Below are 50,477 nucleotides of genomic sequence, written 5' to 3' on the forward strand. Positions count from 1 at the left end.
GGTAACTGACGGCTACTCTAAGTTTAGACCCAAAGCAAATCAAGGTCGTATGCGATCTTTTGCAAAATCCTGTGATAGCAAGCGAGCAAAACTTAACCAGCAGACAGATTATTTACAGATATATATTCTAATAAAAAACAAATTATTGTATTTTAATAAAGAAATTAACGAATTTTTAGGAATTAAACAATGCAAAATATCGGGATGTCGTCAAAACTCGACAATGTCTGCTACGACATTAGGGGTCCTGTACTCAAACATGCTAAGCGCATGGAGGAAGAAGGGCATAAAATCCTAAAGCTAAACATTGGTAACCCTGCCCCATTTGGTTTTGACGCCCCTGATGAGATTTTAGTCGACGTGATTCGTAATCTGCCGACTTCTCAAGGCTATTGTGATTCCAAAGGCATTTACTCTGCTCGTAAAGCTGTGGTCCAACACTATCAGCGTAAAGGTATACGCTCGCTAGATGTCGAAGATGTGTATGTAGGTAACGGCGTGTCTGAGTTGATCGTAATGGCCATGCAAGCGCTATTAAACAATGGCGACGAAATGCTGATCCCAGCACCAGACTATCCGTTATGGACAGCTTCAGTTGCACTATCTGGTGGTAAGCCGGTTCATTATCTATGTGATGAAGAGGCTGACTGGTACCCAGACCTTGAAGACATCAAAAAGAAAATCACACCAAAGACACGTGGCATTGTTCTGATCAACCCGAACAACCCGACAGGTGCGGTATACAGCCGTGACTTCCTACTTGAAGTGATTGAGATAGCACGCCAGCACAAACTGATCATTTTCGCAGATGAGATCTACGACAAAGTGTTGTACGACGGTGCAACACATACCTCAGTCGCCACACTCACTGAAGACGTGCTAGTCATGACATTCAATGGCCTTTCAAAAGCCTACCGTGTTTGTGGTTTCCGTGGTGGCTGGATGTTCCTAACGGGGCCTAAACATCTGGCTCAAGGGTACGTGAATGGCTTGGAGCTGCTTTCATCGATGCGTTTATGTGCAAACGTACCAATGCAACATGCCATTCAAACCGCGTTAGGTGGATACCAGAGTATCAATGAACTGATTTTACCTGGCGGACGCTTATTAGAGCAGCGCAACCGAGCGTATGAATTGATCAATCAGATTCCTGGTGTTTCTTGTGTCAAACCTAAGGGTGCGATGTACCTCTTCCCGAAAATCGACACTAAAATGTACAACATCAAGAACGATCAGCAGATGGTTTTAGATTTCTTAAAACAAGAGAAGGTCTTACTGGTGCAAGGTTCTGGTTTTAACTGGCCAAAACCAGACCACTTCCGCATCGTGACACTACCGCACGTTGAAGATCTAGAAATCGCCATTGGACGTTTTGAAAGATTCCTATCAACCTACAGCCAGTAATGAATCACTGGTAGTAATTAGTGCTGATCTCTCATATGCTTAGAGGAACTCCTAGTGAGTTCCTTTTTTACACCAGAAACGGAGAAAGCCATGAAAGAAAGCCATTTTTTCGCCCACCTGGCTCGAATGAAGCTGATCCAACGCTGGCCTTTAATGCGGTCCGTCTCACCAGAAAACGTTTCAGAGCATAGCTTACAAGTTGCTTTTGTCGCTCATGCCCTTGCCCTAATTAAAAACAAAAAGTTCGGCGGCAACCTTAATCCAGAACGCATCGCTATTCTTGCCATGTACCATGACTCCAGTGAAGTATTAACGGGTGATCTTCCAACTCCAGTGAAGTATTACAACCCTGAAATTGCCAAAGAATATAAGAAGATAGAATCGGCAGCGGAACAAAAATTACTCTCAATGTTACCGGAAGAGTTCCACGATGATTTTGCCCCCTATCTTCTTTCTCACTCTGCACACGAAGAGGACGCAAAAATCGTTAAGCAAGCCGATTCCATCTGTGCCTATTTAAAATGTCTTGAAGAACTGAGCGCCGGCAACCATGAGTTCGCTCTGGCAAAAAAACGCTTAGACGTCACTTTGCAAGAACGCAGAACGCCTGAAATGGATTACTTTCTCAATACCTTTGCCCCAAGTTTCGAATTATCGTTAGATGAAATCAGTTAGCTTACGGAGATAATCGTGTCGTTTGAATTACACCCGCAATGGCAAGAGCGCCATGATGATGAGCATAAAATCCGTCGAGACGACCATCGGAGCCCGTACCAACGAGACCGAGCGCGTATTCTTCACTCGGCTGCATTTCGACGCCTACAAGCAAAAACCCAAGTACACGGCAATAGCTTGGAAGACTTTCACCGCAGTCGGTTAACACACTCCTTAGAAGCGTCGCAACTAGGGACCGGTATCGTCGCCCAGTTAAAGAAAAAACAGCCAGAGTTCCGCGATCTATTACCATCAGACAGCTTAATTGATTCATTATGTTTGGCTCACGACATCGGGCATCCTCCATACGGTCATGGGGGAGAAGTCGCTCTAAACTACGTAATGCGCGAACATGGCGGCTTCGAGGGGAACGCCCAAACCTTTCGTATCGTCACTAAGTTAGAGCCTTATACTGAGCATTTCGGAATGAATTTATCACGCCGCACACTGCTTGGTTTGATTAAGTACCCTGCCCTCATTAGTCAAACACGCTCCGTCAAGTTGCCTCAACCAGCCGAGCATCAACGTAAACTAAAAGCAAAAGATTGGAGCCCAGCTAAAGGCATTTATGATTGTGATAAAGACTTATTTGATTGGGTAATTGCACCGCTTTCTGACAACGACAAGGCATTGCTTAGTCTGATGCGTTCAACGCCAGAATCGGAGTTTGAGCACAGTAAAACGCGTTTTAAATCACTCGATTGCTCAATCATGGAGCTAGCAGATGATATCGCCTACGGTGTTCATGATTTAGAAGATGCAATCGTACTTGGTATGGTGACACGTCAGCAATGGCAAGAAGGCGCAGCAAGTCAATTAGCGGACTGTGGCGACCCGTGGTTTGAAGCTCATATCGATTCCATCGGACAGATGCTATTTAGCGGTAAGCACCATGAGCGGAAAGATGCTATCGGTGGTATGGTTAACGCGCTACTGACCAGCATTTCAATCAAAACGGTGGATGAGCCGTTTAATAACCCGTTACTGTCTTGGAATGCGTGTTTAGAACCACAGATGGCACGTGCACTTGACGTACTCAAGCACTTTGTCAGCACCTTCGTTATCCAAGTCCCGCAGGTCCAGATCGTTGAGTATAAGGGTCAGCAAATTATTATGGATATTTTTGAAGCGTTAACAGCAGACCCAGAGCGATTACTACCCGTTCATACAAGAGATCTGTGGTGTCAGGCGAAGAGCGAGAGCAATAAAATGAGGGTCATCGCCGATTATATTTCTGCAATGACCGATGGTCACGCGCAAAAGCTACACCGCCAACTTTTCTCTTCCATCGTTCTTTAGTAACACTCAACCTTTCAAGTAATTCTTTTCAAAAACGCCCGGAGGCATCTGGGCGATTTGGAATTCGATCATCTTTTCAAACGCACGCATCAGCGGTGTAAAGTCTCGCTCGGGTTCAAGCAAGCGAAGCGAATGATAACCAGCCTCGACTGTCGATAAGCTATTCTCAGAGGGCGCCTTACGAATGGTGTAGTGCCCTTGTAGTTGCTTAGGCAACTGCACGGTTGGGAGTGGATGTAAGTTGCTTGAGAGTTGCCACATTTTGTACGCTTTTTTCCACGTACCATCGAGCAAAATCAAACGTATTTTCTTAGATACACTATGACTCGCTTGAGTGATTTCAGAAATGCATCGTGACTCTTCTGATGGGTAAAGAACAAAATGTTGATATGACTCATCCGCTAATAAGTGATTTAAGGCATCATCACAAGAAAAGTCCTCTCCTATCAAACAAATACAGTTATCTAAACTCAAATTGAGAATCCGTGCCGTACCAAGCGGACGATGTTCTTCACTCGTGTGCTGAAGAATGATAAGTTCTACCTCGCTTGCCAGCGGTACAATCCATTGGCAAATACACGCTTTTTGCGATTTTCCACAACGAGAACAATAACGAGACATAGAGTGAACCTTTATACCTTGCTGAGTATTATCAGCGTGATCTGTTTGATACTTCAATTTGAACCAATGGCAAGCCTAACCGAGTGGCACAGCTACAATATACGCCATGGTGAATGGTGGCGAATCGTAACAGGAAATCTCACACATACCAACTTTGCGCACTTAGGAATGAACCTCGCCGGATTGTGGATCATTACTTTTATTTTTCGCCCAAGCACTCGTAACTTCCTTATCGTTTTTTCAATCTTATGTGCATGTGTTGGTGCGCTGAATTTGTTTACCAACATGTCGGTATACGTGGGTTTATCCGGCGTATTACACGGATTGTTTGGATTTTGGGCGCTCAGAGAAGTCTTTGAAAGCAGAAGAAGCAGTGTGTTGTTAGTTGGAGGACTAATCGCCAAAGTAGCATGGGAGCAGGTCTATGGCCCATCCAGCAGTACTGCTGAGCTTATCGGTGCAAACGTTGCTATTGATGCTCATATGTTTGGCGCACTCGGTGGGTTAGTAATGGCTTTACTGGAAAAAGGCCTTCGCCGTCGTTTATTCGGATAAAAAATCCCGAACCACGAAAGAGGGGCTGGTTCGGGAAAGCAGTAATAGGGAAACAGATATTGTTCTGAATTCAGACTCAATATCTGCAATACATCAAGCTACAGTAAAATGCGGTCTTCGTTTTTCTTAACTGTCGCTTCACCTATGCCTTTTACGCTCTTCAAATCTGCTGCCGTTTTAAAAGGGCCATGTTCCTCGCGGTAGTCCACTATACTCTGCGCTTTCTTCTCACCTATACCTTTCAACATGGTCGCTATTTCTTCAGCAGTGGCCGTGTTGATATTTACAGTAATTTCAATTCCTTCATATTTGTCAGTGGCTGAATCCGCAGCCATGCTAAAAGGTGCAAAAACAAATAAGCACAATGTCAAAATCCATTTCATATTGAACATACAATCTCCAAAATAGTAGGCTAAAAACAGTCGTCGAGAGCGAGTCACTATCAAGTTTGCAATGGAAAGCAATATGGTTATGCATTTAACAAACTGAGATGACCCGGAATTCACAACGGCCGCTATCACTTAAACGCGCACTAATTTAAGTAATGCCTATTGATGATTGAAGTTCATAAAGACAAAAATAAAACGGACCGCTTATGCGGTCCGTTTTATTCAACATACAAATTACACTAATTGTGCTTAGTTGCTCACAACAAAGTACTCAATGTCAGTATTTGCACGCAGTACGGCTAGTACAGATGATAAATCTTGCTGAGAAGATGCACGCTGCATTTGCATCGCAACTTGATCTTCTAACTCACTATCTAGCTCTGCGTTTACAGCATCAAGCTCGATGATAATGATGTTACCTTCAAGATCTTTAGACTGACCGTATACTGGTTTACCATCGACTGGTTTTGCCATCGCGAATACCGTTGTTGCCAACGGAGAACGACGATCTACTGTCTCTTGTTCACCAAAGGCAAGATTGTTTTCAGCAAGCTCGTTCGTCTTACCTTCTTTCAATGCCGCAACGACTTGTGTTCCAAGTTCCATCGCTTCTTGCTCACCTTTAACACGAGATAGCTCTGCAACAACCTGATCTTTCACTTCTTCTAGTGGAAGAACTGTCTCGTCACGCGCATCTTCAACACGAACAACGATAATATGCTCAGGCGCAACTTCGATAGCTTCAGAGTTTAGGCCATCTTCTTTAACTTCAGGGCTTAGGATAGCTTGCATTACCGCAGGACTACGAAGCACTTCAGGTGCATCAACCTGAGAAATAAAGTCCGTTGTCTTCACTTCTTGGTTAACCGCTTGAGAAGCATCATACAATGAGTCTGGGTATTCAAACGCTACGCGCTCAAGCTCATTTTGCAACTCGTAGAATTGATCGATCGCTTGTTGGTCGACCATCTCTTGTTTGATTTCAGCAGCGACTTCTTCAAATGGCTTCGCCACAGAATCTTTTAGCTCTTCAAGCTTGATAATGTGATAGCCAAAGTCCGACTTTACTAGACCCGACGTATCGCCAGGATTCTTCAGTGCGAATGCCGCTTCTTCAAAAGCAGGGTCCATCACATCACGCTCAATCCAACCTAGGTCACCACCGTTTTCAGCGCTGCCAAAATCGTCAGATTTCTCTTGAGCAAGCGTCGCAAAATCTGCACCCGCGTTTAGCTCATCTAGGATAGCTTGCGCTTTTGCTTCATCGTCCCCTTCTACAAGAATGTGAGCGACACGTCGTTGCTCTTCTGAAGAGTATTTGTTTAAGTGCTCGTCGTAGTACTTTTTCACCTCAGCATCAGAAACATTAACTTGTTCCTTTAGCGCTTCAGCTGACAGTTCGATGTAAGAGACTTTAACCTGCTCTGGGCGTGTAAAGTTGTCTGGGTTTGCTTTGTAGTACTCTTGAATTTCTTCGTCGGTCAATTCAATATTTTTCGCAAACTCCGCTAAGTCGATCTGAATCGTGCGAATATCACGAGTTTGAGTGAACAGCTTGCCTTCTGCTTGTACTTCACCCGGCAGAATAAATTCACTGTTTTGTAGCGCATTCAGCAGTTGCTCACGAACCAATTCACGACGCATGTACTCAGCAAAAGAGTCTGGCGAAAAGCCTGCACGACGCAAAGAAGCTTGATAGATCTCTTGATCAAACTGACCATTAGATTGGAACTGAGGCATGTCTAGAATCATGCTACGCACTTGAGTGTCGCTGATTCGCAGACCCAAAGCTTCAGCTTGTTGGTCAAGCAACACGTCATTGATCATTCGATCTAAAACGGATTTGCGGAAAGATTCAACATATGCAGGGTCAGCCAGCATTTGAGAGAAGTAGTCACCCAACTGAGCTTGCATACGGTTACGCTCATTTTGGTATGCCATCTCGAACTCACCACGAGGAATCTCAGTGTTACCGACTTTCGCTGCAGAGTTGTTGCTACCACCAACGATGTAGCTACCTACACCTGCAAATACGAAAGACAGGATGATAAGTCCAAGGATAATTTTGACCGCGATGCTATTCACGCCTTCGCGTAGTCGATCCATCATAATTTAACTGCTCTCCACAATTGAAGCCTACTGCTTCTATCTAATAGAAATAATGGCGCAATAATATCAGAAAAAGAAATGCGCATCAGTATGATGCGCATAATTTAAGAAAGTTCGGCTCGAAGTTTGTAAATTTTTGTTCGAAACTTATTGTTTGAGCAAAAGTTAAGCAAATGGCCGGTTACAGAAATAACGCCGTGATTAGTTACAAGCGTCTTTCAGTGCTTTACCAGCTTTGAAAGCTGGTACTTTTGCTTCTGCGATTTGGATTTCTTCACCAGTTTTTGGGTTACGACCAGTACGTGCAGCACGAGTACGAACGCTGAATGTACCAAAGCCAACTAGAGCGACTTGATCACCAGATTGAAGAGTTCCGCTTACTGCTTCGATGAATGCATCTAGAGCACGACCCGCTGACGCTTTAGAAATATCTGCATTTTCTGCGATTTGTTCTACTAACTGAGTTTTATTCACTGTAATTTCCCCTTTGTGTCATCTGTGATTATTTTTGTGATGACTTTCGTTCCATTGTTAAGAAAATATGCTCCACCCCTTATTCATCAAGGGCTGGAAGCTATCGAAACTAACTTAGCGCCCAAAAAAAACGCTGACAAGCCTTTTTGGGCTTATCAGCGTAAACTTTTACTTATTTTTGCTACACATCACTATTTTTGAGACTCAAACTCAACGCCCGTCGGGTCTCGCTCTAGTGCGACTTTCAGTACTTCATCAATCCACTGTACAGGGATAACTTCCAGATCCGCGATAACATTATCAGGAATCTCTTCCAAATCACGCTCGTTATCTTTTGGAATTAGCACTGTCTTAATGCCACCACGGTGTGCCGCAAGTAACTTCTCTTTTAGGCCGCCGATAGGTAGAACCTCACCACGCAGTGTGATTTCACCCGTCATCGCTACTTCTGCTTTCACAGGGTTGCCTGTTAGAGAAGAAACCAATGCTGTACACATTGCTGTACCCGCACTTGGGCCATCTTTTGGTGTCGCGCCTTCCGGGACGTGTACGTGAATATCTTTCTTCTCGTAGAAGTCAGTATTAATACCTAGCTTTTCTGCACGAGAGCGAACCACTGTCATTGCTGCTTGGATAGACTCTTGCATCACGTCACCAAGAGAACCCGTTTGTGTCAGCTTACCTTTACCTGGCATTGATTGAGTTTCAATCGTTAATAGATCGCCACCCACTTCGGTCCAAGCTAGGCCAGTTACTTGACCAATTCGGTTACTTTCATCCGCTTTACCGTAATCGAAACGTTGAACACCTAAGTACTCTTTTAGGTTGTCCATCGTTACCGTTACTGACTTGATGTCCTTATCCAGCAAGATGTTCTTCACCGCTTTACGGCAGATCTTAGAAATCTCACGCTCTAAGTTACGGACACCCGCTTCACGCGTGTAGTAACGAATGATGCCAATAATCGCAGAATCTTCAATGACGATCTCATCCGCTTTCAAGCCATTACGCTTCACTTGTTTATCAACAAGGTGACGTTTTGCAATGTTCAGCTTCTCGTCTTCGGTGTAACCAGATAAACGAATAACTTCCATACGGTCTAACAATGGACCCGGGATGTTCATCGAGTTCGATGTCGCAACAAACATAACGTCAGAGAGATCGTAATCCACTTCTAGGTAGTGATCGTTGAACGAGTTATTCTGTTCAGGGTCCAGTACTTCTAGTAGAGCCGATGCCGGATCACCACGCATATCTGAAGACATTTTGTCGATTTCGTCCAATAAGAACAGCGGGTTCTTCACACCAACCTTCGACATCTTCTGGATCAATTTGCCTGGTAATGAGCCGATATAAGTACGACGATGACCACGAATTTCCGCTTCATCACGCACACCACCCAACGCCATACGAACATACTTACGGCCTGTAGCTGAAGCAATTGAACGACCAAGAGACGTTTTACCTACACCAGGAGGACCAACAAGACAAAGGATAGGACCTTTTAGCTTGTTGATACGGTTTTGAACCGCCAGGTATTCAAGGATACGTTCTTTGACGCGTTCTAGACCGTAGTGATCTTCATTAAGAACCTCTTCTGCTTTCGCTAAGTTTTTCTTAACTTTTGAGCGCTTAGCCCAAGGAACGCTGACCATCCAATCGATGTAGCTACGAACCACTGTTGCTTCAGCAGACATTGGAGACATCATCTTAAGCTTTTGCAGCTCTTGCTCTGTCTTTTCACGTGCCTCTTGAGGCATTTTTGATTCGTCAATCTTCTTCTGTAGCGTTTCGAACTCGTCTGGTGCGTCTTCCATCTCACCAAGTTCTTTCTGAATCGCTTTCATTTGCTCATTCAGATAGTACTCACGCTGAGATTTTTCCATTTGCTTTTTAACGCGACCACGAATTCGTTTTTCAACTTGCAGCAAGTCGATCTCTGATTCCATCTGGCCCATCAGGAATTCCAGACGCTCAGTGACGTCAACAATTTCAAGCACTTGCTGCTTATCCACCAACTTTAACGGCATATGAGCCGCAATGGTATCCGCTAAGCGTGCGGCTTCGTCGATACCATTAAGTGACGTTAGCACTTCTGGTGGAATCTTCTTGTTTAGCTTAATGAACCCTTCAAACTGATTAATCGCGCTGCGAACAATCACTTCTTGCTCACGCTCATCCAATTCTGGCGTAACAACAAATTCAGCTTCTGCTAGGAAGAAGTCACTCTCTTTAAAGTGATTGATTTTTGCTCGCTGCTGCCCTTCGACCAATACTTTTACTGTGCCATCCGGAAGCTTCAAGAGCTGGAGAATGGTGGCTACCGTACCTACGTCAAATAGGTCGTCAACCGTAGGCTCGTCAGTATCCGCTTGCTTTTGTGCCACAAGAAGAACTTGTTTGTTGGTTTCCATCGCCGTTTCTAGACAGCTAATCGATTTCTCACGACCAACAAACAATGGAATAACCATGTGTGGGTAGACCACTACGTCACGTAGAGGTAGTACCGGGATCTCGATACGCTCGGAACGTTCCAAGTTCATATAATTCTCTCTTCCGCTTTCACGTTTAACGTATTACTTAAGGCAGTATATGGGGGCTAATTGTTTGGATTCAATAAGAGAAATAAAAAAAGGAGGTAATTACTTACCTCCTTTTTCATTATGGCTGAATTTACTCTGCTCCAGCTGCCTGATTGTCTGCGTTACTGTAAATAAGCAGTGGCTCTGACTCGCCATTAATGACGGACTCATCAATCACGACTTTACTAACGTCTGTTGCAGATGGTAATTCGTACATGGTTTCAAGTAGCACGCCTTCAAGAATCGAGCGTAAGCCACGAGCACCTGTTTTACGCTCCATTGCTTTTTTCGCGATAGCGCGCAGCGCATCTTCACGGAATTCAAGTTCGGCGTTTTCTAGCTCAAACAATGCTGCATATTGCTTGGTCAGTGCGTTCTTCGGTTCACATAGGATCTGAATCAACGCTTCTTCATCAAGCTCAGTCAGTGTTGTTGTTACAGGCAGACGACCAATGAATTCTGGAATGAGGCCGTACTTCACTAAGTCTTCAGGTTCAACTTGAGTAAATAGCTCACCTACTGTCTTCGATTCATTCTTCGAACGAACTTCAGCACCAAAGCCAATACCTGTACCTGTTGCAACACGCTGCTCAATCACTTTGTCTAAGCCAGCAAAAGCACCACCACAGATGAACAGGATCTTAGATGTGTCCACTTGTAGGAATTCTTGCTGAGGATGCTTACGACCACCTTGAGGTGGAACCGATGCAACCGTACCTTCGATAAGTTTTAGTAGCGCCTGCTGAACACCTTCACCAGATACGTCACGCGTAATAGATGGGTTTTCAGCTTTGCGTGAAATCTTATCAATTTCATCAATGTAAACGATGCCGCGTTCCGCTTTAGCTACATCGTAATCACATTTTTGCAGAAGCTTTTGGATGATGTTTTCAACGTCTTCACCTACGTAACCGGCTTCGGTTAGTGTCGTCGCGTCTGCCATTGTAAATGGCACATCCAAGAATCGAGCTAATGTCTCCGCAAGTAGTGTTTTACCGCTACCTGTAGGACCAATTAGAAGGATGTTACTCTTACCAAGCTCCACACCTTCGCTCGTTGTATCACCATTGCGTAAACGCTTGTAGTGGTTATATACCGCAACTGCGAGCACTTTTTTCGCGTAATCTTGCCCGATCACATAGTCATCAAGGTGTTCACGGATCTGTTTTGGCGTTGGTAACGCTTCAGATTCTTTCTTAGGGAGAACATCCTTGATTTCTTCGCGAATAATATCGTTACATAAGTCGACACACTCGTCGCAAATGTACACTGACGGACCTGCGATTAGCTTGCGAACTTCGTGCTGACTTTTGCCGCAGAAAGAACAGTACAGCAATTTACCGCTGCCACTTTCTTTGCTTTTATCTGTCATTCGCTAACCTCTTAGCCTTTACTCTTCATGAATGAGTGTATATCAATTTTTGCCAAAATGCGCTGGCTAATTACTCGCCACGGTGGCTTAACACTGCATCCACGATACCGTATTCCACAGCCTGCTCTGATGACATGAAGTTATCACGATCAGTATCGCGCTCAATGACTTCAAGAGGTTGGCCTGTATGTTCTGCTAACAACTTGTTTAGCTTCTGTTTAATCGTCAGGATTTCCTGAGCATGGATTTGGATATCAGAAGCTTGACCCTGGAAACCACCCAATGGTTGGTGGATCATTACACGAGAGTTAGGCAGTACGTAACGCTTACCTGGCGCACCACCTGCAAGCAGGAAGGCACCCATTGAACATGCTTGACCCATACACACAGTGCTGACATTTGGCTTAATGAACTGCATGGTATCGTAAATAGACATACCAGCTGTTACGCTGCCGCCTGGCGAGTTGATGTATAGGAAAATATCTTTATCTGGATTTTCAGATTCTAGGAAAAGTAGCTGAGCCACGACAAGGTTTGCCATGTGGTCTTCCACTTGACCCGTTAAAAAAATCACGCGCTCTTTCAGCAGACGTGAGTAGATGTCGTAAGAGCGTTCGCCTCGGGAAGTTTGTTCAACCACCATTGGTACTAGCGCGTCCATAATTGGCGACATTGCATTTTTTTCTTGGTAGCTCATATTCTTATGTCCCTAAAATAAATGGCCCGGATGATGACTATCATACGGACCATTGTTAGCAGAATAGTTAACGTTAAGTCAACCTTCTACGCAAGATATTGCTTATTAAGCAGCAGGTTGTTGTTGGTTAAGTAGCTCGTTGAAGCCTACTTCTTTCTCAGAAACCTGTGCTTTAGCGATGATCGCGTCGATTGCTTGCTCTTCTAGAGCTACGTTGCGCATGTTGTTCATCATTTCTTCGTTTTGCTCGTAGTAAGCAATAACTTCTGATGGATCTTCGTATGCAGTAGCCATTTCTTCGATTAGAGCTTTAACTTTCTCGTCGTCCGCTTTTAGCTCTTCAGATTTGATTACTTCACCTAGTAGAAGACCAACAACTACGCGACGTTTAGCTTGTTCTTCGAACAGTTCACGTGGAAGCTGAGCAGCAGCTTCTGGGTTACCACCGAAGCGTTGTGCAGCTTGTTGACGTAGAACTTGGATTTCTTGCTCGATAAGCGCTGATGGTACGTTGATGTCGTTTTGCTCAACTAGACCGTCAATCGCTTGCTCTTTGATGCGGTTCTTAACAGCTTGCTTAAGTTCGCGTTCCATGTTCTTACGAACTTCAGCTTTAAGTGCTTCAACACCACCTTCAACAACACCGAACTTAGCAACGAACTCGTCGTTTAGTTCTGGAAGTTCACGAGCTTCAACTTTGTTCACTTTGATTGCGAACTTAGCTGCTTTACCTTTTAGGTTTTCAGCGTGGTAATCTTCTGGGAAAGTCACGTCGATGTCGAATTCCATACCAGCAGTTTTACCTGCGATACCGTCTTCGAAACCAGGGATCATGCGACCAGCACCCATTTCTAGAGGGAAGTTCTCAGCTTTACCGCCTTCGAACTCTTCACCGTCGATAGAACCAACGAAGTCGATGCTTACGCGTTTGCCATCTTCTGCTGCTTCTTCAACTTCAACCCAAGTTGCTTGTTGCTTACGTAGAGTATCGATCATCTCTTCTACGTCTGCATCTTTAACTTCTGTTAGTGGTTTTTCAACAGTGATGCTCTCTAGGCCTTTAAGCTCAACTTCTGGGTAAACTTCAAAAGTTGCAGTGAAAACTAGGTCTGAACCTTCTTTGTTCTCTACAGGAGCGAAAGTTGGAGCGCCAGCTGGGTTGATTTTCTCTTTAACGATAGCTTCGATGAAGTGGCGTTGCATTACTTCACCAAGAACGTCTTGACGTACTGCTTTGCCGTACATCTTAGCAACCATTTTTAGAGGCACTTTACCCTTACGGAAACCATCGAAACGACGGTTTTTAGCGATGTTGCGTAGTTCAGCTGTTACAGCGTCTTCGATGTTTGCAGCTGGAACAGTAATGTTTAGACGGCGCTCTAGGCCCTCTAGCGTTTCAACAGTAACTTGCATTATATATAAACCTCTAAAGTGGCTCGGTTTTCCGAGCGTATGAGCGAAACTCAGAGGAGCTTACGCTTCATCCTTGTGTAGTGTTCTGTCCGAACACCTAATTTAAAATCGAGTATCGATACTGGTTGTCAGTACCGGACTAATCAGTGATATCTTCGATAAAATAACCAAAGGTATCTCCTATTAGCCTCAGGACAGAATTTTTAGACGCGACATTCTAGCGATCTGTCGCAACCCTGTCGAGCCAATAGCCACTATGTGGACATTGTCTGCGCTAAATTCTCGAATGCTGACCCATTTTTTCTTCAAAAATGCGATTCAGACACCGTCTAAGCATCGCCAGCATATCTAGAATGGGGACAATAGCGACTTTTTCAAGAGAATCGACCGGTTTTTTTATCGAAAAGCCTAAAAAGAGATCTTGCTCTTGTTTTACTCCACAGAGTTGAAAACTAAATCCCTAATCCTTCCTACAAACTATTAACATTTTCTTACGTGACCAAAGGAAGTTGTAAGGAGTGTAAGGATGTCGCAAAAAAAACGGATTCTGCTGACATTTTTTGCTTTCTATTTCCTGTGCGCAATTATCGGTGGCCATTGGGTTTGGCAGACCAGTTATCAATCTCTACTTGATAAACACCAATCACAGCTGGAGCAGTTTTCTGGCCATATAAAAAATAAACTCGATAAGTACGCCCATATCCCAAATCTTCTCGCTAAAGATGATCCTCTTTATCAAGCGCTTCTGCACCCCAACAACAGTGCGCAACTGGAAATCACTAATCGGTATTTAGAATCCGTTAATGGCGTGATTGAAGCAGCGGATACGTACTTAATCGATCAATGGGGTACAACGATCGCAGCCAGCAACTGGCGTAAAGAGCGCTCCTTTATCGGGCGAAATTTTGCATTTCGCCCTTATTTCAAACAAGCCATTGTAGGCAAAAGAAGCCAATACTACGCACTGGGCTCAACATCTGGTAAACGTGGCTACTACTATTCTTATCCCATCGTATACGCTGGCGGTGTACTTGGTGTCGTCGTGGTGAAGATGGACCTAAGTAAGATAGAGGACAACTGGCAGCAACCTAACAGTGTTTTTGTCGCCAGCGACCCATACGGAATTGTTTTCATGAGTAGCCGAAGTGAATGGCTACTCAAAAGCTTACAACCACTGACAAAAAAAGAGAAAAAGCAAGTTTGGGCAAGCCAACAATATCTTGATGCGCCAATTGAAACGCTCGGATTAGTGGGTAGTTTGGACGAGGTGCATTCTGAGCTTAAACAGGGTTACCCATACAATAAAGGAACCTTGGTGGTCTCTTCGCTGCCCCTTCCCGAACTCAAACTGACAATTCGTGTGCTGTCTCCTAAACAGTCGATCGTTTGGTTCACCATGGGTTACATCTTTGTACTCACTCTAGCATTCATGGTTTTGTTTTTAATTGGTCAGCTTATTTATCACCGTCAACAGCGTCACTTGCAAATTGAACGAATTCAACAAGAAGCCAATCAAAAGTTGGAATATCAAGTCATGGCACGGACTGCCGAGTTGCAAGCGGAGATCGCACAGCGTATCGATACCGAACAAACTTTACGCGTTACTCAAGACGAATTGGTGCAAGCAGCGAAACTCGCGGTGTTAGGACAAATGTCGGCCAGTATCAGCCATGAACTGAATAATCCACTTGCGGCAATTCGTAGCTTTGCGGAGAACGGCAAGCTGTTTCTAAAAAAAGAAAAATATGAGCGAGTGGAAGATAATCTCACTCGCATTTCTGCTCTCACTGACCGTATGGCAAATATCAGTCAGCAACTTCGCTCTTTCGCCAAAAAAACCAGTGGTGACGAGTTGGCTCAATCTCGACTGTTCCCTGTTATTGCCTCTGTAAAAGAACTGATGAAGCCCGCATTTAAATCAGGGCGCGTCACGTTAGAAACAAATTTGCCAGAGCATGATGTTGAAGTGCAGATCAATATTATTCAACTGGAGCAAGTGTTGGTCAATTTACTGACTAATGCGATAGAAGCACTCAAAGAGCAACAAGACAAACAGGTAGAATTATCTGTAGAACACGATGAGCACACTGATTTGGTTTGGATTCATGTTGATGATAATGGCCCAGGGCTTGGCTCTTTCTCACTTTCTGATTTATGTGAACCGTTTCTAACCACTAAACTGAACGGTTTAGGTTTGGGTCTCTCTATCTCGCAACAAATCTTAGCCAGTATGAATGGAAAATTATGTGCCCATAATCGAGAACAAGGCGGCGCTCGATTCTCATTGTGTTTACCTATCACTTCTTACAACACTGAACCATCAAAAGGATAAGATCATGTGTCAGGTGTTTTTTATTGATGATGAGGCCGATCTCAGAATCGCTATAGAACAGACCTTTGAACTGGCGGATATCGACGCCAAGTTTTTTGTGGATGCAGAATCGGCTTTAATAGCGATGCAGCAAGGAGAAGAAGCTGGCGTCGTGGTCACTGATATCTGTTTGCCGGGCATTTCTGGTATGGATATGCTGACAACTTTGACTCAACGCGATGCAAACTTACCCGTCATCATGATCACTGGACACGGTGATATTTCCATGGCTGTGCAAGCCCTTCATCAAGGCGCTTACGACTTTATTGAGAAACCTTTTGCGCCAGAACATTTGGTTGAAACGGTTAAGCGGGCGATTGAGAAGCGCAAACTAACCAATGAAAATGAAAAACTGCGCCTGTCACTTAAAGCCAGTAAAACCCTTGGTCCACGAGTTATTGGTGAAACCTCTAGCATCCAAATATTACGAGAGACCATCACCCAAATCGCCGATACCGACGCCGATATTTTATTGTTTGGTGAAACCGGTACAGGGAAAGAGTTAATCGCTCGTTCTTTACATGAGCAAAGCTCTCGCCGGAACCAAAACTTTGTCGCCGTAAATTGTGGAGCGGTTCCAGAGAACTTAATTGAGAGTGAACTCTACGGCCATGAAAAAGGCGCATTCACTGGCGCCGAAAGCCGTCGTATCGGTAAATTTGAGTTTGCACAAGGCGGCACACTTTTCTTGGATGAGATCGAGTCGATGCCTATCCAAGCCCAAATTCGTTTATTGAGGGTATTACAAGAGCGCGTGATTGAGCGTGTCGGTTCCAATGAATTATTGCCTTTAGATATTCGAGTGATTGCCGCAACAAAGGTCGATTTAAAACACGCAGCTGAAGAAGGTACTTTCCGTCAGGATCTCTATTATCGGCTCAATGTCGTGACCCTGGATCTCCCGCCACTACGCGAACGAAAAGAAGACATTCCCGCCCTCTTTCACCACTTTCTGTTGGTAGCAGCTTCACGTTATGGCAAAAGCTCACCTAGCTTGTCACCCCAAGATCTAGCGCAACTGATGAGCCATGACTGGCCTGGCAATGTTCGAGAACTCAGAAATGCTGCAGAGCGTTTTGTGCTATTGGGTAAGTTAATTCAGTTGGGAGAATCGAACCCAGTCGCTAAGTCTTCCTCAAGCCTTGCAGAGCAAGTGGCGGAGTTTGAGAGAGCAGCCATTGAAGGCGCTTTATTAGAAAACAACGGTAGTATTAAACAGACAATGTGCCAATTGAATGTGCCAAGAAAAACCCTTTACGACAAGATGCAGCGCTACCAAATAAATAAAGACCTTTACAAATAAAACACGTTCAAATAGCTGGCATTATATTCAACTTGAATCATAATTTTTAACAACGGGTTTATCATGGTTGTTATAGATATGAACGAAAAAGTGAGAATACCGATTGTTACAGATACCGTGCTCGTAGACGGTTGCTATCAAGAAGAGAGAAGATTCGGTGAAGAGCGTCGTAAAAATAAAAAGAGGTGGCGACACTATGAACGTCGAATTAATTCAGACCCGCGCAAAACTTGTTACAAGTCAATAGACGAAGAGGTGTGAATTCTCACACCTCTTTCTACTTTCTGGCTTCCATTACTTGGTAATGATCTCCGGCCCCATCAAAGTAGTAGGCAACCAAGTCGATACCCATGGTACATATGTGACGATAATTAGGAATAAGAACATCACTCCAACCCAGGGTAATGCTGCCTTCACTACGTTCATCATCGACATTTTGGCAACACCAGCGGTCACAAATAAGTTAAGACCCACGGGCGGCGTTATCATTCCTATCTCCATATTCACCACCATCATTATGCCCAAATGAATTGGGTCTATGCCTAATGCAATCGCAATTGGGAACACGAGCGGCGCAACAATGATCAACAAGCCTGATGGCTCCATGAACTGACCACCAATCAACAACAAGACGTTCACCACAATCAAGAAAGTGATGGGTCCGAGACCAGCCGAGAGCATCGACTCGGTGATCATTTGCGGGATGCGTTCTTCCGTTAAAACATGCTTCAAAATTAAGGCATTAGCAATGATGAACAGCAGCATGATGGTGAGTTTGCCCGCTTCATACAGGGTGTGTTTGGTGTCTTTATGAACAAAGGTTTGGAAGATTTTAACGAGCGCAGGTTTAGTGTTTTTCTTGTCTGCAAATGGCCCCATGTCTTTGTATACAAAGTTAGCAATAAAGAATGAGTACACTGCAGCAACCGCAGCGGCTTCTGTCGGCGTAAAGATACCGCCATAGATACCACCAAGAATGATGACGACCAACAACAAGCCCCAGCTTGCATCCTTGGCGGCATCAAAAGTTTCTTTCCAACCGACAAAAGGTTGCTTTGGAAGGTTCTTGATTCTCGCGGCAATGTAAATCGCGATCATCAACATGACACCCGCCAGCAAACCGGGAATCACACCACCAAGGAACATACGTCCAACTGACACATCCGTTGCGGCTGCATACACCACCATCACAATCGAGGGTGGGATCAAAATCCCTAGCGTACCTGCGTTACAAATTACCCCAGAGGCAAACTCTTTTGAGTAACCGTTTTTGATCATACCTGCGATAACAATACTACCTATGGCAACAACCGTTGCAGGTGAGGAACCTGACAACGCGGCAAACATCATACACGCTACAACCGAAGCCATCGCCAAACCGCCGCGGAACCAGCCTACAATGGCAATGGCGAAACGAATGATCCGCTTTGCTACGCCACCCGTCGACATAAAGCTTGAAGCCAATATAAAGAATGGAATAGCCAATAGCGTGTAGTGGCCCGCGAATGCATTAAACAGCGTTTGAGCAACTGACGCTAAAGAGGCATCCGAATGCATTAAAAGGAAAAGAACACTGGAAAGGCCCAGCGAAATAGCAATTGGCACGCCAACCAGCATAAAGCCAATTACCATCAAAAATAGAAATAAGATATCCATGGCTTATTGCTCCTTGTTTTTAGCGTCTTGCGAGGCCTTTGGAGCCATTACGTCTTCAGCGTCACTCATCTCAGCTTTAAGAGATTCGAGCTCTTCCTCCGCTTCATGTCCTGCAATCAAGCGATCGAGCTTACCAGTAGCGATTTGCCACGTGACTTGAACAAATCTAAACGTTAGTAGCGCCATTCCAAGTGGCAAAGCGAAGTAAGGAATAAAACGTGGCAGCTTTTCATAACGCTCTCCCTCATTTAACCAGTCGGCCATGAACTGGAGCATTTCAGGCATCGGAATATCGTCCGTTTCATACCACGCTCGGTCAGTAGCGAACGGATACCAGTAGTTCCAAGCGCCAATTAACAGCAAAATAGAGAAGGCTAAGCAACACATTGCTGCAAAAAGCGCCAGGGCTTTTCGTTTACCTTCCGGAACGATGTTAATAATGACATCGACACCAATATGAAAGTGTTTTTTCACACCATAAGATGCGCCAACCAACACCATCCATGCGAACATGAAAACGGTGAGCTCAAGCGCCCAAAGAATATTGTCGTTAAAGACATAACGAAAGATGACATTGGCAAAGGTCAGCAAGGTCATGGCACCCAAGAAGAAAGCAATCAAAGTCTCTTCAATGGCATCAGTGATTCGTCCAGCCTTGGCAAAAAAAGTCTGTTCCATAATTACATCACGTCGTCTGTAGGGGGAAAGAGCCCCCTCAGTTTGAGAGGGCTAAATGTGCTAGGTGTTATTATTTTTGGTTAGACGCCAAAGCGGCTTCGATTAGGTCAGAACCAATGTCTTTTTCGAACTTCTTCCATACTGGTTGAAGTGCAGTGACCCACTCTTGGCGCTGTTCTGGCGTTAGAGTACGAACCACACCACCGGCTTCGATGATATTGTTCTTATTCGCAAGGTTTACTTTGGTTGACTCAGCATTACGCTGCGCAGTTACCTCTTGAATAATGGTATTTAACTGCTCGCGCTGATCATCTGGTAGGTTTTTCCAGAAGTCGTTTGACGTCACAACTAAGTAATCCAGAATTCCGTGGTTCGTTTCCGTAATGCCATCTTGAACTTCGAAGAATTTTTTGCCGTAAATGTTTGACCAAGTATTTTCTTGACCATCAATAACCTTAGTTTGCAAGCCGCCGTAAACTTCTTTGAACGACATTTTTTGTGGGTTAGCACCTAGCTGCTCAAACTGAGCAACGAGTACATCAGACGCTTGAACACGGAACTTAAGTCCTTCAGCATCAGTTGGAGAAATGAGCGGCTTGTTGGCTGACATTTGCTTCATGCCGTTATGCCAAAACGCAATGCCTTGTAGGCCACGACGTTTCATTGAGTTTTTCAGCTTTTCACCCGCTTCCGAGTTTTGGAAACGGTCAACCGCGTCGACATCATCGAACAAGAAAGGGAGATCGAAAAGGCGGTACTTCTTGGTGAATTTCTCAAACTTAGAAAGAGAAGGAGCAGCGAGTTGAACATCACCATTCAGTAGCGCTTCCAACACTTTGTCATCATCATAAAGAGTTGAGTTAGGAAACACCTGCATACAGACTTTACCGTTCATCTCTTCGTTGACGCGCTTTTCAAGTAACGAAGCCGCGATGCCTTTAGGGTGTTTGTCCGCATTCGTTACATGGCTAAACTTGATGACCGTTTCACCCGGGTCACAATTTGCGGCAGCATTAAAACTGGTAACAGCAAGTGCAGAGACAGATAGTAGAGTTAGAGGCTTAAACATTATTATTCTCCTTGTTGAATCACATCCCATCCCGTCCATGAGTAACTAGGTGTTAGGCGATGGGTACGGATGTTCAACAAAGAGCAATTAATGGACCATGTTAAAATTTATATATATTTCAATAAATTAACAAAGCCCGTTAACATGAATCCGAAGTGTAACGAGTGAATTCCACCCAAGAAAAAGATATAAATGGGTGGGAAATGACCCATTTATGAAGAACAGCTTATCTCCATTTTCTTCCCCCATTCCGGCGGCAATTTCGCATAATCATCAAACTCGGGTTGCTCATCAAATGGGCGTTTTAACAGTTCGGCCAATCGGTGTAATTCGCTAAAGTCCCCTTCTTCCGCTTTATCAATCGCCAACTGAGCCAAGTAGTTACGCAAGATGTATTTGGGATTGGCTTGACGCATCTGTTTGCAACGCTGTTCGGTTGAAATCAGGCCCCCTAGTTCATCAACCTCTAGCTCACACCGAGCTAAGTACAGATCAAGCCAAGCTCGCGCAGCTTCTCGGTCGAGAAATAAATCGATTACGGCTTGGGAAGGCGCATTATCAAGGTTTGAGAGTGTTCTGAAGAAGCGAGTGTAGTCCGTTTTGTTCTGGTGAAGAAGCTCAAACATAGCTTCAAACAAACGCCCGTCTTCCGCTATCTTAGTTTTTAAGCCCAACTTCTCACGCATGAGGCGGCTGAACTGCTGGCTTAAATGAACTTCAAATTGACTCAACGACGATTCTAAATCTTCTCGTTCAACGAGTGGCGATAACGCATGCGCCAGTGCTGACAGGTTCCAAAGCGCAATTCTAGGCTGTTGATCAAATGCGTAACGACCCTGGTAGTCTGAATGATTACAAATGTATCCCGGCTCATAATCATCAAGAAAGCCAAACGGACCATAATCAAAAGTTTGCCCAAGAATTGACATGTTATCGGTATTCATCACACCATGCGCAAAACCAAAAGCTTGCCAATATGCGATCATCTCGGCTGTTTTAGTCACGATGGCGTCAAACATCGCGGCATATGGTTTCTCCGCCGATGCACAATCAGCAAAGTGCCACTCAATCACCTTATCCGCCAACAGCTTCTGCTCTGCTAACTGGTTGGTGTAAAAGAAATGCTCAAAGTGACCGAATCGAACATGGGTTTCAGCCATTCGAAGTAACAAAGCGCCCAATTCCGTTTTTTCTCGATAAACAGGTGTATCACTGACCATCATACCGAGAGCACGTGTCGTGGGAACCCCAAGGCCCGCCATGGCTTCACTGCACAGGTACTCACGGATAGTTGAGCGTAATACCGCTCGCCCATCTCCCATTCGCGAGTAAGGCGTTAGCCCTGCACCTTTGAGGTGAAGATCAAACCAAGTACCATCCTGATGCTCAATTTCTGCCAACAGTAATCCACGTCCATCGCCCAAATCTGGGTTGTAAACGCCAAACTGATGGCCTGCATATTTCATCGCAAGAGGACGAAATTGTTCGAATTCACTTAGCCCAGAAAAAACCGCCAATAACTCATCGTTTTGCTCTGCTGGTAAACCAAACTGCTGTGCAAACTCACCATTCCAAGCGACCCAGCGAGTGTTATCCAAGGGTTGTGGCTCGACCAACGTATAGAACGCTGACGGTAATTGACTAAAGCGATGGGTGAAATTGACCCGTTGCCAAATGGACATGTAGGGTTCCTTAATAAAAAGAAGTACTGTTGTGAGTATACGTGTGAATGTCCCTGTCATTCAGCCATGAAATGGGCATGGGTATTTTGCGTGAATAACGCGAAGGCGGCAGGAAGGTATCAACCTGCCGCAGACCGTCTCCTAAACGGAGGTAGCATGTAAAAACGATCAAAGGGTTAAGCGGAAAATTCTTCACCCGTTTTTGGTGGCTGTGATGGCGTATCAAAACGAGCGCGTTCGATATCCACTACCGTTTTATAGCTCAACGATAACAATGCCAGCTGGTACGCACCAAAAATACCATAGGCCACACCGACGAGGCTCAACATAAAGAGATTCGTAAAGTGGCTAAAGATCAGCTGACTGAGCAAGCCCGCACCCAATGGAATTAGTCCCATCAAAATGAATACTTGTTTGTTGTATGGTCTGCTCTGGTTCCACGAACGACGCAAACTGCGCGGCTGATGATCCATTGCTGTCGCTGGCAACACAAATGACCATCGCGCCATTACCCAATAGCCAGGAATGCTTGCAATCGTTGTGATAATAGCCATAGCAACAAAGTCGGCTTCACCACTTTCTGCAATGTAGATAAACGACAACACAAAGATCGGGATACCAATAACGAGCATCATCATCAGTCCAAACAGTATCCACCAGCCTATGAAACGGAATTCTCGAGCTGACAAACGAAATACATCCAACGCAGAGTGCATGTAATCGCCGGCTAAATAAATTCGATGCACACGCACAGCCGCCATAGCGGCAACAAGTGGGTACAAAATAATTGTGACGAAATAAAATCCTGCGACATTGCCTTCTTGAACGTTCGCTTGATCTTGCCCCGTCATTTCAGGATACATAAAAGCAAAAATTGAGTGCACGATAATCAACGGAATACAAGCAATAACAATTGCGAGTAGATTCCTTCTGACCATCACTGCCGCTTCTCGGCATATTTCCGAAACAGAAAAGGCCTCGGTAGACATATAACATCCTTAGTTCATAAAAATCGGCCCCTAGGGTAACCGCAGAGTAGAAAAATCGCTTTAAAAATAATGAGAAACACATCTCATAAGACAATGAGAACGAAACCAAAATAGATCAGATAAAAAATAAGCCACTCAATGTGAGTGGCTTATACCGCAATTCAATACCGTTTTAGACGCGACGTCGCCAGCCTAATGTTGCAAGTAACATCAAAGCCCAATAAGAAACACTGCCGCTACCTTCTGAGTTCTTGAATGTCGTTGTCTTCAAAGAAGCAACAACCGTCACGATAACTTCCCCCGTAGCAGTGGCACCATGACCATCTGAAACCGTATATTGCAGCTTGATGCCGTCAGTAGGGCTATCCGGTGCTTGAAAACGGATTTTGCCATTCTCTACACTCGCACTTCCCACACCAGTTACGTTCTGTACGCTTTCTACAACCAGTTTATCGCCGTTCACATCCGAATCATTGCTCGCTGCATCAATCAGAATACTTTCACCAACGGCAACGGTCGCCGTATCTGCAAGCGTAAGTGGCGCTGCGTTTTTCATGGTTAAATCGACGGTAGCACTGGACGCTTCATTACTAGGATCAGTCACGGTTAAACGGAATGTCAGAACCTCACCCGCTTTTGCACCTTGAGGCACCGTAAAGCTTGTGCTAACACTGGTTGCATTGCCAAGAGAAACTGAAGTGCCAGCCAACTGCTCCCATTTATAACTCAACACATCACCATCAGCATCCGTACTATTTAACGCAGACAACGTGACTCGCTGCCCAACCGTCATGTCTTTATTATCAACATCAATCACGGCCACTGGCGCTTCGTTGCTGCCAAGCACTTCCACCTGCACATTCACGATTGAAGATGAGTACGCACCATCAACCGACAACAAACGATATTGGAAAGTGTCCAGACCAACGAAGTTAGCTTCAGGTTGGTACTGGTTGCCAGAGATGGTGCCGTGCTCAGGCTTCTGCACAATGTCCACATTGAACTGATACCCTACCGCCATGAAATCATTGTCCATCAGGTTCAGTTTGATTGGCGTATTTTTATTGGTTTGTAACGAATCAGATTTCGCTTCAACCAAGTTGCTCGCATCCACATTTAATAATGCTGCAAACGGAATATAAGAGAACCCGGCTTTTTCTAGACCAAACGTGCCAATCTCACTGTAATCACCAGTCCACATTACAGGTAGGGAGGCTTTTTCAGTTTTTAGCAAGCGGCCGAAGTCAAAGTTTGCATCAAATTGACCGCCTTCCAATTCAACGACCAATAAATGCTGACCCGCACTCAATTGGCTTGATTGAGGGAATAAAATTCGAGATGACTTTTGGAAGTTACCTTGCTGTAAAAGCTCAGCGTTGTTTTGATTCAATATTAATCGATAGCCAATGTTTCCCGAAAATGGGAATCGCCAAACTCGATAAGTCATGTCACTTTGAGCGCTATCTCTTTGCGCGTAAAGTTGAAGGCCATCAAGCTCTGTATCACTATTCAAGTCCAGTGACACCGCCAGAGTGTTACTCCCACTCGCGTACACATAACCTTGGTGAAGAGAGTTCAGCCATGCTGATTTATTTGGTTCGTTTGTATGTTCAAGAGAAAAACTACCACCGTTGGTGTTGCTGGCAATGTTGGAAATACGAACCCCAGTATCAAACCCTGTGATCGCTCTCAGACCCGGGGTCGATGTATCTGAAATGACATCGCCACCATTAGGATATAAATCGTCAGCGTCACTCCTACCATCATTTTCTAACTCATTCAGACCATCAGCCTGCATGATTTGAACCTGCATCGCGCCAACATCATTAAAGCGGTTCTGGACATTAACCGACGTCGCTAGAATACCTTCAGCCGCCAATGCTCGGTCGTAACCGCTAAAGGTGCGATTTTCCAAGTAAATACGTGGACCAAACTCTTTCAAATACGGGTCGAGATACACCAGCTTGACATCGTCGTTGTTCACAGAAATAGGCGCTGGACTTTCATGAGTTACCGTTGGTACAACAAAACCAGCAGCGTGTTTGCTCCATGCACTCATGTTCACCGGAGTGTCGCCAGCGTATGAATCTCCCGGTTTCTGCGCCCATGAACCGCCACCCATCACGCCCCAAGAGCCAATCGAGGCATCACTGTTCCTTGCGTACAAATCCGGTAAGCCAAGCATTAAGTGACCAAGCTCGTGTACGATCACGCCCAACGTCGCTTGATGATCAACTTGATAGTCAGCGAACACACAATAGTCTGTGATCTTTTTACCATCTAGTGTGACATCATCGTGAGAGAATTTGTGCGGCCAAATCGCAGGACGGTTGAGAACCCCTGTTGAACGATCGCCCCCCGCAAAAATAAACATGACAGAGAGTTCTGACGGTTCTACGGTACCATTTTGATTGCTGTCGTAGGCCGAAAGATTAAAGTATGGATCCAGTTTTTGATAAGCCTCGGTGAAAACCGCATTCAACTTGGCGGTGCATGTCTTATCAGTCGAACTAGAGTGACAGTTAGGGTGGCTTTGTGCCACAGTCACATCTATCACACCGTCATTGGCGGTGCCGTAACTCTCAAGTGCAGGAACAACTTTGAATTTACCTTGAGAGTTTTTATCAAAGTAATCCACAACGCTTTGACCATTGGTATTAAATACGCGTTGCTCAAAATCATGCACCATTGCTTGGTCATCAAACGAAACTTGCACAACCAATAGGGGCTGCTGCTTCACCGTTGAACTGCTCATCGCCTGGTAACCTTGCGCCGAACGCAGTAGGTTTTTTCGTGCCATCGGTTCAATGGTTTTTAGAGAAGATAATTGCGGTTTAACTTGTAAATCCGGGCGAAACCTCGCCGACTCAGGTGGCTCACTCGACTGCGTTTTCACCACACCTGTCGAGATCAATATTGGCGTGTCTGACTCGCGCTGAATCCGCGCGAAAAACCAAACGCCGTCTTCCTGAAGTAAGGCATTGCCCTGCTTATCTTCAAACCAGTGGAAATCTGCCGTTCCACGTAGAATTGCCTCACTGGAGCTACCATCGCTCAACGCAATAGTATGCCAAACCGGTGATGGCGGAGTAGTTGCCATGCTCTTCCCTGCAAGAAGCGCAGTTAGCATAGCTATGGCGAGTGTGTTGAATTTCAAAGTACGACTCCATCTTTTCGATTCGTTAATTAATACCAAGCACAACAAACACAAAGTAACCCTATGGGCATAGAGTAAGACTGAGTGACTATTGACGAAGGCTGGTATCAATTCGCTCAGATAACACGACGTAGTTTGGTGTCACACTACAAAAGCGTCGGATTCCAAAACGCTGTTATGAGCGTAGCTTCTGAGAATATAAATTGAGTGAATGAATAGTATCGAAACGAAAGGAAGAAGAAATGAACTTCTACGAATTTGTAGGTAAAACTGGGCAACATTCCACATATTCTATAAATGTACGAGCACTGCTATTAATCAATGCTCGTAATGGTCGCGCGGCCATTGTTGAACGCTATATTAACCTGTAAGAACGGCGTCTTCTGGGTATTTGACCAAGGTAGGTTCAGGACGTGCCAACATGTAGACAAGCGTGAGCGGCCCAATACGACCAATGATCATCACCACGATCATAATGTATTTACCAGGTTCAGAAAGTTCCGCAGTCAAGCCGGCGGTGAGCCCCACTGTGGCAAATGCGGAAATGGTTTCAAACATAACTTTATCAAAGCTGGCCTTCTCGGTAAGCATCAATAAAAACATTGCGCTTGTCAGGATGGCTCCGCTCACAACGATAATTGCCAATGACTTAGTCACAGTTTGCCAATTTATGGTTCGCTTAAACATAACCACATGTTTCTTTTGGCGTAAAAAGGTCCACGTAGCCATAAACGCAACAGCAAATGTGGAAACTTTAATACCGCCCCCCGTTGAGGTGGAACCCGCTCCAATTAACATCAGAACAATCATGACCAGTAAGGCCGGCTGGGTAAACAACGCCAAGTCAACACTATTAAACCCTGCCGTTCGCGCACTCGCAGATTGAAAGAATGCCGCCAACCATTGCCCTGTTGCAGGTAAAGACGCCATTGTGTTTGGGTTGCTTCGCTCAAGTAACCAAAACATCATCGTTCCGACTAAGAGCAATATCGGTGTCGCAATCAGCATGATTTTGGTGTGAAGATGCAAAAAGTGGAAACCTTTGCGCCAGTTTAGCCAGATGTCACCCACAACAGTAAAACCAAGCCCGCCAAAAATGAATAGCCCCGCCAGTGTAAAGATAACCAACGGATCATTCACAAAGCTCATCATACTGTCAGAAAACAGCGCGAACCCAGCGTTGTTAAATGCAGAAATTGCATGAAACAAGGCGTAAAACATACCAGTCTGCCAGCCCATTTCAGGGACCCAGCGGATAGAGAGAAAAATAAACCCGACCGTTTCTGCAACAAGCGCGAAAACAACAATCCGCTTTACTAGTCGGTTTAGATTGACTTGCCGATCTTGCCCTAATGCTTCTTTCGCCAGCGCTTGTTGACGCAAACTCAAACGCACGCCGAACATATAGAGTAAGACCGCCGACAAAGTCATCTGCCCCAACCCACCGATTTGCATTAAAAACATCAGCAAGATTTTACCCGCAAGCGTAAAGTGTTGCCCAGTATCGACAACACCAAGCCCTGTCACACTAATAGCGGACGTTGCAGTAAACAAAGCATCCGTTATCGACAAGCCCGTAACAGAAAAAACTGGCAAGGTTAGCAATACCGCAGAAGGCAGTAAAACACCGAGAAAACTGAGCAATATAATTCGCGGTTCGTTGCCTTTCGCTTTCTCTTGTTTACCATCTGGTGCGTAAAAAACACCTTTTTGATGAAAATACGTCATAGCGATTTTAATTTATTTGCGAGCGCATCTTGAGGGCCGACCACAATAATTAGGTCACCAATTTCTAGTGTGGTATTAAGGTCAGGTGCCTTGGTAATTTCTGGGCCCCGTTTAAACCCTAGCACTTGCACGCCATCGACTTTGCACAGAGCCAAATCACTTAGTGTCTTACCCATCCAACGAGAGCCAATCACAAACTCCGTCATAGCTAAGCCACTGCCTAATGGGTGGAACTCAAGAACCCGTTTATCGAGCATTTTACGCGCGACACGTATCCCCATGTCACGCTCAGGCATGATAATGTGGTCTGCGCCAATTTTTTGCAGAACACGAGCTTGGAAGCGATCGTTGGCTTTAACCCATACTGACTTTACTCCCGCCTCTTTAGCAATCAATGTCGCAAGAATACTGGCATTGACATCCGCTCCGATGGCAATCATCACCATGTCGTAATCATCAAGTTTGAGCTCAGCAACCGTCTCTTCGTGAGTACAGTTAGCCACAACCGCCTGACTAACAAAACTGGCGGCTTCTTTAACTCTGTCTTCGTTGATGTCAACGGCTAAAACTTGAGCGCCTGAATCTTGTAACTCTTTACACACTGCCAAACCAAATCGGCCAAGACCAATAACGGCGAATTGCTTATCACCTGTTTTCATTTGTGCCCCATCTTATGCATTCATTAGCAAGCAAAAAAGTTTGCGCCCATTCCTTACCTTGTGCAAACCTGCGGACAGATAATTGACAAAAGCTTAACGCACCTTGATTCACTTTACGTGTTAAGCGTATGACACTGATTAACTTTTTTCCTCATTACCGAATAGAAACCGTCGCGATGGCTACATTATTGGATGCCTTAAAACGCAAAAAGCCGCAAGAATGCGGCTTTTAGATCATGGGATAAACTGGCTATTTTGATTCGCGCTTATCGTGCGGTTTACGTTTATTCTTAGGCACGTAATTTAAAATTGAAATTGGTACTGGCTTTCTTGGCGCAAAACCTTCAATTTCCACTCGCTCTAGCAAGTGCCCTAAACGACTTTCAATCATGCAGAGGTTCTTAAAGTCGTCTTTTGAAACCAGTGATATCGCCTCACCTTTCGCGCCAGCACGACCTGTACGACCAATACGATGTACATACTCATCCGCTGGGTAAGGTAAATCGTAGTTGATGACAACTGGCAGATTATCAATATCAATACCGCGCGCAGCAACGCCGGTTGCGACTAAGTACTGGATTTCACCCGCTTTAAACTTTTCTATTAATTCCTGGCGAACACGCTGATTACGGCCACTGTGGAATGCTTCTGCCACAATGCCACGTTTCTCAAGTTGGCTTACCAGTTTGGCTGCGCCGTGTTTAGTTTCAATAAATACCAGTACTTGCGACCAGTCATTTTCTTTAAGCAAGTGACTTAGCAGCGACGACTTCATGTCTTTATCGACGGTCGTGATCCACTGTTTAATATTTGATTTTGAGGCACTGTGCTTTGCAATCGTGATCTCTTCAGGATCAATAATCGCATTTTTCGCCAAGTCACGAACAGGGTTAGATAACGTCGCTGAGAACAGCAAACTTTGCACATGTTCTGGCATACAGTCGACGATTTTGTCGATCGCTTCGATGAATCCCATATCCAACATTTTGTCGGCTTCATCAAGCACTAGCATTTCCACTTCATCAAAGTGAATCGCGCGTTGACCGTACAGATCAATCAAGCGCCCAGGCGTGCTTACCACAATATCGACACCCTCGATCAAGGCTTGTTTTTGTGGTGCATAATCCACACCACCAAACATCGCCATTGAGCGTAATGGTAAGTTTTTACCATAAGCTTCAATACTTTGATGAACCTGAAGCGCAAGTTCGCGTGTTGGCGTTAGGATAATCGCACGAGCGCGTTTTTTACGTTGCGTTTCGCCTCGACTAAGCTTTTCTAAGATTGGCAGAACAAAACTGGCCGTTTTACCTGTGCCCGTTTGCGCTGCTGCAATTAAATTGCGGCCACGCAATACGATTGGAATGGCTTTTTGTTGGATAGAAGTGGGTTTTTCATAACCTAGCGCTTTTACTGCATCAGCAATCGATGCGCTTAAACCAAGCTTAGAAAATGGCATAGAAAGGTCTCAACAGAGGAAATGGGCGCGTAGTGTATCAGAATCCCCGTGAAGTAACAGAAGGATTCATGCGCGAAAAACTAGGAACATGACACAATCTTAGCCCAGGAAATTGGGCTGCAAACCTTTTTCTAATTTTTTCCTCACTTTGTAGGAAACATCATTAAGCGTGATTTTCCCCGTTTTGTGGCGGTCGATACCTGCATTCTGTCGATAGGCAATTGAGCCTTGTCTGAACAAAACGAAAGACGGCGGTTTACCAATCGCAGCAGGGTAGAGAATGGCCATGTAAGCATCTTCTAAGCTATTAATTTTATTTCGATAGGGCCAATAGTACGCTTTCACATAGTCAAGTTGTTCAAGCGCGCTCATTCTCGCAAGAGTCTTTGTGTTCACTCCTAATGACTCTGCGGTAGAGGGCATAAATTGAATTAACCCTGTAGCCCCGCTTCCGGAACCATTTTTGATGCTTGGACTGAAAGTTTCAGCAGTTTCAAATGCCATGCACGCCATAAGATGATTAGGATTGATCTTTAGCTCTTTACTAATACGGATGACTTTAGATTTGAACTCTGGAGAAACTTTGCCTCCCCACGCTACCGCGTTCTCGGGATCTGCAATCGAAGAGACCGTTGATGCGTCATGTTCTTCGACAATTTTAGAAAGTAGAGGAAGCGTTTGGCGTAGTCGATGGCTCGAACTCACCAAGCGAATTGATTTGGTAAGAAACTTGTCTTTTTTTTGGTGTAGTTTTTGGAACTTTACTAACTTATACAGTTGCTTATAAACCGTTTTCACAACGAAGCCAGATGTAGGGAACACTCCCAGAATGTAATCCATTTCCTACAAATTTAATATAAATATCAGCAACAGGAATTCTAGATGTGATCAATGTCACCATAAAAATTCTCAAATTCGATACACACCGATGTAAGTGGTCAATGTGTCTCCAACACGCTAGAAGTAAAAGTAAAGAGGCATTAAAAAGGTCTTACCAATTTTTTGGTAAGACCTAGGTTTACTGATTCTCGGATAAGCGAATGTATATTCTTACAGTTCAGCTTCCCGAACCAGTTCTGCAAGCGTCGACAAACGCTGCTCACTTTGTTTTACGTAAGGATTATTCGTATCCCAAGCATATCCAGCCAAAATCGCACTAATCATCTGTTTAATACGTGGGTTCGGGTTTTGATAGAAAATCACATCTTGCAACGTGCCGTTGTACCAGCCTTCCACATAAGTGCGGAATGTGTTCACTCCCACCATTAAGCGTTGCGAGTACTCTTCTTGCCAACCAACCTTTTCACCATTCAGCTGACGAACCACGCAGTCCGCTGCAAACTCTGCCGATTTCATGGCGATAGTGACACCCGATGAAAATACAGGATCAAGAAACTCACCTGCATTACCAAGCAACGCGTAGTGCTCTGTCGCTAAACGTTTGACGTTAGCAGAATAGCCACCCAACTCGCCTGCTGGATTCGGGTAATTCGCATTTCGCAACAAAGAAGCCAAACCCGGCTCTTCATTGGCTAACTGCTGCAACGCTGCAATCTTATCTTCTGGGTATTGTTCGAAAAATTCTGGCTCACCCACCACACCAAACGAACAAGTACCATTAGAGAATGGGATTAGCCAGTACCATACGTCGTGATTTTCAGGATGAACTGAAATTAAAATTTTGTTGCGATCGTATTCCGGCTCTTGGGGAGAGATATGATCTTCGATATGGGTAAAGATCGCTTTTCTAGGCGGAAGACAAGAAGGTTCTTCTAGCTCCAACAAGCGTGGCAAAACACGCCCAAAGCCACTGGCATCCAACACAAAATCTGCTTCGATTTGATAAGCCTTCTTATTTGAGTCGAGCACTTCTAATCGAGACTTTTTCCCTTCAAACACTAGATTGAGCAGTTCATGCTGATAGCGAATCTCTACGCCTTGCTCTTCAGCGCTATCTGCCAATACTTTATCAAAGCTGGCACGTTGAACCTGAAACGTCGTGCCCGGTCCTGGCGTGTATTTGTTTGTAAAGTCGAACTGGGTGTATACGCCATTACGACGAAATGCAGCACCATCTTTATACTGGAAGCCAAACTGCTTTACTGCATTGGTCATTCCTGCTTGTTCAACAACTTCCATACATGCAGGGAGTAGGCTTTCTCCTATGGAAAAACGTGGAAAAGTCGCTTTTTCTAAGACAACAACATCTATGCCACGCGATTTTAATAAGGCAGAAACGGTTGAACCTGATGGCCCCGCTCCTACGACAACAACTTGCTTGAGCTCTGTTTTCATTCTGAATTTAGTTTGCTTGTAGTTTTAATAAGGTATGACCAAGGCCAATATTGTCGGTTCTTTCAACGACAGATAAACCTGCCGCTTCGACAATTTCTAAGAAATCATCACTGCGATAAAAGCGACTATTACCGTTAGCTAAACAGGTAAAATAAAGAGAAGTGGCATTAAGGCTATAGGAAGCTCCCGCGTATTTTTGAGCATCCCAAAACAGCTCCAATACGTAAATAGTATCTCCCTTCGTTAACTGGGCTTTAACTTTTTTAAGGATATTGAGGATCTCAATTGGGGAAAAGCAATCCAAGAACTGGCTCATCCACCATACGTCAGCGTGTCCAGGCAATGTTTGTGCTTTATCCAGCATGTTTGCAGGGTATGGACGTACACGCTCGACGAACTGGTTTTCTGAAACATTCTTCATCGCTACTTCTAATTGCTGTGGTAAATCAACAATCGTCACTTGAACGTCAGGGTCATGTTTACAACACTGAATCGCCCATTTTCCCGTATTTCCGCCAATATCCACAAGATGCTTTGGCTTGCTTGCAAATACTTCTTTAAGCAGAAGTGGGAACGAGCGATCCGAATAGAAATGATCGAACTTAAACCAGCTCTGTTTGGCTTGTTCTGGTAACGTCGATAGACCTTGATAAATGGTCTCCCAATTGCCCAACTCTTTCAAACCTGACGGTTTACCTTCTTGAATTGCTTCCGTCAAATGCATCATCGCGGCGTAACAAACATCTGCCGTAAAATCCATGTTTGCATTCGTCATACCATCATGAAGAAGGTAAAAACCAAGGTTTGCAAGCGAATAGTTAGGTCGTTCCCATAAAACAATATGCGCACTAATCGCCATATCCAACAGTACTTTAACACCATATTCTGATACTCCCGTTTTCTCGGCAATATCTGTGGCACTCATGCCTTGAGCGCCAGCGCTGTCTAAAGCGGCTAAAATACCTAAATCTCGAAGCGTTTTGGCGGTCTGGAACACGATTGGTGCAAAAGATAACTTCTGAGCTTCTGTCTTCGCTTCAAAAGCATTAAAAGGGTCATTATTTTGATTTAACACGGAAAAACCTAACTGCAATTAATAGTTTTATTGTTGAGATTGATTGCCCAACAATGCAATAGCTCGCTGAATATCAACATTCAAGTTGTTTACCCAACGATTGTAATTGCGGTGGATTTTGCCATCACTTGCTTTGAGATTTACTGAGTTGAGATAAATAATTGAGTAATATTTATTATTGTATGGGATTTTTACTTCTGCAGAGTGGTTACGAACGTGGATTTTTGCAATAAGAACACCAGGGCTTACTTCTTCGATCGTCCAGCCTCGGTTAGTTGCTGATTGCACTATGGCCATTTTTACTTGTTTATTTTGAAGATCATAAGCAACTGGAGTATCCTCCACATTCATTACAGGTTGTACTCGTCCACAACCAACAAGAAGCAAAGTTAATAATAACGAGACATACAGCTTAAAACGCGACATGATAATTTCCTTTTTATTGTGAATTTGGGTCAACCCCAATTTGTATCGAGCTGTAAAATAAACAATTTAACCCAATATGCCAAACTCGAAGATCAACATTTCGTTCAATATTGATGCGTGGACAGCGAATTCATTCGGTTTATCCGAATCCAATGAATGGAAACAATGGGCAACAGAGATAAAATGGCCAGAAGATGGCAAAATCAATGTTGCAAATATTCCTGCGATGATGCGCAGAAGAATGAGCCCACTCAGTAAACTGGCGGTACAAACTGCAATCGAAATGCTTAATCAACATCAAGTTGATTACCTTGTATTTTCAAGCCGTCATGGTGAACTGCATCGCAGCGTCGCACTAGTTGAAGATATAATTAATGGAGAAGAGGCGTCTCCGATGGCTTTTTCTCAATCGGTGCACAATACCGCCGCAGGGCTTGCCACTATCGCAACTAAACAACCCATTCCCCTAACTTCTATCGCTGCGGCAGAAAACACATTCCAAAGCGCAATATTAGAAGCATGGCTGTTTTTGTCCGACAATCCTGACAAAAAAGTACTGCTTGTTGATTTTGATGAGCCTATGCCTGACTCTTATTTAGAATATGAAAACCAACAATACCAAGGGTTTGGACTTGGCTTAATACTTTCTCATGGAGACAAGTTCGCGATACAAAGCTCCATAAACGCAGAACGTTCCGGTCATCCTCTTCCTCAAGGTTTAGTATTTTTGCAACAATACTTGTTAGATAAAAGCCAGTGGACTATTTTCGCTCCGCAACAAGCTTGGGAATGGCACAAAAAATGACTCGCTTAAATCAGTATTGGCGTGTGCTAGCAACAGGATTTTGTTTTTCAGTATTTGGGTTAGGTGGTTTAGTACTGAGTTTCATTGTTATTCCGACCATTCGTATTTTTGTTTCAGACCAAACGGAACGCGAATATAAAGTTCAGGGTGCGATTCGATATTCATTCAACACATTTTGTAAATTGATGAAGCTAAGTGGCGCAATCGATTATCAAATTATTGGTGCCGATATTCTTCAACAAGATCGTAATTGTTTAATTGTTGCCAACCACCCTAGTTTAATCGATTACGTTCTCATTGCTTCACAATTAAATCGCTGCGACTGTTTAGTAAAATCGGCAATATGGTCGAATCCTTTTATGAAGCACATCGTAAAAGCAGCCGGATATATTCCCAATGAAGCACCGGATGATTTATTAGCACTTTGTGATGAACGATTTAACAAAGGCAACGTGTTGCTTATATTTCCTGAAGGAACAAGAACAACACCAGGTGTAGAGCCGAAATTACAACGCGGTGCAGCACAAATTGCGGTAAGAACAGAACGAGATTTAAGAGTTGTCCATATTACGGTAACGCCAAGTTTCCTCACAAAAGAGAAAAAATGGTATCAAGTACCGGCAACAAAGCCCTTTTTCAGGGTTGAAGTTAAGGATAAAGTTGAGATTACCCCCTTTATAAAGCAAACTACGTCGCCGACAATAGCGGCGCGACGCTTACAACAGCACCTAGCTGAAAACATTTTTCCAGAAAACTTTTATTAATAAGCAGGTCCCAGTGGAACAGTTACACAACGACATTAAGCAACTTATTATTGATGCTTTAAACCTTGAAGATTTAACCGTAGATGATATTGAAACGGATGCACCACTTTTTGGTGATGGACTTGGCTTAGATTCTATCGACGCGCTTGAGCTTGGACTCGCAATAAAAAAACAATACAACATCGTTATTGATGCCGACGACTCAAATACGCGCGAACACTTTGCGTCTGTAGCAAATCTAGCGAAATACGTTTCTTCTCAAACTAATGAATAAGTTGTAGGTATATTCATGACTGATGTAAATAAAGATCAAGTATTTGAACAAGTTAAAGATGCGCTTGTTGAGCTGTTCGAAATTGACGCAGCCGACATTCAATCAGATGCGCACTTATACCAAGATCTCGATCTTGATAGCATTGACGCCGTTGATTTGGTCGTACACCTACAGAATGTCACTGGCAAAAAAATCAAGCCAGCAGAGTTTAGTGCAGTAAGAACCGTTGACGATGTGGTTAACGCTGTCACTGAGTTATTGAAGGAAAGTTAATGCGCCAATTGCTGACTGGTCTGTCTGCAATTGTACTGTTTGCCTACCCCTTCGCCGTCTATTTCGGTATAGATAAATTTGGCTTGAACTTAGTTGGGGGCTTGTTAATTGCTGCGTTACTTTTGCGTGTTTTCGTCGCAAATAAGACCCCACTAAAAGAGTTTAAGTTCTTGGCGCTCGTTACGGGCGCTGTTGGCATTGTCCTAATTACGCTTGGCATGGTGTTTAAACAACATGGGTGGCTTCAGTTTTACCCTGTCGTTGTCAATGTATGTATGCTGTGCGTATTTGGACTTAGCTTAAAACAGCCGCAATCGATCATAGAGAGGCTTGCTCGCTTGCAAGAACCCGACCTTCCGGCTAGTGGCGTGGCTTACACTCGCAAAGTGACGATGGTTTGGTGCGCCTTTTTTACGCTCAACGCTGCCGTTGCACTCTATACCTGTTTCCTACCAGTAAAAATATGGACGCTTTATAACGGCCTCATCAGCTACTTACTTGCTGGTGGCTTGTTCGCTGGAGAATGGATCGTGCGTCAATTTGTTCGAAAGGAACACTAATCGTATGAATACAACGTATTCGAGCTTTACCTCCCTAGCGACCTTGTTCATCGCAGAGAGGTCTGAGCAATCCCCAGTCTCTTACGATCGCGACACGGTTATCACGTGGGGTGATTTCCAGCAGCACGTCGCAACACTTGCTCAGCAGTTAGAAACCCAACCAACGCAAAACATTGCGTTGTGTTTTGGCAACAGCTACCTGTTTGCCGTTGGCTTTTTTGCTTGTTGTTATGCAGGAAAATCCATTGTATTACCTGGTAATTACCAACCAGAAGCACTCAAAGAGCTCAGTGAGCACTACGATTTGTTGCTGCATGATGCCGATGTCTCGGCTCCAGAACTCGTGAGCTCGCTTTTGATCGAAGCTCAATCATTGCTAGAAACCACCGTGATTAACGAGCCAGAGGCCAAACAACCTTATTTTTGGCGTGAATTAAACCTGGCGGAAATACCGGTAACGCTATTCACTTCGGGTTCAAGCGGCACACCAAAAGCCATTGCAAAAACGCTGAAACAGCTCGATATCGAAGTTTCTATTCTAGATAACCTATGGGGCGACACGGTTGCCAGCACACGCATTGAAAGCACCGTTTCTCATCAACACATTTACGGCTTGCTGTTCCGCGTATTGTGGCCTTTGTGCTCTGCACGTCCATTTTCAGCACACAACCTTGAGTTCCCAGAGCAAATTGTCCATCACGCTGATGCTGACACCACGCTAGTAAGCAGCCCTGCGTTACTAAAACGACTCAGTGAAGAGCACAATCCGGTTGCGATTCGGTGCGTATTTTCTTCTGGTGGTCCCTTGCCAAACCAAGCGGCGCAGCACAGCCAGCAGTTGTTTGGGTCACTTCCTATTGAAGTTTTTGGCAGCACAGAAACCGGCGGCATTGCTTACCGTCAGCAGCACGAAGCCAGTACTCCCTGGACGTTATTCCCTGGTGTTGAAGCCGAGCTTAACCATGAAAATTGTTTAAAGCTCCGCTCGCCACACATTGATGAAAACACTTGGTACCAAACTGCGGATGAATGCTATTTCCATGATAGTATTTCTTTTGAATTGCGTGGACGCACTGACCGAATCGTCAAAGTCGAAGAAAAGCGTATTTCCCTTGTCGAAGTGGAAAAACGTTTAGAGCAATTGCCGTGGATTCAAGAAAGCGTGGTGATCCCAATGGAAGAATCTGGTCGCCTCACGTTAGTCTCGATCATCGTACTTAACGATCAAGGCAGCGATGTGCTTAATGAACTTGGTAAAGGCAAATTTTGGCTTGAGCTTCGCAAGGCACTGCGCAATTGGCTAGAACCGATCGCTATCCCGAGAAAATTCCGAGTGGTCGACGAAATTCCCTTGAACAGCCAAGGCAAACGCCAAGTTGCTGAAATTGAAAAACTATTCCAATAAAGCTAGTAACATGGATAAAAGAAAACCAACTATTCAGAATATTGAAGTGAGTGACCATACCGCGGAGCTGTCGCTGCGAGTGGATGCTGACATCTTAGATTTCCAAGGTCATTTCAATCACTTCCCTCTTTTACCCGGCGTCACTCAAATTGATTGGGCGCTGTTCTACGCCGTTCAACATTTGAATACTCCCAAGGTATTTAAAGGAATGGAAGTCATCAAATTTCAAGAGCCGATTCTGCCAAACGCCGACGTTTGCCTCTCACTCTCTTGGGACAATGAGCGTGAGAAATTGACCTTTAAGTACACATCGAAAAGCGGTGAAACCTTGGTGACTCACTCTTCAGGCAAAATGAAACTGGGTGAGTCACGTGAGTGATTACCGTCCCTGCTTTTTAATTCCTTGCTACAACCACGGCAGCACAATTGCAGACGTAGTTGCGTCGTTATCCTCTTTCGATTTGCCAGTGCTGGTCGTGGACGACGGCAGTAATGAAGACACCAAACAAGCGCTTTCAGCGTTGAGTGAGCAAGGGCTGATAAAACTGATTAGTTTGAGTGAAAACCAAGGCAAAGGTGGAGCGGTGATGGCTGGCCTACATCAAGCTCACCAGCTTGGTTTTACGCACACCATTCAAATCGACGCAGACGGTCAACACGACCTAGAAGCATTGCCGAAATTGCTCAGCGCCAGCGAAACAAAACCAGATAACCTGATTTCTGGCCAACCGATATACGACGAGAACGTACCTAAAGCCCGTCTGTATGGTCGCTACGCTACGCACATTTGGGTGTGGATAGAAACCTTGTCACTGTCTATCAAAGACAGCATGTGCGGTTTCCGCGCCTACCCAGTGGCGAAAACGGTCGCCGTGTTGAACAAGTACAACATCGGCAAACGCATGGATTTTGATATCGAAATTCTGGTGCGAATGTACTGGGAAGGCGTCGATATTGATTTTGTTCCAACGCGCGTTTTCTACCCTGAAGGTGGCATTTCCCACTTCGATGCATTGTGGGATAACGTCAAGATAAGCTGGATGCACACTCGCCTATTTTTTGGCATGTTGCCGCGCATTCCTTCACTACTCGCCAGAAAGCGCCGTCATACAGACGACAGCAATGCCCACTGGTCGAAACGAAAAGAACAAGGCACGATTTTAGGCATCAAAACCTTACTCGCGGTTTACCGCTTGTTCGGCAGAAAAGCGTTTGACCTGATTTTAAAATTAGTCATGCGCTACTACCACTTCACGGGTAAATCTGCCCGTGAAGCGTCTGAGGTTTACCTGCAAAACTTGCAGTACTACGCAACGCAGCAGAGCATCGCACTACCAAAACAGTTGGACAGCTATCATCATCTGCTTTCTTTTGGGCGAACCATGCTCGACAAACTGGCTGCCTGGCAAGGTGACTTTAACGTCGATAACCTAACCATTCACGGCCAGCATCATTTCGAAGAGATGGCGCAGAAAAAACAAGGCGTGCTCATTTTAGGCTCGCACCTTGGCAATATCGAACTCTGCCGCGCGCTTGGTCGTCGACACTCTCATGTCAAAATCAACGCCTTGGTATTTACCCAACACGCTGAACAATTTAATGCGGTAATGAAGGCGGTAAACCCAAACTCGGAACTGAATTTGATTCAAGTCAGCTCAATGGGACCAGACACCGCGATTCTGCTTCAACAAAAAATCGAGCAAGGCGAATGGGTGGTGATCGTTGGCGATCGCACTTCTACCAGCAAAGAAAATCGTGTCGTTTGGGCAGATTTTCTTGGTAAACCAGCGCCATTTCCGCAAGGCCCATTCATGCTGGCCTCGGTATTAAAAGCGCCGGTTTATCTACTCTTCGGCCTACGCGACGATGAAGCAAACACTCCGCATTTTAATGTGTACTTTGAACACTTTAGTGACCAAATCACGCTACCGCGCAAGGAGCGTCAGCAGGCACTAGAACACGTTGTTCAACAGTACGCCCACAGATTAGAACACCACACACTGCAAGCGCCGTTACAGTGGTACAACTTTTTTAACTTCTGGACTTTAAGTAATCAGCCACATGACAAACAACAATAATCACAACATCACTTTTGGTGCCCAATCTTTAACCATCGAAGATGTCGTTGCCATTGCTCAAGGTGCAAAGGCAAACATGAACACCTCGCCAGAATTTACCGCGAAAATTGATCGTGGCGTGGCGTTTCTGGAACGATTACTGAAAGAAGAAGGCGTTATTTACGGCGTGACTACCGGTTACGGCGATTCATGTACTGTGGCGATTCCACCCGCTCTTGTGGATGAACTTCCGTTGCACCTTACACGCTTCCATGGTTGTGGCTTAGGTCAAATCCTTTCTCATGAGCAAGCTCGCGCGGTGCTGGCAACCCGTTTGTGTTCATTGTCGCAAGGCGTATCTGGCGTGTCTCACGATCTGTTGAACCAAATCGTTACGCTTATCAACCACGACATTGCGCCGCGTATTCCACAAGAAGGCTCGGTGGGCGCAAGTGGCGATTTAACGCCTCTGTCTTACCTAGCGGCGACCTTAATTGGCGAGCGTGAAGTGCTTTACAAAGGCGATGTGCGACCAACACAAGAAGTGTTTGCAGAGCTGGGCATTGAGCCAATTCGCCTAAAACCAAAAGAAGGTTTGGCGTTAATGAACGGTACATCCGTGATGACTGCCCTCGCCTGTCTTGCCTACAAACGCGCAGAATACCTAGCTCAGCTTTGCACCAAGATTACCGCGATGGTCTCTGTGGGTATGCAAGGTAATGACTTCCACTTTGATGAAGCGTTGTTTGCGGTAAAGCCTCACCCTGGTCAACAGCAAGTTGCGGCTTGGCTGCGTGATGATCTCAATGCTGAGCGTCCGCCACGCAATAGCGACCGACTGCAAGATCGCTACTCGCTGCGTTGTGCGCCACACGTAATTGGCATGGTGCAAGACTCACTGCCTTGGCTACGTCAATTGATTGAGAATGAACTAAATAGTGCCAACGACAATCCAATTATCGATGGCGACAACGAGCGCGTTCTGCACGGCGGTCACTTCTACGGTGGTCATATCGCAATGGCGATGGATACGTTGAAAGTGAACATTGCCAACTTAGCTGATTTGCTGGACCGTCAGATGGCGCAACTGATGGATTACAAGTTCAATAACGGCCTGCCGTTTAACTTAACCGGTGCAGAAGGCGAGCGTAAACCGATCAACCACGGCTTTAAAGCGGTTCAGATTGGTATCTCAGCTTGGACGGCAGAAGCGTTGAAAAACACCATGCCAGCGAGCGTTTTTTCTCGCTCAACCGAATGTCACAACCAAGACAAAGTGAGCATGGGCACCATTGCGGCTCGTGATTGCTTACGCGTACTTGAGTTAACAGAGCAAGTTGCTGCGGCTTCACTCCTAGCAAGCGTTCAAGCGGTTGAGATTCGTCGCCGTCATAACGAATTGGACGAACACCACATGAGTCAGAGTTTGCGAGTAATTCGTGACGCAGTACTGAACGAGTTTGAATTTGTGATTGAAGATCGCCCATTGGAACAAGATTTGCGCCATTTCATTGAACGCATTCAGCAACGTCATTGGCCACTCTACGCGGAGGTATAATGCAAGAGCAGGTTCTCTACCCATTAAAAGCGGAGGTGACTATGGTCACCTCATTCCAAGATGCTGACCCGATGGGCGTGATTTATCACGGCAACTTCTTTCGATATTTTGAAGAAGCGCGTCGTGTGCTGATGGAAAAGATCCAATACAGCTATCGCGATATGCAAGACTCTGGGTACATGTGGCCGATCATCGACACGCGCGTTAAATACGTGAAGGCGATTCCGTTTAATCACACCATTCGCATTACCGCGCAACTCACTGAGTGGGAAAACCGCTTACGTGTGGATTACGTGATTTACGACGCCGAAACGAATCAACGTATGTGCAAAGCGCATACAACGCAAGTCGCCGTATCCATTGAAAAGCAAGAGATGTGCTTTGTTTCTCCAGCAATCTTTTTAGATAAAGTAGAGCAATGGCACAACCATGGGAGTCTGGACTAATGCAAAAGTGGTTACTCTCTTTTTTGCTGATATTTTCTGTTCCAGCACTGGCCACACCGACAGTAAATGTAACGGATTTGGCATCGCTTCAACAGCAGTTGTCTCAGCATGAAATCGTACGCGGAGATTTTACGCAGCAGCGTCATCTGGAAATGTTTAGTCAACCTTTAACCTCTAAAGGTCAGTTCACACTGAGCAAAACACATGGCTTGTTGTGGCAACAAACAGAACCTTTCGCAGTCAATTTGGTATTGACGGAAAACAAACTTCGTCAGACTTTTGCCGACCAAGCACCGAAAACGATCTCTGCACAAGAAAACCCAATGGCGTTCTACTTTAGTCATGTGTTTTTATCCGTGTTCCACGGGGATACTTCTGCACTGCAAGAACAATTCACACTCGATTTTTCAGTTGAGAACAATCAGTGGCAGCTCGTTTTAGTGCCCAAACAGTCGCCATTAAATGCGGTGTTTAAAGCCATCACTCTTTCCGGTAAAACGCACATTGATCGCCTAACCCTGCAAGAGCTGCGTGGCGATAAGACCGAAATCACGTTTACAAACCAGACCTCTCTACCTCAGGAACTCACGGATGCCGAAGACGCTCAATTCCGTTTCTAAACTCAGTCTCGGCACTCACACCTTTGCTCTGGTTTGGCTCAATCTCGTTGTTTTAGCGGGCGCGTTGCTACTCAAACAATGGGTTTGGAGTGCAGAATCTCCGATTGAGACCAACATTTTAAAACTGTTGCCGAAGAACCAACAAAACCCGGTGGCTGAGCAAGCCTTTGAGTCGGTCTCGGCAAGTATGAGCGACAAAGTCATTTTCGTGATCACAGCGCCGGACAAAAATACCCTTTTTGCAGCGGCCGCTGAATTTGATAAGGGGTTACGCCAAAGTAATCATTTTCGCGATGTGGTGGGAAAAATCTCACCTCAAGAACAGCAAGCTTGGGCGAGTTACTACTTTAAGCACCGCTTCCAATTACTGACGCCTGAACAACGAGAGCGTTTAAGCCAAAATCCAGAACAGCAAGTACAGCATGTGATTCAGTCGCTGTACAACCCGTTCTCTGGAGTGACCGGGCAAGAGTTACAAAATGACCCTTTCTTGCTATTCCGTGATTATTTAAGCCAAGTTACCCAGCAATCGTCCTCTTTCCGATTGGATAACGGCTATCTGTCCGTCGAAAAAGACGGTGCTCAATACTTGCTTATTACTGCCGAGCTAAAAGACTCGCCTTATAGCCTAACTGGGCAACTTGCAGTCCCTGATATTCAAGCGCTAGAACAAGGCGTCGCGCAGAAATATGGCGCTGAAGTCGCACATACTGGCGTTCTATTTTACGCTGACTTTGGTACGCAAAGTGCAAAATCGGAGATCAGCACCATCGGTGTATTCTCTCTACTCGGTATCATTGCATTGTTCTTGCTGGTCTTTCGGAGTGTGATGCCGCTGTCCGTAGCACTGCTTTCCATCACCATTGGTCTGCTCGTTGCGTTGTCCGTTACGACGTGGATTTTTGGAAAAGTCCATCTGTTCAGCTTAGTGTTTGGCGCAAGTTTAATCGGTGTGTCTATCGACTACGCATTCCACTACCTAACGGAACGTCTTGCGGCGGGAAATGAATGGGATAGCGAGCAAGGGTTAAAGCATATTTTCATAGCGATCACACTGGGCTTAATCACCAGTTTGATCGGCTATTTGGGCATGTTAGTGGCACCGTTTCCTGGTTTGCAGCAGCTTGCGCTGTTTTCATCCATTGGTCTGATTGCCGCTTACATCACCGTGGTGGCTTGGTATCCGATACTGGCTCGTAACCCATCGCGCACCATTTCGACTTTACCGGGACAATCACTGTTGGCGAAATGGTTAACGCTTTGGAATCAACCTCGAATTAAAGTCGGATTGCCGATGTTATGTGTGGTTGCGAGTGGCTTTTTCTTGCTGCAATTGAACTACGATGACGACATTCGTCTGCTGCAAACGATGCCGAACGATCTCAAGCAGCAAGAAACCTTGATTACGACGCTCAGTGGCATGCAATCTTCACAGCAAATGTTGGTCGTTACCGCCGACGATGACGAAAACCTAATGAAAAAGCTGGAGTCTTTGACGCCAACATTAGAAGCGTGGAAAGCGGACAGCACCATCGAAAGCTACCAGAGCCTGAGCCGCTACTTGAGCTCAGTGGAACGTCAGCAACAAGACTATCAATTGATTCGCGATCTTTACGCGACACAATCCAGCCCACTTACTTCCGGGCTGGGCTTAAGTAAAAAGCCCAAAATGGACGCCGACTTTATCCCTGTTACGGTTGAACAGTACTTGCAAAACCCGGTATCAGCGCCTGTACGTTTTCTTCATTTGGGTAAAATTAAAGAAAAATCGGCAACGGTAGTGGTGTTAAACCAATTGCAAGACTCCGCTGTTGTTAAGGCATTTGCCAAATCACAGTCTGATGTTGTCTACCTAAACAAAGCTGAAGAAATATCCACCCTATTTGGTGAATACCGAATCAAAATCATGGAGCTATTGGCAGCCGCCAGTGCTGTGATCTTTCTGGTATTAATCAAGCGGTACGGTCTGCAACACAGTTGCCGAGTTTTACTGCCATCATTGATTGCTTGCGCCTGCGGTCTTGCAACTGCTGTCGCGATGGGAACAACATTAAACCTGTTCAACTTGCTTGGCTTGGTGCTCATTCTTGGTATAGGGATCGATTACACTCTGTTCTTTGCCGAGAAAGCCCGCAGTGTGAGCACACTATTGGCGATCACCCTTTCGGCAATGACCACTGTGTTGTCATTTGGATTGCTGTCACTCAGCCAAACTCACGCGATTCACAGTTTTGGCATTACGGTGTTAAGTGGTATTTTTGTCGCTTGGCTGCTCTCTCCGATTGCAATTAAAACAGAGGAAACGACGTCATGATTTTCAATCACGCCTTTCGCTGCGCGACGTTATTCGCACTGAGCCTGTTTTTAAGTGCATGCAGCTTGGTCCCTCACCAATCGACGCCTCAGGTCGACATTGCCGAGCACACCCAAGTTAGCTTGCCCACTCCCGCAAGCTTGGGCTATCAGTTGTCTGCCAGTCAGTTAATTACGGCTTCTTGGGCAATAGATGGTAAAACCAAATCTGAGCAACTTCCGGTACAACTGCAAGTGATCAACAACGAAGTGGTGCTGGCAGGCTTCTCATCCTGGGGGACGAGAGTACTCTCACTGTCTTACGATGGAGAACAAATTCAAACCGAAGTGCTCAACGGTTTACAAGGTTCGCTACCGCAGCCAGAACAGGTATTATTTAACCTGATGATCACGCTCTGGCCGAGTTCCGCTTGGGAAGGGTCGTTAAATGAGGTAAGGTGGCGAATTATTGATAAAAATAATTCTCGCGCCATCTTTGATAGCGACGGTGAAAAGATCATTAAGATTCAATACAGCTCTTCTAACAAGTTAGAGGGTAAGATTGATTTTCATCACCTCAAACATCAGTTTTCAATTTCTATTCAAACACTGCAACATCAGATTAATTAAGAACAATTTAGAATAACAATATGCCTATTCGCTCTTCTCAACCTTTGTATATTCAGGCCTGTGGCTTTCACTCTGCCATGGGACAAGATGATGCGCTCATCCACCAGTGTTTATCAGGAGCGAAGCCATCCAACATGGTGGTTGACCAAGATATTTTAAATTCAGGCCGCCAAACAGTAATCGGTCGAATTGCACAGACGTTACCGCAATTACCGACCGCACTCAGCCAGTTTGATACGAGAAACAACCGCCTCGCACTTTCGGCTTTGCTGCAAATCGAAGGCGACGTGCGTGACGCCATTGCTAAATATGGTCGTGACCGTATCGCAGTCGTGATCGGCACCAGCACATCTGGCATTTCAGATGGCGAAATCGCATTTGGCGAAAAGCTGGCAAACGGTAATTTTCCTGCCGACTACCATTACACCAAACAAGAGCTTGGCAACTGCAGCGATTTTATTGCCGCCTACTTTGATTTGAGCGGCCCACATTACTCAGTTTCAACCGCCTGCTCTTCTAGTGGTCGTGTTTTTTTAACCGCGCAACGCCTGATTCGCTCTGGCATTGTTGATGCGGTCATTGTGGGTGGTGTGGATACCATTTGTCGCCTAACACTAAACGGCTTTAACGGTTTAGAAGCTCTATCCGATACCCTTTGTAAGCCGTTTGACCAACATCGCAACGGCATCAATATCGGTGAAGCAGCAGCATTAATGTTGCTAAGCAAAACACCTGCGCCCGTTGCTCTTCTCGGAGCTGGCGACAGCTCAGACGCACACCATATTTCCGCACCACATCCAGAAGGGTTAGGCGCAGAAGAAGCGATGAAAAAAGCGTTGGCCAATGCAGGACTTACAGCGCAAGACATTGGTTACATCAACGCGCATGGCACAGCAACGCCGTTAAACGATGCGATGGAAAGCAAAGCCATTCATCGCTGCTTTGGTGACTCCGTTCCCGTAAGCTCGACAAAGCCACTTACCGGACACACATTAGGCGCAGCAAGTGCAACGGAAGCCGCGATCGCTTGGCATATTCTCAAGTACAACCTTGATTTGCCAATACAACACTGCGAAACCAAAGCAGACGATATCCATATATCGTTAGTTGAGACGCCAACCAAACTGGGTAACAAAGCGATTCTCAGCAACTCTTTTGCTTTTGGTGGCAATAATATTAGTCTTATTTTTGGTTACGCTCATGACTAAACTTCCTCCCATCGAACAACTTTTGCCACACGGCAAACCAATGATCTTGGTTGATCGTGCTTTGGATGTTCAACAAGATACGATTCACTGCCAGGTTGATATCGCAGAACACAACCCGTTCTTCGACTCAACTTCTCAAACCGTGCCAGCTTACGTTGGCATTGAGTTTATGGCGCAATCTGTCGCGGCGTGGTCTGGTTACCACGCATTAATGAAGGAACAAGCGCCACCGATTGGCTTTTTGCTTGGTAGCCGTCGATACACGTCTGAATGCGATACGTTTTCTCGCGAACAGGTGCTCGATGTGTATGCTGAAAAAGTTATGGAAGATAACGGTATGGCGGTTTTTTCAGCCCGTATTGAGCTACAAGGAACTGTTGTAGCGACTTGCCAATTGAACGTTTACGTTCCATCAGAAGAAAAATTACAAGAAATGAAAATCAGGAGTCAACAATGACCCGACAAGTCCTCGTTACAGGTGCCAGCAAAGGCATCGGTAAAGCCATTGCCGTTCAATTAGCCAAAGATGGTTTCCAAGTCATTGTCCATTACATGGGCGATCAACAAGGCGCGCAAGACACCCTAAACACCATCGAACAGCATGGTGGTAGCGGTCGTCTTATCCAATTCGACATCAGTGACCGTGCAGATTGTCGTGAGAAGCTAGAAGCCGATATCGCCGAACACGGCGCTTACTATGGCGTCGTAAACAACGCTGGCATCACAAAAGATACCGCTTTCCCTGCGATGACCGAAGAAGAATGGGATGGTGTGATTCATACCAACTTAGATAGCTTCTACAACGTTCTTCACCCTTGTGTTATGCCAATGGTGCAAAAGCGCAAAGGCGGCCGAATTGTTACGCTTGCATCAGTCTCTGGCCTAATGGGGAATCGTGGTCAAACTAACTACAGCGCAGCGAAAGCGGGCGTAATTGGTGCAACAAAATCACTCGCGCTTGAACTGGCAAAACGCAAAATCACCGTCAACTGCGTTGCTCCAGGGCTTATCGACACAGGCATGGTAGACGAACACGTGAAAGAACATGCGATGCCGCAAATTCCTTTGCGCCGCATGGGAGAGCCAGAAGAAGTTGCTGGTTTAGTCAGTTACCTTATGTCTGACATCGCAGGCTATGTAACTCGCCAAGTCATTTCGGTAAACGGAGGCCTAGTATGAGCCGTCGAGTTGTTGTAACCGGAATGTCAGGCGTGACTGCGTTTGGTAACGATTGGCAATCTGTCGAACCAAAACTGCGTGACTGCCAGAACGCGACGCAATACATGCCTTCTTACGAACAGTATGATGGTTTGAACACCAAGCTCGCGGCACCAATTTTAGATTTTGAACTGCCAAAGCACTACAAGCGCAAGCAAGTACGCGGCATGGGGCGTGTTTCCAAATTGGCGACCGTCGCAACAGAAAACGCACTAAGCCAAGCAGGTTTGATTGGTAACGACGTACTCACCAATGGTCAAACGGGTATCGCATACGGCTCATCAACAGGCAGTACTGACGCAATCGGCGCATTTGGTGTCATGCTGAATGAGAAAACCACTAAAGCGATCACCGCAACGACTTACGTGCAAATGATGCCGCATACCACGGCAGTGAACGTTGGTCTATTTTTCGGTTTGAAAGGCCGAGTGATCCCAACCAGCAGTGCATGTACCTCTGGCAGTCAAGCAATCGGCTACGCCTACGAAGCGATCAAGCACGGCTACCAAACGGTCATGGTTGCTGGTGGCGCTGAAGAATTGTGCCCAACGGAATCCGCGGTCTTCGATACCCTTTTTGCCACCAGTCTGAAGAATGAAGACCCGAAAAGCACACCAAGACCTTATGACTCCGATCGCGATGGTTTGGTGATTGGTGAAGGTGCGGGAACGCTAGTTTTGGAAGAGTACGAACACGCCGTCGCTCGTGGCGCGAAAATCTATGCAGAAATCATCGGTTTTGCCAGCAACTGTGATGCCGCACACGTCACTCAACCACAGATGGAAACCATGCAAATCTGTATGGAAATGGCTTTGCAAAACGCGGGCATTCCTGCTGAGAAGATCGACTATGTATCTGCTCACGGCACTGCCACCGACCGCGGCGATATTGCGGAAAGCAACGCAACAGCGAATGCTCTGGGCAAAGTGCCAATCAGTTCACTCAAGAGCTACTTTGGCCACACACTAGGCGCCTGTGGCGCGATTGAAGCGTGGCTAGGTTTAGAAATGATGCACACAGGTTGGTTTAACCCAACGCTCAACCTAGAAAACCTCGACGAGCAATGTGGCGATTTAGACTACATCGCCGGACAAGGCCGAGAGCTGGACGTGAAATATTTGATGAGTAACAACTTCGCCTTTGGCGGCATCAACACCTCCATCATCTTTAAAAAGATGTAATGCCCTTAATAAATGCAAAAGCGCTGGTTAACCAGCGCTTTTTTGTTGGTGGCTATCCAGATTGCTAGAAATTGCAATGGCTAGAATGCCATTCAAAAGTTGTAGATAGAGTGGCAATTACAGCCAAAAACCTAAAAACGACAAAGCCCCGACAACTCAAAGAGTTATCGAGGCTTTTGAATAAATGGCACGCCCTATTGGATTCGAACCAATGACCACATCCTTAGAAGGGACGTGCTCTATCCAGCTGAGCTAAGGGCGCGCTACAGGGACAGGATTATACGAGTTCAAACGGGTAAATCAACGGGTTTTCATAACATTCTGATCTGAATGCCTAAAAAAAGTCCATTAAAACGCTTAATGTTCAAAAACACCACAAAGCAAACGTTTGCGTATGGATGTTGATAAGAAATTCTGCGACAATGCGCCGCAGATAATCTGCCTTCTTAATTTATAAGGAAAGTCATGACTGCTCAAAATATAGACGGAACTCTCATTTCCCAAACTGTTCGATCCGAAGTGGCTGCACGTGTTAAAGCACGTGTTGAAGCTGGGCTACGTGCTCCTGGTTTAGCAGTGGTTCTAGTTGGTGAAGATCCTGCTTCTCAGGTTTATGTCGGTAGCAAACGCCGTGCATGTGAAGAAGTTGGGTTTGTTTCTAAGTCTTTTGACCTTCCTGCGTCTAGCTCAGAAGAAGAGTTACTAGCTCTGATTGATGAATTAAACAACGATGATGAAATTGACGGCATTCTAGTGCAATTACCCCTTCCTGCGGGCATAGACACAACACATGTTTTAGAGCGCATTCACCCAGAGAAGGACGTGGATGGCTTCCACCCTTATAACGTTGGCCGTCTTGCGCAACGTATTCCAAAGCTTCGCTCTTGCACGCCAAAGGGCATCATTACCCTACTCGACCGTTACAACATTGAGCTACGTGGTAAACATGCGGTTGTGGTTGGCGCATCAAACATTGTTGGTCGTCCAATGACACTTGAGCTGCTGCTTGC

General features: G+C 45.3%; 46 protein-coding genes, 1 tRNA gene and 1 pseudogene. 25 read left to right on the forward strand and 23 right to left on the reverse strand.

Annotated features, from left to right (window positions below):
• Positions 1-189 precede the first annotated feature (189 nt).
• The 3 genes from R7H07_RS20660 to R7H07_RS20670 all read left to right on the forward strand — a co-directional run bounded on the left by R7H07_RS20660 (position 190) and on the right by R7H07_RS20670 (position 3,417).
• Entirely contained in the window at positions 190-1,404 is a 1,215-nt protein-coding gene (locus tag R7H07_RS20660) for a pyridoxal phosphate-dependent aminotransferase (protein WP_005384283.1), read from the forward strand.
• 90 nt (positions 1,405-1,494) lie between these two features.
• Positions 1,495-2,079: a 5'-deoxynucleotidase gene (gene yfbR, locus R7H07_RS20665; protein ID WP_017634778.1), complete on the forward strand. Its 585-nt coding sequence runs from the start codon at positions 1,495-1,497 to the stop codon at positions 2,077-2,079.
• A 15-nt stretch (positions 2,080-2,094) separates the two neighbouring features.
• A complete protein-coding gene (locus R7H07_RS20670; RefSeq protein ID WP_017634779.1) occupies positions 2,095-3,417 on the forward strand; it encodes an anti-phage deoxyguanosine triphosphatase in 1,323 nt (440 codons plus the stop codon).
• Between the two features lie 6 nt (positions 3,418-3,423).
• Here R7H07_RS20670 and R7H07_RS20675 read toward each other — a convergent pair whose 3' ends face one another.
• Entirely contained in the window at positions 3,424-4,038 is a 615-nt protein-coding gene (locus tag R7H07_RS20675) for a tRNA-uridine aminocarboxypropyltransferase (RefSeq protein ID WP_025766956.1), read from the reverse strand.
• A 3-nt stretch (positions 4,039-4,041) separates the two neighbouring features.
• On the opposite strand from R7H07_RS20675, the gene rrtA reads away from it, so the two are divergent.
• On the forward strand, positions 4,042-4,593 hold the full coding sequence (gene rrtA, locus R7H07_RS20680) for a rhombosortase (protein WP_005382331.1): 552 nt from the start codon (positions 4,042-4,044) through the stop codon (positions 4,591-4,593).
• A gap of 98 nt (positions 4,594-4,691) precedes the next feature.
• On the opposite strand, the gene R7H07_RS20685 is transcribed toward rrtA, so the two are convergent.
• From R7H07_RS20685 to R7H07_RS20720, 8 genes and pseudogenes are all read right to left on the reverse strand, one after another.
• Positions 4,692-4,976, reverse strand: coding sequence for a ComEA family DNA-binding protein (locus R7H07_RS20685; RefSeq protein WP_031777211.1), 285 nt, complete (start codon positions 4,974-4,976; stop codon positions 4,692-4,694).
• A 255-nt stretch (positions 4,977-5,231) separates the two neighbouring features.
• Positions 5,232-7,091 (reverse strand): peptidylprolyl isomerase, encoded by a 1,860-nt coding sequence (gene ppiD / locus R7H07_RS20690; protein ID WP_042524021.1) that lies wholly within the window; start codon positions 7,089-7,091, stop codon positions 5,232-5,234.
• A gap of 201 nt (positions 7,092-7,292) precedes the next feature.
• Entirely contained in the window at positions 7,293-7,565 is a 273-nt protein-coding gene (locus R7H07_RS20695) for an HU family DNA-binding protein (protein ID WP_005382341.1), read from the reverse strand.
• 191 nt (positions 7,566-7,756) lie between these two features.
• Positions 7,757-10,108, reverse strand: a complete 2,352-nt coding sequence (gene lon, locus R7H07_RS20700) for an endopeptidase La (RefSeq protein WP_005382343.1) — start codon at positions 10,106-10,108, stop codon at positions 7,757-7,759.
• Between the two features lie 130 nt (positions 10,109-10,238).
• Positions 10,239-11,519 carry an ATP-dependent protease ATP-binding subunit ClpX gene (clpX, locus tag R7H07_RS20705; RefSeq protein WP_005382345.1) on the reverse strand — a complete coding sequence of 427 codons (1,281 nt, stop codon included), beginning with the start codon at positions 11,517-11,519 and terminating at the stop codon, positions 10,239-10,241.
• 70 nt (positions 11,520-11,589) lie between these two features.
• Positions 11,590-12,216: an ATP-dependent Clp endopeptidase proteolytic subunit ClpP gene (clpP, locus tag R7H07_RS20710; RefSeq protein ID WP_005382347.1), complete on the reverse strand. Its 627-nt coding sequence runs from the start codon at positions 12,214-12,216 to the stop codon at positions 11,590-11,592.
• A 105-nt stretch (positions 12,217-12,321) separates the two neighbouring features.
• Complete coding sequence (tig, locus tag R7H07_RS20715) at positions 12,322-13,629, reverse strand: trigger factor (protein ID WP_005382251.1); 1,308 nt, start codon at positions 13,627-13,629, stop codon at positions 12,322-12,324.
• Positions 13,630-13,903: 274 nt separating this feature from the next.
• A pseudogene (locus R7H07_RS20720) lies at positions 13,904-14,116 on the reverse strand (hypothetical protein).
• Between the two features lie 39 nt (positions 14,117-14,155).
• Here R7H07_RS20720 and R7H07_RS20725 point away from each other — a divergent pair.
• The 3 genes from R7H07_RS20725 to R7H07_RS20735 all read left to right on the forward strand — a co-directional run bounded on the left by R7H07_RS20725 (position 14,156) and on the right by R7H07_RS20735 (position 17,564).
• On the forward strand, positions 14,156-15,961 hold the full coding sequence (locus R7H07_RS20725) for a sensor histidine kinase (protein ID WP_137281803.1): 1,806 nt from the start codon (positions 14,156-14,158) through the stop codon (positions 15,959-15,961).
• Positions 15,962-15,965: 4 nt separating this feature from the next.
• Positions 15,966-17,303: a sigma-54-dependent transcriptional regulator gene (locus R7H07_RS20730; protein ID WP_005382254.1), complete on the forward strand. Its 1,338-nt coding sequence runs from the start codon at positions 15,966-15,968 to the stop codon at positions 17,301-17,303.
• 78 nt (positions 17,304-17,381) lie between these two features.
• Positions 17,382-17,564, forward strand: a complete 183-nt coding sequence (locus R7H07_RS20735) for a hypothetical protein (RefSeq protein WP_021034161.1) — start codon at positions 17,382-17,384, stop codon at positions 17,562-17,564.
• 33 nt (positions 17,565-17,597) lie between these two features.
• Here R7H07_RS20735 and R7H07_RS20740 read toward each other — a convergent pair whose 3' ends face one another.
• The 13 genes from R7H07_RS20740 to R7H07_RS20800 all read right to left on the reverse strand — a co-directional run bounded on the left by R7H07_RS20740 (position 17,598) and on the right by R7H07_RS20800 (position 34,176).
• Positions 17,598-18,959, reverse strand: a complete 1,362-nt coding sequence (locus R7H07_RS20740) for a TRAP transporter large permease (RefSeq protein WP_005382255.1) — start codon at positions 18,957-18,959, stop codon at positions 17,598-17,600.
• Positions 18,960-18,962: 3 nt separating this feature from the next.
• Positions 18,963-19,637, reverse strand: a complete 675-nt coding sequence (locus R7H07_RS20745; RefSeq protein WP_005382256.1) for a TRAP transporter small permease — start codon at positions 19,635-19,637, stop codon at positions 18,963-18,965.
• 70 nt (positions 19,638-19,707) lie between these two features.
• Positions 19,708-20,706 (reverse strand): TRAP transporter substrate-binding protein, encoded by a 999-nt coding sequence (locus tag R7H07_RS20750; protein WP_017634784.1) that lies wholly within the window; start codon positions 20,704-20,706, stop codon positions 19,708-19,710.
• A 212-nt stretch (positions 20,707-20,918) separates the two neighbouring features.
• On the reverse strand, positions 20,919-22,388 hold the full coding sequence (locus R7H07_RS20755; protein ID WP_206959874.1) for a protein adenylyltransferase SelO: 1,470 nt from the start codon (positions 22,386-22,388) through the stop codon (positions 20,919-20,921).
• A gap of 176 nt (positions 22,389-22,564) precedes the next feature.
• Positions 22,565-23,377, reverse strand: coding sequence for a sugar transporter (locus R7H07_RS20760; protein WP_171344882.1), 813 nt, complete (start codon positions 23,375-23,377; stop codon positions 22,565-22,567).
• Between the two features lie 172 nt (positions 23,378-23,549).
• Positions 23,550-26,534 (reverse strand): M6 family metalloprotease domain-containing protein, encoded by a 2,985-nt coding sequence (locus R7H07_RS20765; protein WP_206959873.1) that lies wholly within the window; start codon positions 26,532-26,534, stop codon positions 23,550-23,552.
• 360 nt (positions 26,535-26,894) lie between these two features.
• Positions 26,895-28,262, reverse strand: a complete 1,368-nt coding sequence (locus R7H07_RS20770; protein ID WP_206959871.1) for a TrkH family potassium uptake protein — start codon at positions 28,260-28,262, stop codon at positions 26,895-26,897.
• Positions 28,259-28,921 carry a potassium channel family protein gene (locus R7H07_RS20775; RefSeq protein WP_005388291.1) on the reverse strand — a complete coding sequence of 221 codons (663 nt, stop codon included), beginning with the start codon at positions 28,919-28,921 and terminating at the stop codon, positions 28,259-28,261. Before R7H07_RS20775 ends, R7H07_RS20770 begins: the two co-directional genes overlap by 4 nt.
• Positions 28,922-29,171: 250 nt before the next feature.
• Positions 29,172-30,380 carry a DEAD/DEAH box helicase gene (locus R7H07_RS20780; protein ID WP_206959869.1) on the reverse strand — a complete coding sequence of 403 codons (1,209 nt, stop codon included), beginning with the start codon at positions 30,378-30,380 and terminating at the stop codon, positions 29,172-29,174.
• A 99-nt stretch (positions 30,381-30,479) separates the two neighbouring features.
• Entirely contained in the window at positions 30,480-31,220 is a 741-nt protein-coding gene (locus R7H07_RS20785) for a transglycosylase SLT domain-containing protein (RefSeq protein WP_017634789.1), read from the reverse strand.
• 210 nt (positions 31,221-31,430) lie between these two features.
• Positions 31,431-32,675 (reverse strand): NAD(P)/FAD-dependent oxidoreductase, encoded by a 1,245-nt coding sequence (locus R7H07_RS20790; protein WP_025766964.1) that lies wholly within the window; start codon positions 32,673-32,675, stop codon positions 31,431-31,433.
• Between the two features lie 7 nt (positions 32,676-32,682).
• Positions 32,683-33,750 (reverse strand): class I SAM-dependent methyltransferase, encoded by a 1,068-nt coding sequence (locus R7H07_RS20795; protein ID WP_005388297.1) that lies wholly within the window; start codon positions 33,748-33,750, stop codon positions 32,683-32,685.
• Positions 33,751-33,777: 27 nt separating this feature from the next.
• Positions 33,778-34,176 carry a hypothetical protein gene (locus R7H07_RS20800; RefSeq protein WP_205390764.1) on the reverse strand — a complete coding sequence of 133 codons (399 nt, stop codon included), beginning with the start codon at positions 34,174-34,176 and terminating at the stop codon, positions 33,778-33,780.
• A gap of 76 nt (positions 34,177-34,252) precedes the next feature.
• Here R7H07_RS20800 and R7H07_RS20805 point away from each other — a divergent pair, with 76 nt between their 5' ends.
• Genes R7H07_RS20805 through R7H07_RS20885 form a run of 17 tightly spaced genes read left to right on the forward strand, consistent with a single transcriptional unit; the run spans position 34,253 to position 49,467 of the window.
• Entirely contained in the window at positions 34,253-34,981 is a 729-nt protein-coding gene (locus tag R7H07_RS20805) for a beta-ketoacyl synthase chain length factor (RefSeq protein WP_017819930.1), read from the forward strand.
• Positions 34,978-35,745, forward strand: a complete 768-nt coding sequence (locus R7H07_RS20810; protein ID WP_005388305.1) for a lysophospholipid acyltransferase family protein — start codon at positions 34,978-34,980, stop codon at positions 35,743-35,745. The genes R7H07_RS20805 and R7H07_RS20810 overlap by 4 nt, the downstream gene beginning before the upstream one ends.
• A gap of 13 nt (positions 35,746-35,758) precedes the next feature.
• Positions 35,759-36,019: a phosphopantetheine-binding protein gene (locus R7H07_RS20815; protein ID WP_005382278.1), complete on the forward strand. Its 261-nt coding sequence runs from the start codon at positions 35,759-35,761 to the stop codon at positions 36,017-36,019.
• Positions 36,020-36,034: 15 nt separating this feature from the next.
• Complete coding sequence (locus tag R7H07_RS20820) at positions 36,035-36,292, forward strand: acyl carrier protein (protein WP_005382279.1); 258 nt, start codon at positions 36,035-36,037, stop codon at positions 36,290-36,292.
• Positions 36,292-36,852, forward strand: coding sequence for a hypothetical protein (locus tag R7H07_RS20825; protein WP_025766967.1), 561 nt, complete (start codon positions 36,292-36,294; stop codon positions 36,850-36,852). Before R7H07_RS20820 ends, R7H07_RS20825 begins: the two co-directional genes overlap by 1 nt.
• Before the next feature lie 4 nt (positions 36,853-36,856).
• A complete protein-coding gene (locus R7H07_RS20830; protein ID WP_206959867.1) occupies positions 36,857-38,257 on the forward strand; it encodes an AMP-binding protein in 1,401 nt (466 codons plus the stop codon).
• A 10-nt stretch (positions 38,258-38,267) separates the two neighbouring features.
• A complete protein-coding gene (locus R7H07_RS20835) occupies positions 38,268-38,636 on the forward strand; it encodes a 3-hydroxyacyl-ACP dehydratase (protein WP_206959866.1) in 369 nt (122 codons plus the stop codon).
• Positions 38,629-40,335: a glycosyltransferase family 2 protein gene (locus R7H07_RS20840; protein WP_206959864.1), complete on the forward strand. Its 1,707-nt coding sequence runs from the start codon at positions 38,629-38,631 to the stop codon at positions 40,333-40,335. Before R7H07_RS20835 ends, R7H07_RS20840 begins: the two co-directional genes overlap by 8 nt.
• Positions 40,319-41,872: an HAL/PAL/TAL family ammonia-lyase gene (gene hutH, locus R7H07_RS20845; protein WP_053815764.1), complete on the forward strand. Its 1,554-nt coding sequence runs from the start codon at positions 40,319-40,321 to the stop codon at positions 41,870-41,872. The genes R7H07_RS20840 and hutH overlap by 17 nt, the downstream gene beginning before the upstream one ends.
• Positions 41,872-42,318 (forward strand): acyl-CoA thioesterase, encoded by a 447-nt coding sequence (locus R7H07_RS20850; protein WP_054575208.1) that lies wholly within the window; start codon positions 41,872-41,874, stop codon positions 42,316-42,318. The genes hutH and R7H07_RS20850 overlap by 1 nt, the downstream gene beginning before the upstream one ends.
• Positions 42,318-42,938 carry a LolA family protein gene (locus R7H07_RS20855; RefSeq protein WP_206959862.1) on the forward strand — a complete coding sequence of 207 codons (621 nt, stop codon included), beginning with the start codon at positions 42,318-42,320 and terminating at the stop codon, positions 42,936-42,938. Before R7H07_RS20850 ends, R7H07_RS20855 begins: the two co-directional genes overlap by 1 nt.
• Positions 42,910-45,252, forward strand: a complete 2,343-nt coding sequence (locus R7H07_RS20860) for an MMPL family transporter (protein ID WP_206959860.1) — start codon at positions 42,910-42,912, stop codon at positions 45,250-45,252. Before R7H07_RS20855 ends, R7H07_RS20860 begins: the two co-directional genes overlap by 29 nt.
• Complete coding sequence (locus R7H07_RS20865; RefSeq protein ID WP_017634797.1) at positions 45,249-45,860, forward strand: DUF3261 domain-containing protein; 612 nt, start codon at positions 45,249-45,251, stop codon at positions 45,858-45,860. The genes R7H07_RS20860 and R7H07_RS20865 overlap by 4 nt, the downstream gene beginning before the upstream one ends.
• Before the next feature lie 20 nt (positions 45,861-45,880).
• Entirely contained in the window at positions 45,881-47,068 is a 1,188-nt protein-coding gene (locus R7H07_RS20870) for a beta-ketoacyl-[acyl-carrier-protein] synthase family protein (RefSeq protein WP_054730341.1), read from the forward strand.
• On the forward strand, positions 47,061-47,525 hold the full coding sequence (locus tag R7H07_RS20875) for a hotdog family protein (RefSeq protein WP_065274269.1): 465 nt from the start codon (positions 47,061-47,063) through the stop codon (positions 47,523-47,525). Before R7H07_RS20870 ends, R7H07_RS20875 begins: the two co-directional genes overlap by 8 nt.
• The gene (gene fabG / locus R7H07_RS20880; RefSeq protein WP_005388326.1) at positions 47,522-48,247 is read left to right on the forward strand and encodes a 3-oxoacyl-ACP reductase FabG; all 726 of its coding nucleotides are present in this window, start codon (positions 47,522-47,524) and stop codon (positions 48,245-48,247) included. The genes R7H07_RS20875 and fabG overlap by 4 nt, the downstream gene beginning before the upstream one ends.
• The gene (locus tag R7H07_RS20885) at positions 48,244-49,467 is read left to right on the forward strand and encodes a beta-ketoacyl-ACP synthase (RefSeq protein ID WP_025508283.1); all 1,224 of its coding nucleotides are present in this window, start codon (positions 48,244-48,246) and stop codon (positions 49,465-49,467) included. The genes fabG and R7H07_RS20885 overlap by 4 nt, the downstream gene beginning before the upstream one ends.
• Before the next feature lie 185 nt (positions 49,468-49,652).
• Here the strand turns inward: R7H07_RS20885 and R7H07_RS20890 are convergent.
• Positions 49,653-49,729, reverse strand: a tRNA-Arg gene (locus R7H07_RS20890).
• A gap of 203 nt (positions 49,730-49,932) precedes the next feature.
• Between R7H07_RS20890 and R7H07_RS20895 the strand changes: the two genes are divergently transcribed.
• Positions 49,933-50,477, forward strand: a 545-nt coding sequence (locus R7H07_RS20895; RefSeq protein ID WP_318128769.1) for a tetrahydrofolate dehydrogenase/cyclohydrolase catalytic domain-containing protein, incomplete at its 3' end; no start/stop codon positions are given.

The sequence above is a fragment of the Vibrio sp. Vb1127 genome (assembly GCF_033338735.1).
GTDB classification, from domain to species: domain Bacteria; phylum Pseudomonadota; class Gammaproteobacteria; order Enterobacterales; family Vibrionaceae; genus Vibrio; species Vibrio alginolyticus.

What these genes read in the sequence shown, in the direction of transcription:
- R7H07_RS20660 (WP_005384283.1), top strand. Translation starts at nt 190, where the DNA reads ATGCAAAATATCGGGATGTCGTCAAAACTCGACAATGTCTGCTACGAC.
- yfbR (WP_017634778.1), top strand. Translation starts at nt 1,495, where the DNA reads ATGAAAGAAAGCCATTTTTTCGCCCACCTGGCTCGAATGAAGCTGATC.
- R7H07_RS20675 (WP_025766956.1), bottom strand. Translation starts at nt 4,038, where the DNA reads ATGTCTCGTTATTGTTCTCGTTGTGGAAAATCGCAAAAAGCGTGTATT.
- R7H07_RS20685 (WP_031777211.1), bottom strand. Translation starts at nt 4,976, where the DNA reads ATGAAATGGATTTTGACATTGTGCTTATTTGTTTTTGCACCTTTTAGC.
- ppiD (WP_042524021.1), bottom strand. Translation starts at nt 7,091, where the DNA reads ATGATGGATCGACTACGCGAAGGCGTGAATAGCATCGCGGTCAAAATT.
- lon (WP_005382343.1), bottom strand. Translation starts at nt 10,108, where the DNA reads ATGAACTTGGAACGTTCCGAGCGTATCGAGATCCCGGTACTACCTCTA.
- clpX (WP_005382345.1), bottom strand. Translation starts at nt 11,519, where the DNA reads ATGACAGATAAAAGCAAAGAAAGTGGCAGCGGTAAATTGCTGTACTGT.
- clpP (WP_005382347.1), bottom strand. Translation starts at nt 12,216, where the DNA reads ATGAGCTACCAAGAAAAAAATGCAATGTCGCCAATTATGGACGCGCTA.
- tig (WP_005382251.1), bottom strand. Translation starts at nt 13,629, where the DNA reads ATGCAAGTTACTGTTGAAACGCTAGAGGGCCTAGAGCGCCGTCTAAAC.
- R7H07_RS20725 (WP_137281803.1), top strand. Translation starts at nt 14,156, where the DNA reads ATGTCGCAAAAAAAACGGATTCTGCTGACATTTTTTGCTTTCTATTTC.
- R7H07_RS20730 (WP_005382254.1), top strand. Translation starts at nt 15,966, where the DNA reads ATGTGTCAGGTGTTTTTTATTGATGATGAGGCCGATCTCAGAATCGCT.
- R7H07_RS20735 (WP_021034161.1), top strand. Translation starts at nt 17,382, where the DNA reads ATGAACGAAAAAGTGAGAATACCGATTGTTACAGATACCGTGCTCGTA.
- R7H07_RS20740 (WP_005382255.1), bottom strand. Translation starts at nt 18,959, where the DNA reads ATGGATATCTTATTTCTATTTTTGATGGTAATTGGCTTTATGCTGGTT.
- R7H07_RS20745 (WP_005382256.1), bottom strand. Translation starts at nt 19,637, where the DNA reads ATGGAACAGACTTTTTTTGCCAAGGCTGGACGAATCACTGATGCCATT.
- R7H07_RS20750 (WP_017634784.1), bottom strand. Translation starts at nt 20,706, where the DNA reads ATGTTTAAGCCTCTAACTCTACTATCTGTCTCTGCACTTGCTGTTACC.
- R7H07_RS20755 (WP_206959874.1), bottom strand. Translation starts at nt 22,388, where the DNA reads ATGTCCATTTGGCAACGGGTCAATTTCACCCATCGCTTTAGTCAATTA.
- R7H07_RS20760 (WP_171344882.1), bottom strand. Translation starts at nt 23,377, where the DNA reads ATGTCTACCGAGGCCTTTTCTGTTTCGGAAATATGCCGAGAAGCGGCA.
- R7H07_RS20770 (WP_206959871.1), bottom strand. Translation starts at nt 28,262, where the DNA reads ATGACGTATTTTCATCAAAAAGGTGTTTTTTACGCACCAGATGGTAAA.
- R7H07_RS20775 (WP_005388291.1), bottom strand. Translation starts at nt 28,921, where the DNA reads ATGAAAACAGGTGATAAGCAATTCGCCGTTATTGGTCTTGGCCGATTT.
- R7H07_RS20780 (WP_206959869.1), bottom strand. Translation starts at nt 30,380, where the DNA reads ATGCCATTTTCTAAGCTTGGTTTAAGCGCATCGATTGCTGATGCAGTA.
- R7H07_RS20785 (WP_017634789.1), bottom strand. Translation starts at nt 31,220, where the DNA reads ATGGATTACATTCTGGGAGTGTTCCCTACATCTGGCTTCGTTGTGAAA.
- R7H07_RS20790 (WP_025766964.1), bottom strand. Translation starts at nt 32,675, where the DNA reads ATGAAAACAGAGCTCAAGCAAGTTGTTGTCGTAGGAGCGGGGCCATCA.
- R7H07_RS20800 (WP_205390764.1), bottom strand. Translation starts at nt 34,176, where the DNA reads ATGTCGCGTTTTAAGCTGTATGTCTCGTTATTATTAACTTTGCTTCTT.
- R7H07_RS20805 (WP_017819930.1), top strand. Translation starts at nt 34,253, where the DNA reads ATGCCAAACTCGAAGATCAACATTTCGTTCAATATTGATGCGTGGACA.
- R7H07_RS20810 (WP_005388305.1), top strand. Translation starts at nt 34,978, where the DNA reads ATGACTCGCTTAAATCAGTATTGGCGTGTGCTAGCAACAGGATTTTGT.
- R7H07_RS20820 (WP_005382279.1), top strand. Translation starts at nt 36,035, where the DNA reads ATGACTGATGTAAATAAAGATCAAGTATTTGAACAAGTTAAAGATGCG.
- R7H07_RS20825 (WP_025766967.1), top strand. Translation starts at nt 36,292, where the DNA reads ATGCGCCAATTGCTGACTGGTCTGTCTGCAATTGTACTGTTTGCCTAC.
- R7H07_RS20830 (WP_206959867.1), top strand. Translation starts at nt 36,857, where the DNA reads ATGAATACAACGTATTCGAGCTTTACCTCCCTAGCGACCTTGTTCATC.
- R7H07_RS20835 (WP_206959866.1), top strand. Translation starts at nt 38,268, where the DNA reads ATGGATAAAAGAAAACCAACTATTCAGAATATTGAAGTGAGTGACCAT.
- hutH (WP_053815764.1), top strand. Translation starts at nt 40,319, where the DNA reads ATGACAAACAACAATAATCACAACATCACTTTTGGTGCCCAATCTTTA.
- R7H07_RS20850 (WP_054575208.1), top strand. Translation starts at nt 41,872, where the DNA reads ATGCAAGAGCAGGTTCTCTACCCATTAAAAGCGGAGGTGACTATGGTC.
- R7H07_RS20855 (WP_206959862.1), top strand. Translation starts at nt 42,318, where the DNA reads ATGCAAAAGTGGTTACTCTCTTTTTTGCTGATATTTTCTGTTCCAGCA.
- R7H07_RS20860 (WP_206959860.1), top strand. Translation starts at nt 42,910, where the DNA reads ATGCCGAAGACGCTCAATTCCGTTTCTAAACTCAGTCTCGGCACTCAC.
- R7H07_RS20865 (WP_017634797.1), top strand. Translation starts at nt 45,249, where the DNA reads ATGATTTTCAATCACGCCTTTCGCTGCGCGACGTTATTCGCACTGAGC.
- R7H07_RS20870 (WP_054730341.1), top strand. Translation starts at nt 45,881, where the DNA reads ATGCCTATTCGCTCTTCTCAACCTTTGTATATTCAGGCCTGTGGCTTT.
- R7H07_RS20875 (WP_065274269.1), top strand. Translation starts at nt 47,061, where the DNA reads ATGACTAAACTTCCTCCCATCGAACAACTTTTGCCACACGGCAAACCA.
- fabG (WP_005388326.1), top strand. Translation starts at nt 47,522, where the DNA reads ATGACCCGACAAGTCCTCGTTACAGGTGCCAGCAAAGGCATCGGTAAA.
- R7H07_RS20885 (WP_025508283.1), top strand. Translation starts at nt 48,244, where the DNA reads ATGAGCCGTCGAGTTGTTGTAACCGGAATGTCAGGCGTGACTGCGTTT.